The following is a 56448-nucleotide window of genomic DNA, read 5'->3' as shown; positions in this document are numbered from 1 at the left end:
CAGAATGGCAAAAAACGAGGTCAGCACCAGCGAGGGAGCAACAGGGGAAACGCTGTGTGCGGTGCGCAGCACGCCGTAAACCGTCCAGGGTTGGCGTCCGGTCTCGGTCACAAACCACCCGGCGAGCATGGCGAAAAAGCCCGCTGGCGCCATCCATACCATGCCGCGTTGTAGTTTTTGAGAAGTCCATAGCCTGCCGCGCAGGCGCGCGATCAGCCCGGCCGCGCCGAAAAAGAGCATCAGCAGCCCAAGCCCTACCATCGCGCGAAACGCAAAGAACACGCCGGGCACCCAGGGACGTTCATCGCGCGGATACTGGTTCAGGCTGTGAATGGTGCCGGTGAGGTTGTGGCGCAGGTAGAGCGAGCCGATATTTGGAATAGCCAGTTCAAAGTGGTTGCGCTGCGCCTGCATATCCGGAATGGCGAAAAGCCGCAGCGGCTCGCCTTCGCCGGGCGGCGGTGGGTTCCAGCTACCTTCCATTGCCGCCAGCTTCACCGGCTGATGGTCGCGCGTGTTTTCACCATGCAGATCGCCTACCACCACCTGAATCGGGGTGATGACCAGCAGCAGCCACAGGCCCCAGGAGAACATAAGCCGCGCGCCACGGTTATCCGGACGTCTTAGCAGGTGCCAGGCTCCTGCGGCGGCGACAAGGCAGGCGGTGGCAAGCATCGCCGCCAGCGTCATGTGGACAAAACGCCAGGGGAAAGAGGGGTTAAAGATCACCGCCCACCAGTCGAGGGGCTGAAAACGGCCATCCGCCCCGGTGATAAAACCCGCGGGCGTCTGCATCCAGGAGTTAGCGGAGAGGATCCAGAAGGCGCTGAAGATCGACCCGACGGCCACCATGCAGGTGGCGAAAAAGTGCACCCAGGGGCGCACCTTGCCCATACCGAAGAGCACCACCCCCATAAAGCCAGCTTCAAGGAAAAAGGCGACCAGCACCTCCATGTACATCATCGGCCCCATGACTGCACCGGCACGGTTTGCCAGCGCGCCCCAGTTGGTGCCGAACTGAAACTCCATCAGCACGCCGGTTACCACGCCCACCGCGACGTTCAGCGCGAATACCTTGCTCCAGTATTTGTAGAGATTGCGATAAACGCGCTGTTTACGCCACAGCCATAGCCCCTCCAGCAGCATCAGCCACTGGGCGAGGCCGATGGTGAAGGCCGCCAGCACAATGTGAAAGCCGATGGTAAAGGCGAACTGACTGCGTGCCAGCCACAAAGCCGTCTCCTGGCTTAACATGCGTCCTCCACGGAAGCTTAAGCGTCGCTGGGTTTGCCGCTAAACGAGGAGATGGGCTTGTCCACCTCCTCCTCCATCCGGCGCGAAAAGGCCTTCATGCCGTTAAGCAGCGGCATGAGAGAGTGCCAGAGCTCGTCGTCATGCAGCATTTTCCAGGCACCGCGCGCCCCCGGTGCACTGCCGTTCGCGCTTTGCGACTGCTCTTCCTCATGGCCTTCGCGGCTCAGTTCGGCCATAAAATCCCGCAGGCCGAAGGCGAGCTTGTACATGCGCTCCGGCGGGATGGTAGAGAGCGCCATCAGCAGCACGGAGATATTCTGAATAACGTTCAGCGAGCCTTTGCGGCTCAGGCCGTCGACAATCACCTTGAGCCAGTCGTTGTTGCTGGCCACCATGTCATTGGCCAGGCGCAGCACGCCATGCTCATGCAGCGTCTGCAGCAGACGCTGTAGTTCTTCCTCGGCGGTGGGGCCGATGACTGGCGGCTCCACCTGATAATCAATCGCTTTAGCCATTAAAATTTCTCCGGATGCGGGGCCTGTTCAGGCGGTAGACGATAGTCGTCGCGCTGCCACTTCTCCTCAACCTGCACGTGCGGTATCGGCGTGCGATTGCCGTAGCGGAAGTTGTGCCGCGGCAGTGGGGAAGGGTGCGGCTCGCGTGAAAGCTTCTCCAGCCGGATAGCGATCTCTTTATAGGCCGGGGTGTTGACGTCCGGGTCGTGATGTTCGCCCGTCAACAGGTTAATGCCCGGCTTGCCCTGGTGAATAGAGATAAACAGCGTGCCGCCCGCCACGCGATCGGTGACGACCACGGGCACTTCGAGCGAGCCGCGCCGCGAGGTGAGTTGCACCCAGTCGCCCTCTGCAAGGCCACGCTCGGCGGCAAGCTCAGGGCTAATTTCCACAAACCAGTCCGGTGACAGGGAGGTCGTGCGCCCACCGCGCCCGCTCTGGTTGGTTGCCTGGAAATGCTCCAGCATGCGGCCGTTGTTGAGCGTCAGGTCATACTGCTGATCGGGGACTTCCTGCGGCGGCTGCCACGCAAGCGGGTAAAGCACAGCGCGCTTGTCGGGAAATTTAAAACCGTCGGTATACAGCAGTGGCGTGCTCTCGCCATCGGGCTTCACCGGCCAGAGCTGCGAATTCCACCCCTCCAGCCGCTCATAGCTCACGCCGGCGAAAAGGGTGGCGATGCGCGCCGCTTCGGCCATAATCTGCGACGGGTGCGTATAGCCCCAGTCGTGTCCCATACGGGCGGCAAGCTCGGTGAGAATGCGCCAGTCCGGTCGACTATCACCAAGCGGCTTCAGCGCCTCGTAAAAGCGCTGAATGCGCCGCTCGGTGTTGACGTAGGTGCCCTCTTTTTCCACGCTGGGGCAGGCTGGCAGCACTACGTCGGCGAACTGCGCCGTGCGGCTAAAGAAGAGATCCTGCACCACCAGAAAATCGAGGTTGGTAAAACCCTCGTGAACGCTGGTGGTGTCGGCGTCGGCAAAGGAGGTCTCTTCGCCAATCACATACATGGCGCGAATTTGTTTCGTGCGCGCGTGTTGAACCATCTCGAAGTTATCCGAGCCCGCCTCCAGCGACAGCCGCTCCGGCTCGACGCCCCAGGCGCGCGCCCACTTCTCGCGCACGCTCTCATCGGTTACCGACTCGTAGCCGGGGTAGTAATCTTTCAGGCAGCCGAAGTCGCTTGCCCCCTGCACGTTGTTGTGGCCGCGCATCGGGTAGCCGCCGGTGCCGGGCCGGCCATAGTTGCCGGTCACCAGCAGCAGGTTAGAGAGCGCGGTGCTGGCATCGGCACCGTGGCTGTGCTGGGTAATACCCATCGCCCAGACGATGCAGACGGCGCTTGCCTTGCCGATCAGCTCGGCGGCGGCAGTGAGTTCTTCAACGGCAAGCCCCGTGATCTCCGCTGCGAATTCCAGCGTGAAGGGCGCCAGCGACTGGCGATACTCCTCCACCTGGTTGACCCGCTCAGCCAGAAACGCCTCGTCGGCATAGCCGTTATCAAACATATAGCGGGCCATCGCCGAGGCCCATACCATGTCAGTGCCGGAACGGGCGCGCAGGTGCAGGTCGGCGCGCTCGGCCATCTCATGACGGCGCGGGTCGACGACCAGCAGCTTCTGGCCGTGATGCTTTTTCGCTGCTTTTAGCTTTGCGGCGATAACCGGGTGGTTTTCAGCTGTATTGCTGCCGACGATGATAACCAGGTCCGCCTTCTGCAGATCCTCTATCGTGCCCGCGTCGCCGCCGTAGCCTACGGTGCGGAATAACCCTTGGGTAGCAGGGTTCTGACAGTAGCGGGAGGAGTTATCCACGCTGTTGGTGCCGATAATTAGGCGAGCGATCTTCTGCGTCAGGTAGGCCTCTTCGTTGCTGCCTTTGCTGGAGCCGATAAAGCCGATGCTCTGCGGGCCGTGCTGGTCACGAATATGCAGCAGGCGGCGCGCCACCAGCTCCAGCGCTTCGTCCCAGCTCGCTTCGCGAAAGCGGTCGTTTTCACGAATAAGCGGCGTGGTGAGACGCTCTTTATCGTTAATAAAATCCCAGGCAAACTTGCCCTTAACGCAGGTAGAGATGCCGTTGGCGGGGGCCTCGGCCATCGGCTGCACTTTTAGCACGTGACGGTCGCGGGTCCAGATCTCAAAGCTACAGCCTACGCCGCAATAGGTGCAGACGGTTTTGGTGCGCTTGATCTCCGGCTGACGCCAGTGCATGTCCATCACCGAAATACCGGTGACGATTTCCGCGCCGGTGCTGTTTTCTACCGCCTTCACCAGATCGATCATGGGCCGCTTAAGCGACTGTTTCATGCTGGTAAACGGCCCGGCGTCCGGCTGCATGGTTTTCTCAAGCAGCGCATTGCAGGGGCAGACGGTGACGCAGTGGCCGCAGCTAACGCAGCTCGATCCGGCGATGGTTTCGCCGCCATCCCACAGCACGCGCGGGTGTTCCATGGTGTAGTCGATGCTTAGCGTTTCGTTCACTTCTACGTTCTGGCACGCCTCTACGCAGCGGCCGCAGAGAATGCACTGGTCGGGATCGTAGGTGTAGAACGGGTTGGAGTGATCTTTCACGTAGGGCTTGCGCTGGTATTCATAGCGCTGAATGGGGATATGCATATCCGCCATGGTGTTGTGCAGCGTGCAGTCGCCAGTATTGTGTTCGCAGACGGTGCAGTAGAGCTCATGCTTCGCCAGCAGGCGGTCCATTCCTTCGTGCTGTGCCGCCTCGGCAAGCGGCGTGCGGCTGACTATCTCCATGCCTTCGGCGCTTTTAAGCGTACAGCCGCGCACCAGTTCGCCATTGTACTCCACCCAGCAGACGTCGCAGGTTTGCATGGGTTCTAGAGAGGGGTGATAGCAGACATGGGGCAGTTTCAGGCCGCCCGCGGTCAGAAAATCGATTAGCGGGACGTTCGACGGGCCAGTAACCGGCCTCCCGTCGTAAAACAGGGTACACAGGGGTTCGCTCATTTTACTTCCTCAACCTTGCCAATCGCTATCGGCAAACCGCACCGCAGCAGAGTGAAGGCGTCTTTTCCCGCAGGACGCGCCTTCGTTATTGTCGTTTAAAGGTAGCTATGGTTAAGAGGGATCGCCAGGCGAGGGAGGTTTTCCTGACGGCGCCACCTGCCGCTACAGGTGGCGCATTTTTAGTCAGAACGTTTCTTGTGGGATCAGCGTTTGAGCAGGCGTTTTGAGCAGCACCCACAGCAGGATAGCGCCGACCACGTCGAAGCCGGAGAGCACGGCAAACAGGGGGCTAAAGCCGACGGTATCGGCCAGCGCGCCCACCACCAGGGCAAACAGGGTGCTCGCCGTCCAGGCCGCCATGCCGGTAAAGCCGTTAGCGGTCGCTACTTCGTTGGAGTCAAACATATCTGAAGAGAGGGTAATCAGCGCTCCGGAGAGCGACTGATGGGCAAACCCACCGACGCACAGCAGACCAATCGCCACCATCGGGCTGCCGAACAGCCCTACCAGGCCGGGCAGGATCATCAGCGCTGCGCCCATCGTCACCACCAGTTTACGGGAGACGATAATGTTAACGCCGAACAGTTTCTGGAACATTCCCGGCAGATAGCCGCCCACGATGCAGCCTACGTCGGCAAACAGCATTGGGATCCAGGCAAACATGGCGATATCCTTCAGGCTAAAGCCGTAGGTGTGTACCATAAACAGCGGGATCCAGGCGTTAAAGGTTCCCCATGCTGGTTCGGCTAAAAAGCGCGGCAGCGCGATGCCCCAGAACTTACGCTGTTTCAGCAGATGGCCAATGCGCACCTTCTCCACATGCTCCTTCTCCGGCTGTCCACCGGTGATGTAGAGGTACTCTTCTTTGGAGAGGGATTTAGCCTTTGCCGGACGGTTATAGGTGAAGTACCAGCCCACCGCCCACAGCACGCTGGAGACGCCGACAATGATAAAGGCCAGCCGCCAGTCGCGCATAAAGATCGCCCAGGCCACCAGCGGAGGCGCAATCACTGCGCCAATAGAGGAGCCAACGTTAAAGTAGCCCACCGCCACCGAGCGCTCGCGATCCGGGAACCACTCGGTCACCGCTTTCAGTCCGGCGGGGATCATCGCGCTTTCGGCAAAACCGCCGAGACCGCGGAAGAACGCCAGCCCCGTCCAGCTGGTAGAGAACGATGCGCCGATGCAGAACACGCCCCACAGCACGCCAAAGATGGTGTAGCCCATTTTGGTGCCGAGTGAATCCAGGATATACCCTGCGATTGGCTGAGCAATGGTATAGCAGGCGGAGAAGGTAGCAATAATCCAGGAGTATTGCTGCGTAGTGATGTGCAGATCGTTTTGTAGCGTGGGGGCCGCCGCCGAAATGGTGTTTCTGGTTAAATAGCAAAGAACGGTACCGAGCGTCACCAGCGAAACCATAAACCAGCGCATATGACCTGTTTTGCGCATACATACCTCTTTTTTAATGCAATAGACTGGCTGACCGCTGCAAGGCAGCAGGCAAAAAATCGAATAGAGATAGAGAGGAAACGCGGCGCTACATAGAGCGTCGGTGAGTTATCAGCGCCCGGTCCTGGGCTTGTATTTGTTATCTTGCTCACACTTCGCAGGCATGATGAACCGTTGTTTCACTATTTTTTGTGATCTAACTCAATTTAGGCGGCAAGTCGTGCCAGAGGCGTTTTGGTGTGTGATCGGCATCACACTTTAGAGGTAGGCAAGCGGTAGGTCGGGTAATGCGAAGCCGCCACCCGGCGTAAGAGAGAGTGAAGACTCTATCGCCAAAGGCGGATATAAAATCATCTGGCAGGGCTACTTTTTAGCAGAGCGTTTTATCCATGCGGCGCGCATGATGGGCATAAACGTCGGCGGGATGATACCCATTTTCGGTAGTGGGATTGTGACCGTGACGCCAGGTGATGAATGAAACCACACGTCGTTAAAAGGCAGTTTTTGAAGCCTGTTCAGATCGAACTTAGTCGGAACTTCTAGTCCGGCCGTATCCAGTTGGTCATCAATGACAAACTCACCGTCGTAAACTTTACCGATCTGAGACGTTCCATAGGTGATAAGCACCGCGTGAAGGTCGGTAAACACGTTCAGGACAAGCCCAAGACGCGGATATGGCCCCGGGTTGCCTAAGTCCTCATCATGAGGAAATTTGCACCAGAGAATATCTCCAGCTGCCGGTAAAGGATTAAAGTTATGAGCCATATGCTTCCTGCTTATTTAAATAATGGCGAATCCAGGTCTTCGTCTGTGATTTCCATGCCAGACAGTCGGGTAATGGTGGCGTGCTGTTTGTCGGTCAGCGGGCCGTTATCCAGTTCGTAAGCCGGTAATACGTCGTGTGCCAGGTAGCGCAACGCTTTATGAACGAGTTCAGTCTGGTTAAGCTCCAGCGCCTCCATAAGGCGAGTGAAGGTTTCTTCGCTTACGCCGTACTCGTTGTCACGTGCGCGCAGCTGGAAAAGGAACTTTTTCGGCGCAGCCGGTGCAGGGGTTTCCGCCTTGCTTTTAACGTTGCGTGGACGGCGTTTAGCGGTCGCAATCGCGTTAGTTGCAGAACCAGGAGCCATGATTTACCTCTCTCTTGTGACTATATAGAAAGTATATAACAGAAGTGTGATATTTTCTATATAGATTGTATATGGCCAAAATGAGCCTCGTAGTTTCATCTCTCACACTCCACCGTCGCGCTACCGTAGCGTGAGGCGAAGTATGGTAATGTCATGGCATAGCGAGTGACGGTAAGGAGTTCTGATGTGAAGCGCACTATCGGCGGGGTACTGTTTCTTCTTTTCGCGCTGTGCCAGTCGGCTCATGCAATCAACACTGAAGGGCTACAGGCCTTCCTGAAGCAGGAGGAGACACGGTTGCCGGGTAAGATTGGCATGTCCATCTTCAACGCCGACGGCCAGCCGATTTTTGGCTATCGCCAGAGCGAACGCTTCCCGTTAACCAGCACTTTTAAAGTTCTCGCCTGCGCCGCGCTACTTGATCGTCTGCACAAGACCGCTGGCTTGCTGGATGAGACGGTCACCATTAAACCTGACGAGCTGCTGAGCTACTCTCCGATCACCAAAAACTACGTTGCTCCGGCGGCCATTACGCTGCAAACCCTGTGTTCGGCGGCGGTGAGCTATAGCGATAATACCGCTGGCAACAGCATTCTGGCTTACCTTGGCGGTCCTGATGCAATAACGCGTTTTATGCGTGAGAGTGGCGACGACGTTACTCGACTGGATCGCACCGAGCCGACGCTCAATGAGGCCACGCCAGGGGATGCGCGCGATACCTCCACGCCGGAACGTATGGCATCCGGGCTGCATACGCTGCTGGCGACGCCGCGTTTAACTGCGCCGCACCGGGAGATGCTGGAGCAGTGGATGCGGGATGACAAGGTGGCCGACAACCTGCTGCGCGCCGCTCTGCCCGAGGGCTGGGCCATCGCGGATAAAACGGGTGCAGGCGGCTACGGCTCAAGGGCGATTATTGCTGCGGTGTATCCCAAGGGGGCACAACCTGTCTATATGGCGATCTACATTACTCAGACTGATGCCGAAATGAAGGTGAGCGACGGGGTGATTAAAAGGATTGGGGAGCGGGTGTTTCGGTGATCGGGAAGTAAGAGAGATAACGCGAAAGGAGGTACGCTGCCGCATGCATAAGAAATTGAAGATTATGGGTCTTGCCGTCGTGTTGGTTGGCGGCGTACTGATATATGCCACGCCATACATTAAGATGGAGTTTGCTGGGAGTGCAACGTATACCGAGCAGAATGCAAGAGAATACCTTTTTTATACGCCAGAAATACTAAAAAAGATGCCGCGCATTTCTGGCCGCTATGAATTTGATTTTGCTAATATCACTGGGCCAGCTAAACATGTACATGCAGTAAAATTCTATGGTACCAGTGATGTCAGTAAAATTGATTCATATCTGGAATCCATTGGTTATAAAAAGCAGAAGGAATGTGATATAGACGCCTCATGCTGGCGAGGTTCTGACAAGCAGGAAACCGTTTATGTAGGTATGCTTAATGGCGAAAAAACGATCTTGGTACAGGTAGTAACTGATTTTTCAAATGATTAACAGACGGTTTAAAGTACTCCATCAGGAAATTAATCGCGCAGGTTAACAACGCCAGTAACTTACTGGCGTATCGTGATAATAGTTATTTACATCCGTCCATACTTCTCATTATGGCTTCTCTACCACCGATACAACAATCGTTTCCGGCTTCGGCACGACACCGACTGATACTGTTATTTTCGGATCTTTCCCCTGCCAGCATTCACCCTCAATATCACAGACACCAAGACGGGTATATCCATTTTCTGCAAGATAAGTATCAATCCTGCTGATATCGGATGTACCATAAAACTTTACATCATAAATAAGCAGATCCGGCCCGGAAACGTTAGAGTAGCCGAACTGATATGTTTCAGATACACGCGGTAATTTTTTTAAAAGATCAGGAGTGAAAAATTCGTATTGTCTTTTGTCCTGCTCTGTATAGTTAGCACTTTCAGCAAAATCCATTTTAACGTAGGGCCACACGTAAACTAAACCTACAACAATAGCGATCAGAGCTATGAGTAAAATCTTGGTAGATGTTTTCATATTATTGGTGCTCCCTTTTTAAACTCTATAAAACTTCCATCGCGTGATGAGATACCAACATTTCCTGATTTCCAGTCATTAAAAGGGCAAATAGTTTTCACGAAAAAACTCTTTATCCCTGGTTTTCAGTGAGGAAGAAATAGATGGTGATAAAGTTTATCTGCTTTTTATTTGATTTGTCTGCACTTAAAATGCCATATGTGTAAACTCAAATATAGAGCAAATGCTTTACCATAAAGCCAAGAAAAAGTGATAAAAATGTTACAGGTAAGGGATTAACTATATCTAATTAAGATATAAGATTTACCAGAAGGAAGCGAAGGAATTTTGGCGGAAGATCACAGGAGTCGAACCTGCCCGGGGCCGCTGGCGGTCCCAACTGGATTTGAAGTCCAGCCGCCTCACCGGAGACGACGATCTTCCGCGCCTGCATTGCTACATGGAGGCGGGCGCATTATAGCTACTTTCCCGCCTTTACACACATCTATTAGCGCTTTTTTCACTGTCCCGTTTCGTTGCCACCCTCCATTTTGGTTAAAACCCTATAGTTTCCGAAAGTTACAAACAAACCCGCCGGTTTAGCCTACCGGGATCACAGAAAACAAGAATCGTAATTTGATAACCAGAAAACGGAATACCCGCGCCAGGAGGGATGGTTTACAACGGCTTTAACCGGTCTCAGAACGCTTTGTTACTGAAGGATAAGAGGAATGAACAGTCAGATTATCTCTGTGAAGGAGAAGATAGGCTACGGCATGGGCGACGCCGCCAGCCATATCATCTTCGATAACGTCATGCTGTACATGATGTTTTTCTACACTGACATCTTTGGTATTCCCGCTGGCTTTGTTGGCACCATGTTCCTGCTGGCCCGCGCGCTGGACGCTATCTCCGACCCCTGCATGGGACTCATTGCTGACCGTACCCGCAGCCGCTGGGGCAAGTTCCGCCCGTGGATTTTGTTCGGCGCTATCCCCTTCGGTGTCGTCTGCGTGCTCGCCTACACCACGCCGGACCTCAGCCATAACGGCAAGCTGATCTACGCCGCCGTGACCTACACGCTGCTAACGCTGCTCTACACCGTGGTTAATATCCCCTACTGCGCCCTCGGCGGGGTGATCACTAATGACCCCACTCAGCGCATCTCGCTCCAGTCCTGGCGCTTCGTGCTGGCAACGGCGGGCGGCATGCTCTCCACGGTGCTGATGATGCCGCTGGTGCATCTCATCGGCGGGGATGATAAAGCGCTGGGCTTCCAGGGGGGCATCGCGGTGCTCTCGGTGGTGGCGTTCCTGATGCTCGCCTTCTGCTTCTTTACCACCCGCGAACGTATCCAGGTGCCGCCGAGCACTACCCCGATGCGGGAAGACCTGCGCGATATCTGGAACAACGACCAGTGGCGCATCGTCGGTTTCCTGACGCTGCTAAACATCCTCGCGGTCTGCGTGCGCGGCGGGGCGATGATGTACTACGTCACCTGGATCCTCGGCCAGCCGGAGACGTTCGTTGCCTTCCTTACCACCTACTGCGTCGGCAACCTGATCGGCAGCGCGCTGGCGAAGCCGCTCACCGACTGGAAGTGCAAGGTCAGCGTCTTCTGGTGGACCAACGCGGCGCTGGCGGTGCTGAGCGTAGCGATGTTCTTTGTGCCGATGAGCGCCAGCCTGACTATGTTTGGTTTTATCTTCGTGATTGGCGTTCTGCATCAGCTGGTAACGCCGATCCAGTGGGTCATGATGTCCGACACCGTCGACTACGGCGAGTGGTGCAACGGTAAACGCCTGACCGGGATCAGCTTCGCCGGCACGCTGTTCGTGCTGAAGCTGGGCCTGGCCCTCGGCGGAGCGATGATCGGCTGGGCGCTGGCGGGCGGCGGCTACGATGCGGCGGCAAAAGCGCAGAACGGCACCACCATCACCATTATTATTGCCCTCTTTACCCTTGTCCCGGCGGTCTGCTATCTGCTGAGCGCCATTATTGCCAAACGCTTCTACACCCTGAAGACCCCTTTCCTGACCGCCATGATGCAGCAGCTCGCCGTGGGCGCACGCCGCAACCAGCAGGAGTTTGACCAGGAATCGATCGGCAAAGAATTAACGCATTAAAAGGAACAGACCATGAAAATCAGTGATGGAAACTGGCTTATTCAACCCGGCCTTAACGTGATCTCTCCCGTGCAGGTCTTTGACGTGGAGCAGCAGGGCAACGAGCTGTTGATCCACGCCGCCCCGCGTGACGTCCGTGAGCGGACGTGGCAGCTGGATACGCCACTCTTTACCCTGCGCCTCTTCTCGCCGCAGGAGGGCGTGATCGGCGTGCGGATGGAGCACTTCCAGGGCGCGTTGGATAACGGCCCGCACTACCCGCTGAACCTTCAGTCAGACGTAGAGATCGAGCTGCAAAACAGCGAGGCGTTCGCATCCCTGACCTCCGGCAATCTCACCGCGCGGGTCACTAAAGGCGAAACCTGGTCGCTGGATTTTCTCCGTAACGGGGTGCGGATCACCGGCAGCCAGCTGAAGAACAGCGGTTACGTGCAGGATGCGCATCACGGTAAAAACTACCTTTTCGAGCGACTGGATCTGGGCGTGGGAGAGGCTGTCTATGGCCTGGGCGAGCGCTTTACCGCCCTGGTGCGCAACGGCCAAACGGTGGAGACCTGGAACCGAGACGGCGGCACCAGTACCGAGCAGTCGTACAAGAATATCCCCTTCTACCTCACCAATCGCGGCTACGGCGTGCTGGTGAACCATCCCGAATGCGTCTCCTTTGAGGTGGGATCGGAGAAGGTGTCGAAGGTGCAGTTCAGCGTTGAGGGTGAGCACCTTGAGTACTTCGTGATCGACGGCCCAACGCCGAAAGAGGTGCTTAACCGCTACACGCAGCTCTCCGGCCGCCCGGCGCTGCCGCCTGCATGGTCGTTTGGTCTCTGGCTCACCACCTCGTTTACCACTAACTACGATGAGGCCACGGTAAACAGCTTTATCGACGGCATGGCCGAGCGCAATCTGCCTCTGCACGTCTTTCATTTCGACTGCTTCTGGATGAAAGCCTTCCAGTGGTGCGATTTTGAGTGGGACCCGGTGACCTTCCCGGATCCAGAGGGGATGATCCGCCGCCTGAAGGCGAAAGGGTTGAAAATCTGCGTCTGGATCAATCCTTACATCGGTCAGAAGTCCCCGCGCTTTAAGGAGCTGAAGGAAAAAGGCTACCTGCTCAAACGCCCTGATGGCTCGCTCTGGCAGTGGGACAAGTGGCAGCCGGGGCTGGCTATCTATGACTTTACCAATCCCGAAGCCTGCCGTTGGTACGCCGACGAGCTGAAGAAGCTGGTGGCGATCGGCGTCGACTGCTTCAAGACCGACTTTGGTGAACGGATCCCTACCGACGTACAGTGGTTCGACGGATCCGATCCGCAGAAAATGCACAACCACTATGCCTATATCTACAACGAACTGGTGTGGAACGTGCTGAAAGAGACGGTGGGCGAGCGCGAGGCGGTGCTGTTTGCTCGCTCTGCTTCAGTCGGGGCGCAACAGTTCCCGGTGCACTGGGGCGGCGACTGCTATGCCAACTACGAGTCGATGGCGGAAAGCCTGCGCGGCGGGCTATCGATTGGCCTCTCCGGGTTTGGTTTCTGGAGCCACGACATCGGCGGTTTTGAGAATACTGCCCCGGCGCATGTCTATAAACGCTGGTGCGCGTTCGGGCTGCTCTCCAGCCATAGCCGCCTGCACGGCAGCAAATCCTATCGCGTGCCCTGGGCCTATGACGAAGAGTCCTGCGATGTGGTACGCCACTTTACCCAGCTGAAGTGCCGCATGATGCCCTATCTCTATCGCCAGGCGGCGCTGGCCCGTGAGCAGGGTACCCCGATGCTGCGGGCGATGATGCTGGAGTTCCCGGACGATCTCGCCTGCGACTACCTTGACCGCCAGTATATGCTCGGCGACGCCGTGCTGGTCGCACCGGTCTTCTCCGAGGCGGGTGACGTGCAGTTCTACCTGCCGGAGGGGCGCTGGACGCACCTGTGGCGCAACGATGAGCTACAGGGCAGCCGCTGGCACAGACAGCAGCACGACTTTATGAGCCTGCCGGTCTATGTACGCAGCAACACGCTGCTGGCGCTGGGAAGCAATGACCAGCGGCCGGACTATGCGTGGCATGAGGGCACCGCCTTCCAGCTCTTTGCCCTGGAGGAGGGGCATGAGGCCATCTGCGAGGTGCCGGGTAACGACGGCGCGGTGGTGTTTACCCTGAAGGCGACGCGCGAGGGCAATACGCTGCACGTAGTGGGATCTGGCGAGGCACAGCGCTGGACGCTTTGCCTGCGCAACGTGCAGCAGATTGGCGGCGTGCAAGGCGGCACATCGGCTGGCAGCGAGTGGGGCGTGGTGGTGAGCGCCGAGGGGAGCACCCTCACCATCGAGCTGTAGGCCCGGCAAGCTTACTGCACGATTTCGCCGTTGCGCATCGTCTGAGTAAGCTGCTGCTTCATCACGTTGATCGCTTTCAGCTCGCCGTTCACGGTTGGCTTCAGCGGTGCCTCAGCGTTGACCCTGCCAGTGGCGGTGAGCTGGATATTACCGCCGCCGGAGAGGGGCAGAGCAGGCCAGCCCCACTGCTGCAATATGCTGAGCGGAATGCCGCGCCCATTGAGGTTAACGTTCACCTGCCGCTCTGGCCCCTGTGAGACGGTGGCGGTGCCTTCCAGCAGACCCTCGCCTGTGAAGGCGCTCAGCTCGCTGATGTTGACCGTACTACGGTCGGCGGCCAGCGCCAGCGAGGGACGACGAACGTCGACGCGGTTAAAGGTCGCGGCGGCGGCGTTGAGCTTGGCGCTGCCACCCCACACGCCCCACTGGCGATCCCGCGCCAGCTGTAGGTTCGCACCGTAGCCATCCAGAGCGGTGATCTGCCACGGGAACGCAGGATCGATGTCGATCACCAGGTTACGGCTGGCGCTAAACCTTTTCAGCGTTACGCTGTTCAGCCAGCTCGGGAGTTGATCCATCCACAGCCGTTTCCAGTTAGCGGGCAGGGTATATTCCAGACCTGCCAGCGCCGTGTCGTCCAGCACCAGCGCTTTGCCGTCCCGCAGCCAGTTGCCCGAGGTACGCACCATGCCACCCTCCCAGCGGGAGGTGAACTGGCGCAGCGCCATGCCTTGCGGAGAGAATTCGGCGTTAAAAATCGGATCGAAGAGGTGCAGCGAACCAAAGATAAACTCGCTGGCGTTCATCGAGAGTCGGCCATCCTCGCTCTGCCAGTCGCCCCGCGTCAGGGTCAGGCCGCGAGCGCTGAGGTCGAGATCGGTCACTGCCCAGTCCGGTCCCTGCAGGCGGGCATCGGTGACTTCAAGGCGGCCAATCTGCAGCGAGGGCAGGGTAGTCAGCGGGGCGAAGAAATCGGTCAGGGATTTATCGCTCTGTAGACGAATGTCGTTCAGGCGCAGGCTATCGACAATCCAGCCCCCGTCGGCGGTGCGGCGGGCCGTACCGGTGAGCGATCCACGCGCCATATCTGCGCCAATAGTGCTTAGGGTCACGTCGCTATTATCAATACTGCCCTGAATCAGCACGTTGCTGACGGGGACGCCGTTCAGCGTCATCGAGCCAGCGCTGAACTGGATCTGTGCTTTGCTGCCCATCACGTTGCCCGCTATCGGCTCCCAGGGGGTAATACCACCGGTTACCCGCTGGGCGCTAAGATCCCAGCCGGTGGCCGGACTGTTAAAGGCCATATCGCTCAGCTGCAGGCGGTCGGCCTTGAGCGGCAGCGGCGCGGTGGCGGGCGAGAGGTTGAGCGTTCCCTCCTGGAGCAAAATAGTGTCCGCGTGCAGCGGATCGGTGAACTGGCGGCTGCTAAAGCCGATGTCCACGCTCTTCGCTTCCAGCGTCGCGGGCTGACCTTTACGACCAAAGTTGACGTTCTTGAGCAGCAGATGGGAAGGCGAGGAGAAGCGGTGATCGGCGGCGTCAAAGGCGAGGTGATAGTCGGTGTTACTGCTAACCCATTTACCAACCTGCGTTGCACCCCAGCGCGTCTGAACCAGAAAATAGCAGGCCACAATCGCCAGCAGCAGGGCGATCGCGATGTAGAGCAGCATTTTTCCAATCAGTTTCATGGTCTTCCTTCCCGATGAGCATACAAGGAGTTTATGCACGATTTGTGCGCAATGCTCAAGGAAGGAATGGTGAGACAGTGTTACGGCGGCAGCAGGTGAATACCGCTGCCGCGAGGGGGTTAGTTCTTCTCTGGCGGGAAGACGAGGTTCAGCACGATAGCGGTGATACCGCCCGCGGCGATGCCAGAGGAGAGCAGGTTTTTCAGCCAGTCAGGGGCAAACTGCAGGATCAGCGGCTGCTGGGAAACGCCAAGGCCAACGGCCAGCGAGAGGGCGATAATCATAATCGCACGACGGTTCAGCGGCTCGCGGGAGACGATACGCACCCCGGAGGCGGCGATAGTGCCGAACATCACCAGGGTAGCGCCGCCGAGCACCGGCTCAGGAATGTGCTGGACGAAGCCACTCACTGCCGGGAACAGGCCGAGCACGATCAGCATCAGCGCCACGATAAACCCGACGTAGCGGCTGGCGACGCCGGTCAGCTGGATCACGCCGTTGTTCTGGCCGAAGCAGGAGTTCGGGAAGGTATTGAACACCGCCGAAACAAAGGAGTTCAGGCCGTTAGCCAGCACGCCGCCCTTCAGGCGCTTCATATAGAGCGGACCGGAGACCGGCTGCTCAGAGACGTCGGAGGTGGCAGTGATGTCGCCAATGGTCTCGAGGGAGGTGATCATAAAGACCAGCATCAGCGGCAGGAGCAGGCTCCAGTCAATGCCCAGACCGTAGTAGAGCGGGGTCGGGACCATGATCAGGTCGCGGCTGGTCGGCGCGCTGTTCTGCGGCAGCATGCCCATCCACCAGGCTAGCAGATAGCCTACCGCCATGGCGATCACCAGCGAGGCCACGCGCAGGTAAGGATTACGCTGGCGGTTCAGCAGGATAATCACTGCCAGCACCACGCCTGCCAGCAGCAGATTTTTCGGTGCGCCGAAGGTGTGATCCGCCATCGCACCGTAGCCGCCACCGATGGAGGTCAGGCCAACCTGAATCAGCGACAGGCCGATAATCATGACCACCACGCCGGAGACCAGCGGGGTGATCACCCGGCGGGCCAGGTGCAGCACGCGGGAGATGACCATCTCGGTGCAGCTTGCCAGCATCAGGGTGCCGAACAGCGCTGCCATCATCGTCGGGACGTCCGCGCCGCCGGTTTTCAACGCTGTGCCGCCCATGATCAGCGGGGCAACAAAGTTAAAGCTGGTGCCCTGAATGGAGAGCAGACCTGAGCCCACCGGACCCCAGGCTTTAATCTGGATAATCGAGGCGACGCCGGAGGCGAACAGCGACATGCTGATGATGTGCTGCGTATCCTGCGCGGGCAGGCCGAGGGCCTGGCAGATCAGCAGTGCCGGAGTAATGACCGCAACAAACATCGCCAGCAGGTGCTGGCAGGCGGCAAAAAGGGTTTGCGCCAGCGGCGGACGATCTTCCAGACGGTAGATCAGTTCGCTATTGTGTGGCTGCGCAACCGGTTGCGCATTTTCAGACTCGACGGTGTTAACGGACATCTCAGGCAATTCCACGGTGGAAAAGCGGGCATTTTAGCTGAGCAACCCATAAAAGCAAACGATTGCATTTATAAATTTTACAAGGTGTATCTGAGAGGCGTTATCAGGCGTTGGAATAACGCTCGGTTTCCGGCATCCAGCGCTCAATCAGCGCTGCGGCCTGCTCCGGGTAGCGTTCATGAATATGCCGGGCAAGGCGCTGTACTTCGGGGATCATCGCCCGGTCACGCAGCAGATCGGCGACCTTAAACTCGGCGTTACCGGTCTGACGGGTTCCCAGCAGCTCGCCGGGACCACGGATCTCCAGATCTTTTTGCGCAATCACAAAGCCGTCGTTGCTGTCGCGCAGCACCTGCAAACGCATTTGCGCCGTTTTTGAAAGCGGAGATTTGTAGAGCAGCACGCAGTGGGAGGCAACCGCACCACGGCCCACGCGGCCCCGCAGCTGATGGAGTTGCGCAAGTCCCAGACGCTCCGGGTTCTCGATGATCATCAGGCTGGCGTTGGGTACGTCCACGCCCACTTCAATCACCGTGGTCGCCACCAGCAGATGCAGCTCGCCCTGCTTGAACGCCTGCATCACCGCCTGCTTCTCGGCGGGCTTCATGCGGCCATGGACCAGGCCAACGTTCAGCTCTGGCAGAGCCAGCTTCAGCTCCTCCCACGTTGCTTCGGCGGCCTGGGCCTCCAGCAGATCGGACTCTTCAATCAGCGTGCAGACCCAATAGGCCTGGCGGCCTTCATTGGTGCAGGCATGGCGCACGCGCTCGATAATCTCGCTGCGCCGCGTATCGGCAATCGCCACGGTAGTGACCGGGGTACGCCCCGGCGGCAGCTCGTCGATGGTAGAGGTATCGAGATCGGCATAGGCGGTCATCGCCAGGGTTCGGGGAATAGGGGTGGCGGTCATGATCAGCTGGTGAGGATGAAAGCCCTGCTGCTGACCCTTCTCCCGCAGCGCCAGCCGCTGGTGGACGCCAAAGCGGTGCTGCTCATCGATGATCACCAGCGCCAGGCCGTTAAACTGTACCTGCTCCTGGAAAATGGCATGCGTGCCGACCACCATCTGCACCTGGCCGCTGGCAATCGCCTCCTGCTGTGCAAGACGAGCCTTACCCTTCTGCTTGCCCGCCAGCCAGCCCACCTGAATGCCCAGTGGCTCAAACCAGCTGCGGAAGTTGTTGGCGTGCTGCTCAGCCAGCAGCTCGGTGGGTGCCATCAGCCCTACCTGCTTGCCGTTGGCAATGGCGCGCAGCGCGGCCAGAGCGGCCACCAGCGTTTTGCCCGAACCCACGTCGCCCTGCACCAGGCGCATCATTGGAATATCCAGCGCCATATCGTGCTCGATCTCTGCTGTAACCCGCGCCTGGGCGGCAGTGGGCTTAAACGGCAGCGCCGCCAGCAGCTGGTTTTTTAACGTGTCGTTGGCCTTCAGGGACTGGGCGTGAAACCGCTGCGCCCCGGCGCGTAATGCCAGCATGCTGAGGTTATGCGCCAGCAGCTCTTCAAGGATCAGGCGGCGCTGGGCAGGATGCTGGCCAAGCTCTAAGTCAGCCAGCTGTAAGGTCGGCGGCGGACGATGCAGCGTGCGCAGCGCCTCCGGCAGGCTCATCATCCCCTGCGCCAGCTCAGGCGGCAGCAGCTCTGCAATGGCGCAAGTGTCGAGCAGATCCAATGCCTGGTCAGTCAGCTTACGCAGCGTTCCTTGCTTGATACCTTCGGTAGTCGGATAGACCGGGGTGAGGGTCTCCTGCATCTCCGGGGTGCTGAGATCGCCCTGAATGCGGTACTCGGGGTGGATCATCTCCGCGCCGTACTTGCCGCGCTTCGCCTCACCATAGGCCAGCACGCGGCGGCCTGGAGAGAGGCTATTTTTCATCGCCGCGTTGAAGTTGAAAAAGCGCATCGTCAGGATGCCGCTGCCGTCGCTGATCTGGCAGGTCATCATCCGACGGCCGCCGAAGGTCACGTTGCTATTAAGCACTTCACCTTCGACCGTGGCATACACGCCCGGCAGCAGATCAGCGATGGGATAGAGATGGGTACGATCTTCGTAGCGCAGCGGCAGATGCAGGAGCAGATCCTGGACGTTCACTAAACCGATTTTGGCCAGCTTGCTGCTTTGTGCCGCGCCAACGCCGGTGAGAGAGCTGAGCGGGACAGCATCGAGCAGTTTGCCTTGCATAATCTTACCTTGCTGCCTGCATGGTGGACCACCACGCGTCGTCGGCTTCGATTTCGCCATCCGCGTTGAGGTCGGGATAGGGCAGCCCTTTCTGCTTCGCTACGCGGGCAAGCACGGGGTAACTGCCTTCAAACAGCAGTCGATGCTGGTCGTCATAATCTATGGTGCTGGTATCGCGAGCGTACATCCCGGCGTTCTGCCGCTGGCGCTGCGCCTCATAGAGGATCAGCGCGGAGGCGACCGAGACGTTAAGTGACTGCACCATACCGATCATCGGAATGATAATGTCCTGGTCCGCCAGGTCCAGCGCCTCCTGGGTGATACCGGTCTTCTCCTGCCCCATCAGAATACAGGTAGGGCGGGTATAGTCGATATCACGGAAATCTACGGATTTTTCAGAGAGATGGGTAGCCAGCACCTGCATCCCCTGGCCTTTCAGATGCCCGACGGCATCGGCAATGGTGCGGTGCGTTTTAACCTGTACCCAGCTGTTACTTCCCGCAGCGGAGGAGGCCATGATGCGCATCCGGTTTTCCGGCCAGACGGCGTGGACTTCATGCACGCCGACGGCATCGGCGGTGCGAATGATTGCCGAAACGTTATGCGGCTTATGGACCTGTTCCATGCAGACGGTCAGATCAGGCTGGCGCCTGGCGAGCATCTCACGTATACGCGCATAACGTTTCAGAGTCATAGGGCTAGTTTCGGTTACGGGTGACCTTGATCACGTCCGGCAGCACGCGGATTTTGCGCATGATATTCGCCAGGTGCACGCGGTCGCGGCAGGTCAGGCGGATAAAGGCGCTGTAGACGCGACCATCTTTCTCTTCCGTATTCAGGCTTTGAATATTGGAAGAGGCCGTGTTGATTGCCGCCGTCAGGTTTGCCAGCGCGCCCTGATGGTTGAACATATCCACCTTGATCTCGGTGATAAACTCCTGCGCCGTCTCTTTATCCCACTCAACCGCCATAAACTTCTCAGGCTCTTTCTGATAGCCACGGATGTTACGGCAGGACTCATGGTGGATCACCAGCCCTTTACCCGGGCTGACGTGCGCAATAATCGGGTCGCCGGGGATCGGACGGCAGCATTTCGCAAAGGTGATCAGCACCCCGTCCGCGCCCTTAATCGGCAGATGCCCATGGCTCGGCGTGGTAGACACAGCGGAGGCTTCGCCCTGCTGTAGATTTTTCGCCACCACCACGCTCATGGCATTGCCGAGGCCAATCTCCGCCAGCAGATCGTCAAGGGAGACAAGCTTCATGCGCACCAGCTCGCGCTGGATATTCTCAGACGGGATCTCCGCCAGCTTGCGGCTACCGCCGAGGGCGTGATTCAGCAGACGACGGCCCAGGCTAACCGAGTCATCGCGCTTGAGGTTTTTCAGCATCTGGCGGATTTTGGCGCGCGCTTTCGAGCTCACGACAAAGTTAAGCCAGGCGGCGTTCGGGCGTGCACCCGGTGCGGTAATAATCTCTACCGTCTGGCCACTCGCCAGCGGCTGCGACAGCGGGTAGGGCTGCCGATCGACACGTGCGCCTACGCAGGCGTGGCCGATATCGGTATGTACCGCATAGGCGAAGTCGACCGGCGTCGCACCGGCAGGCAGCTCAACGATGCGCCCTTCCGGTGTGAAAACGTAAATCTCATCTGGGAAGAGATCGGATTTAACGCTTTCGATAAATTCAAAGGAGCTACCTGCGCTCTGCTGGAGCTCAAGCAGGCTCTGCATCCAGCGCTGGGCGCGGATCTGTGCGGTGGTGCTGCTCTCGCCGTGCTCTTTATAAGCCCAGTGTGCCGCAACCCCCATCTCCGCCATCTGGTCCATATCTTCAGTACGGATCTGCACCTCAACCGGCACGCCGTGCGGGCCAATCATAGAGGTGTGCAGAGACTGATAGCCGTTCGCTTTCGGAATGGCGATATAGTCCTTCATGCGTCCAGGACGCGGCTTGTAGAGGCTGTGCATCTGACCCAGCACGCGATAGCAGGTGTCGAGATCCTCAACAATCACCCGGAACGCATAGATGTCCATGATCGAGTGAAAACGCTGCTCTTTCAGCACCATCTTGCAATAGATGGAGTAGAGATGCTTCTCGCGACCGCTCACACGGCAGGGGATACCCGCCTCCTGCAAACGCCCTTCGATCTCCGAGAGGATTTTTTGAATCATCTCTTTACGGTTGCCGCGCGCGGCCTTCACCACCTCTTTAATCACGCGGTAGCGGTTCGGGTGCAGCGCTTCAAAGCCCAGCTCTTCCAGCTCGGTTTTGATGTGGTGGATACCTAAGCGGTGCGCCAGCGGGCTGTAGATTTCGAGGGTTTCACGGGCGATGCGGCGACGCTTGTCCGGGCGTAGTGAGCCCAGGGTGCGCATGTTATGGGTGCGGTCAGCAAGCTTGATGAGAATGACGCGGATATCCTGCACCATCGCCATGATCATCTTACGAAAGTTTTCGGCCTGCGCCTCTTTCTTATCGCGGAAATTCAGCTTATCAAGCTTTGAGACCCCTTCCACCAGCTCGGCCACGGTTTTGCCAAACAGCTGCTCCATGTCCTGATAGGTGGCGGGGGTATCTTCAATTACGTCATGCAGCAGCGCGGCCATCAGCGTTTCGTGGTCGAGTTTCATCTCGGCCAGAATACAGGCCACCGCTACCGGGTGCGTAATGTAGGGTTCACCGCTTGAACGTGTTTGGCCCTCGTGAGCGTCACGTGCAACGAGATACGCCTGCTGGAGACGTTTGATCTGGTCTTCCGGCAGGTAGGTGCGAATCAGTTGATTCAGGCTTTCAAACAGATACAAGGGTGACCTGCAGCGTTATTAACGACGACCTTCAGCAATAGCGGTGACGGCCTGTAACTCAGCGGCTTCCTGCTCTTGCTGCTCCTGGCGCTCACGTACGTCGAGGATCTGGTTGGTGATCAGACCTTCTTCGATTTCGCGCAGCGCGATAACGGTAGTTTTATCGTTCTCTTCCGCTACCAGCGGATCTTTACCGCCAACCTGCATCTGACGAGCGCGACGCGCGGCCACCAGTACCAGGTCAAAACGGTTACCAATTTTCTCTACAGCGTCCTGAACAGTTACGCGTGCCATACTTAAAGTGCTCCACAGATGAAGAAATGACTGGGCATAATACTTAAACCCGGTTCAATCTGCCAATAGTTTGCTGATTAAAGCGTCATGTCGCTGCATTTGGCGGCCCATGCGCAGACGTTCAGCACGGATGATAGTCTTCATATCGCTGATAGCGGTATCAAAATCATCGTTCACAACCAGATAATCATATTCGGCGTAATGGCTCATTTCTGCAACTGCCTGGGCCATACGCTTGGCAATCACCTCTTCGCTATCCTGGCCGCGACCACGCAGGCGGCGATCCAGCTCCAGCTTCGACGGCGGCAATACAAAGATGCTGCGCGCCTGAGGCATTTTTGCGCGGATCTGCTGCGCGCCCTGCCAGTCGATATCGAGGAAGACGTCTACGCCCGTGGAGAGCACCTGCTCAATGGCGGCCCGGGACGTACCGTAGTAATTGCCAAATACTTCCGCATGCTCAAGGAACGCATCGTTGCCAATCATGGTTTTGAACTCGTCATGATCTACAAAGAAGTAGTGTTCACCGTGCACTTCACCGGGACGCGGCGCGCGCGTGGTATGTGAAACAGAAACCTGGGTGTCGTACAACGGTTGGGTCTTTAACAAAGCCTGAATGAGGCTTGATTTGCCCGCGCCGCTAGGGGCGGAAACGATATAGAGCGTGCCTTGAGCCATGAGTATCTTTATATGTAATGAACGAACGGAAATGTCTACATACGTGCCTATTATACACGTCGGCACCCTTTAACGTAGTTTTTGTCACATTTTCCCACGAGATTATTGCATTTTGCGCACTCTCTTCCTGATTCATCTCTTGTTTGCAGCAACGTTTTAAAAAGCGCTGAAGCCGCCTCGCAGCCTGCTGTTTTGCTCTTCGCCAGCCGGTTCGCTACGCGGTATACCGTGCTGGTCGAGGCAAGGGAGAAAAAACATGTGGAAACGTAGAGGATTGGCGCTCGGCTTAACGCTCTGGAGCTGCTATAGCACGGCGGCCTGTCCGTCCTGGTCGCCCTTTCGGGCGCAGCTGGAGATCGCCCGGCTCCAGCGACAGGTTACCCAGTGGAACCTGGCGTACTGGCAGGAGGGGAGCAGCGGCGTGAGTGATGCGGTGTACGATCGTCTCAGCGATCGGCTGGCACAGTGGCAGCGCTGCTTTATATCCCAGCCGCTGCCCGACGTCTCAGCGCCGCCCGTGGGCGGTACGGTGCCGCATCCGGTGATGCATACCGGGGTGCGCAAGCTGGCGGACAAATATGCCCTCAAGCGCTGGATGGGCGACCGCCGTGATCTTTGGGTACAGCCTAAGGTTGATGGCGTGGCGGTGACGCTGGTCTACCGCAATGGGCGGCTAGCAGAAGCCATCAGCCGTGGCGATGGCCGTAAGGGGGAGTCGTGGACCGAGAAAGTGCGCCTTATTCCTTCCCTGCCTCAACGGATTGCCGGGCCGCTGGCAAACAGCGTTCTGCAAGGGGAGATTTACCTGGCGCGTGATGGACACATCCAGCAGCGGATGGGGGGAATCAACGCCCGCGCGAAGGTAGCGGGTGCCCTGATGCAGCGAGAGAACTCGCCTCTTTTGAATGAACTGGCGCTCTTTATCTGGGCCTGGCCGGACGGCCCTGCTGCGATGGAGCAGCGCCTGAAGCTGCTGAGCGAAGCCGGGTTTAACACCAGCGCGCGTTTCAGCCTGCCGGTGAAAAACGCAGATGAGGTTGAGACGATCCGCGCCCGCTGGTTCACCTCGCCGCTACCCTTTGCCACCGACGGGGTTGTGATCCGCGCGGCGAAAGAGCCGGAGGGCAGGCGCTGGCGACCCGGCGAGGGGGACTGGGTCGTGGCCTGGAAATACCCGCCCGTTGAGGAGGTTGCCGAGGTAACCAATATCCGCTTTGCTACCGGACGCAGCGGCAAGATCGCCGTGGTGGCGGAGCTTGAGCCGATACAGCTGGATGACAAAACGGTGCGTCGGGTAAGCCTTGGCTCTGTTCGCCGCTGGCAAGAGCTGGACATCGCGCCGGGCGATCAGGTCCAGGTCAGCCTGGCGGGTCAGGGTATTCCGCGCATCGATCGAGTGATATGGCGTAGCCTGGCGCGTGACAAACCCGAGCCGCCGCCCGCGTATTTCAATTCGCTTACCTGCTTTTATGCTGCACCCGATTGTCAGGCGCAATTTTTCGCCAGGCTGGTATGGCTTAGCTCAAAGCCGGTGCTGGATATTACAGGCATGGGCAACGCGGGCTGGCGGCTCCTGCATCAGGCGCATCGCTTTGAGCATATCTTCTCCTGGCTGGCTCTGACCCGACAGCAGCTAGAGAACACGCCGGGATTGAGTGCAGCCAGAGGGCGGCAGATCTGGCATCAGTTCAACCTGGCCCGTGAGCGACCATTTATCCGCTGGGTGATGGCGTTGGGTCTGCCGCTCACTCAGGCCGCGCTGCGGCTCTCAGGTGATAGTAGCTGGTCGCAATTTACCGGGCGCAATGAGCTTAGCTGGCAGCAGTTGCCGGGCGTTGGTGTGGAGAAGGCGCGGCAGCTGGTTACCTTCGTGCATCATCCGCTAGTGCAGAGCCTTAGCGCATGGCTGGCGAAGCAGGGGATAAGGGGGTTTTAAAACAAAACTAGCCGATGCAGGTGATGACCGCGTCGTTGAGAAACATATAGCTACCGCTAAAGGCGGTTCCACATTTTAGCTTTGGCGTTAAGGTCTCGGTGAGGGTCAGAGTAAAGCGCTGCTCTGCTTCATCGACGTGGGTGACCTTTGCCGCCTGGAAATCAAAGTAGCGCCTCACTTCAGGCCACTGGGATTTATACAGGCTCTCCTTAGCTGAAAAGAGCGTTAGCAGCGCCTGCGGATAGGGCAGGGATAACGAGGACAATAGCTGCTGTTCGTCTGACGAGGCGACCATGTCTGCCGTCTCCAGCATCACCTCGGGCTGCCACTGCTCAATGTCGATACCCGGCATAAGTCCCGCTGATTCAGGGGCGATAACAACCAGGGCATACTTATCGCTGTGGGAGATACTGCCCCGCCAGCCAGCTGGCCACTGGGGAACGCGCTCATGGGTGCCAATAATCGTTGAGTTGGCCTGCGCCTGCGCGAGCAGAACCTGCCCGCAGTAGCGGCTCGCCAGATATTCGGCCCTGCGCTTCGCCACCGCATTAGTTAGCGCATCTGGGAACGGCTGCGAGAAACGCTGAAACAGCGCGTCGCTGTAGTGCGCCCGCTCATACTCAACGAGGCAGTAGGTGAGGGCAGGGAGATGGCGAATAGAGCCGGACTCCGCACGTAAGATAAAGGGCGGGGCGTCGAAGGTATGGGTGGGGCAGAGTAGGGTAGTTGTCATGGGTTGGTTAAACCTATTTTTGCTCTTCCTCAATTAAGCGGTGGCACACTGACAGATTTAAGGCCACGAATTCCTCCCAATTGTAAAGGTGGACATAGTTTAACTGAAACTGCAGATCGACCCGACAGATATCTGGACGCCGATCGTAAATGTGGCAGCCTTTATTAACAGCATCATAGTGTCGGCAGGTACCGTCTCCCCTATCGAGAAAGCGGGTCTCCTCTGCCACATCTACATGCTGGCAGCACAGCCCGCACTGGAGGCAGGGAAAAGGTGAAAGCTTTTTTTCGCAATGCATTATCGTCACCAGCAATCAGGCTCGCCTATAGCAGCGAGCCTGATGTCACCATTACACTTCTAAATCATCCAGCTCAGCTTTCTCACCTGCTGATACGGCAGCAATATCGATGATGCGTTTTTCAGTTGAGAGCACCAGATTACCATCCTGATCGAGGATGGGGGTATCAATCATTGCTTTTAGCAGTTGCGCATACTTGACGGACATAAATACGGCTTCTTTGCTTTCCTGTGGAAAATCACGGAAGTTTTCACCGTAGTTTTCCAGCGCGTCTTTCATCTCGTGAACCGCGCCGCGCAGGCGGCCGCTGGTCAAGGAGAATACATTATTTGCAAGAGAGGTCACTTTTTCAATGGCCTGAAGTTTAGCTACCATCAATGCACCATCATCGCAGAAGGTTTTTGCCTGCTCCATATTGCTCCGGGCATTATTCAGCGCCTCTTCACCTTTGTTACCCAGAATATGACCAAAAATAGCCAACGCTGGACCCGCAACAATGCCGCCCAGTACCATCATACCGCCAGCCATACCGAAACCACCGGTTGCTAGGGAGCCACCGCCAAGCCATGCCAGAGTTGCGTTAGTGGCAGCAGCACCAGAGAGAGAAGAGATTGCCGTACCGGTACTTGCCGTAGCCAGCAGCATGGTGCCGTTATAAGCACCAAATGCTAATGCGGCACCGCTCCCCATTCCTGTCCCCAGACCCAGGCCTGCATCTTTCAGCATCTGGTAGTCCTGTTGTAGATCTGCCAACGTCGTCTTAGTGAAATCTCCTGCTTGAAGCTTTTCCAATTCGGGACTGGCAGACAGCTCGACGTTTTTGATACGGCCAAAAGTATCGATAAATTCGCTGATTACGCCGTTAAAAGCACGCAGCTTGCGTTGACCATAATCTTCAATAACGCTATTAGTCGCTTCACGACTTTGGTTAATAAGGGCGCAGGTCTCATCTACACTATTTTTCGCGCTTTGGTTAATATCTTTGGCATTGCTATGATCTTTTGCACCGCCCACGCCTTTTGCGATGCCGTAAAGGCCCGCCGCTGCGGCTACTGCACCGATAATAATTGGAATTGGCATGTTATAAATCCTCTATTCAAGAATAAGGGCAAGCGTTTTATTCATTTCACTATTCAGCGCTTCGGCGCTATTGAGCAGGTCTTTAAAAATGAAATCTGGCAGATGGTAGTGGAGCTGAATCTCCTTTAGCAGCATCCATTCAATGCTGGAAATTTGACCAGCCCGCAGTGAAAACAGGAAAAGCTGGAAGATAACGATCTTTGGCTCTGCAAGCGCGTCCGTTTTTTTAGCCTCAAGTAAGGATCTCAATACCGCAGTGGCGGCCTGAACACGACTTTCAGGTGCATCTATTTTGGCCAACGGAAACGCTTTAAGCTTTTCAATCAGCCTCTTTTCAGTTGCCGTATGCCAGTCGTGCTCGTATATGCCAATCAGCGGATAGGAGCGCGGTGAAGTATAGTGTCCCAGTTCCTCCAGCAGTTTGGTCTCCAGCTCGGTCCTTTGAATAGATAACTTACTGAGATCGGAATCGGAGGTCAGTTCTTCCTTGGTCTTACCGTCCCATAAAAAAGGGCTATTGGACAGCGACAGGAGCTTTGCAAGCTCAATTAGAAGGACCTTTTTCTCTTCAGATAGCATGTTAATAAACATAGTGGTGCCGCTTTCCTTACAGTATTAATGGCTTATCAGAGTCCATAAAGTCCTCGAACTCAGACATCGTCTGGAATTGCAGTTTTTTACCTAACAGAGTGGCAAAATCATTTATCGCAAATACAAGGTCATCAATGTTATCGGAGCCGTGAGACATGGCTTTAAAAAAACATTCTGTATCTTGACGTAACTGCGGCATTTCCCGACGGGTAAAATCGTCAAGCAGAGCTTTCTCTTTCGCTATTTGGGCTCGAGCTTCTATCTCAATAGCGCTGATACGGGCCAGCCTTTCACGAGATAAAGCCGCGCCGCGTGCAGCCTCAAGCGCGCTTTGATAAAACATGGAGGAAAGTGTGTACCCAATCATACCCCCAATGGCCGCGCCCACGACCGGAACAGGAATAACAATCTGACCTAGCGCAGCCATCATACCGCTAGAGAGCATTCCGGCTCCCTTCTCACCGACTTCCGCCAGCAGTTCGGCCTCATCGATTTCATTGTTAACATAGCGTTTAATAGATATGCCCAACGACAGACAGATATTCACTGCTAACGCCGGTGCGGTCGTACTAGAAACGGCTCGCAGCAGCTGGCTTTCAGACTGCTGCAGGCCCGCTTTTATAGCAGAGCCAGCAAACGCGGTTCCATAGCCTAAAGCCGCTGCTTTTGCCGTATCGATGGCAACATCCTGAATTGCTTCGCCAAGTTCTTTTTTTTGCTGTGCCACGTTAAAGAGGTTTACGACCAGCGAGATTGTTCCGCCGACAGCCGCACCTGATTTCGCGCCTTCTAACCCTGCACGATGGCTGGTACGTGCGATGTCCATGGCTGTTGCGAGCTTAGGGTGCTCACGATAGTAAATAGCCTGTTCGGTGGTCAGGCCACTATCACAGACGTTATCAGCGAGCTGGTCATAATTTCCCGCTTCATGACGAAGCTTGGCGGCAACCTCAGTTTTGCCCTGTGCTTCAACTTTGTTTGCCTGCTCACGCAGCATAGTGGCTTTATTACGACAAAATGTTGCAGCACCCTCATATTGCTCAGAGGGCAATTCCAGTTTAACGCCGCGATAGCGAGCAAACTTACCGTCGTCCTTAGCGATATCGCTGAAAAGCCCATCCCTGTCGGTCACAAATTTCATTTGGCTCTGAGAGCCTTCGATAATAGTACCATCCAGGATCTGCACGCGGTCGACGACGTTGTGGTTTCTACCATACTCTGGCAAATCGTCGCTACGCACGGTGCGCGCTGGGGTGCGATTGATAATAGCTTCTGCATTGTCCCGGCTGGTAGTGGCGATTTCAGCAGAAAAGCCCGCCTGCTGCTTAATATTCTGCGCTGCGTAATCGGGGTTAACCTTATGTTTTGCAACGTCAGCCAGACCTTTAGCCATTTTCTGGCCGGTTTCGTTATTGACGCCGCGATAGCCTTTCAAATATTCAGCGCCTGCGCTGCCGAAGCGTTCTATCACTTCACCTTCTGCCAGAGCAGTGGCAGTACGAAATTGATCACGTCCAATTTCATGCCGATTGTATTGGCTTTTAGCCGTTTCAGAAAAGGGCGAGGAGCAATCATCTTTTTTGTTCATATAACATCCTGATCAGCTGTATTCGCTTATTATTTTGTTAAGGACGAGATATCGTGCCATTACTATTTAAGGCGATTAATTGATAGACACATATCAGTAATGTGTATCTAGAATATGAAGCCTGTATACTCTTTACCATACTGTATAGATAAACATGTCGCATTTTGGAGCAGATATGACACTGAGTTCACTCTCATGGGAACAGAATCAACGCTTTCGTTTTCTGGAGATCGTGCTGTTTTGGGAGGGGTGTCTTAACACTCACTATCTGTGTAACGCTTTTAATATTGGGCGTCAGCAAGCATCCAGAGATATTAATCGTTACATCAGTGAAGTATCACCTGATGGGCTGTTTTACGATCGACACGCGAAAACCTATAAGCCAACCGCTTGTTTTACGCCACGCTTCATTAAGGGTACTGCTGATGAATATTTGCATTTACTTCAGGGTAAAAAACCGCAGTATGAACGTCAGGACGAGGCAAAGAACTTGCCGCTGATTGACCTGCGTGACGGCCATATAACTATACTTGATGTCCCACCGCGGCATATCGCCCCCTCTATTATTCGCGGCCTTGTTCAGGCGGCACGTCATCAGCTCAGGGTCGATGTAGACTATATCTCGTTAAATTCAGGCGACCAAGTTGGCCGCAATATTGTCCCCCATACACTTGTATATGATGGCATACGCTGGCACGTACGGGCATATTGTGAGAAGAAAAAGGATTATCTCGACTTTGTTATGAGTCGCTTTCGCGGCGTACCCGATCTTCTTGGTAAATCTGAACACGGCCTCAACGGCGATGTTGAATGGAATACGTGGTTAAGTGCAGTTGTGGTACCCAACCCCTTCCTTAGCGTAACGCAACAGGGCATTATTGCTAGCGACTATGCGATGGCACAAGAAGAGCTAATAATTTCTCAACGTATCCCGTTAATGCACTATGCCCTACAACGATTACAGGTAAACTATGATGGAGGATATGAAGAAAACCCGCAGCTTCACCCCTTGGTATTAGCCAATCGTGATGAGCTGATTGCCCATGGCTGTAGCTTTAAGCTTAAAAACGCCGATTTACACGGCTTATAAGCTGAACTGTTATAGATAGCATTAATACAGCCCCTATTAATAATGATTTTATCGGGTTAAGATATTTCAGGAGGTCTAAACACCTACCCAATATTATGAGCCTGCTTGCTCAGCACTCTGAGTTCGATGGCGAAAGCCGTGATATCGCATTGATAGAATTCGATTTGGCAATGTCGACTCGCGGTGAAAGACCTATATGATAAATTTCAGGTGGTGGCCCCGGCCTTTTTAACGTGCGCGTTGCAAGTAATAAGTGGAAAAGGTCAGGGTCTTTACGCAGCCAGCTATAAGATACAGTGCTTGTCAGGCGTTATCTTGCTTGAGGATTTTTCGTGATTAATCAACCATATCTTACGTGCAACACCGCCACCGTAGCCCGTCATGGAAGCATCTTTGCCAATAACCCGATGACAGGGGATGATAATAGCCACCCTATTCGCGCCACAAGCCGATGCTACTGCACGCGTAGCCATAGGGTTACCAATATCTACCGCAACCGCTTGGTAATGGGTTGTCTCGCAATAAGAAACCCTCTGCAAACCTTGCCAAACGCTACGCTGAAATTCGCTGCCTGGCGTATCTAACGCTACGCTGAAATGTTGCCGTTGACCCGCGAAATACTCGCCAATTTCTTTCTCTGCCTGGCCAGTATGGCTGTTTTCCCCCGCGATGATATTTGCATTAAACAGACGTTGTAGATCGCTGAACTCCGTCTCTAATGCTCGCCTGTCAACAAACTCCAGCAGACAAATACCGCGATCGGTGGCGCATACAAACATGGGTCCCAGGGGAGTCGTAAATCGATGGATCAAAATAACCTGACGGTGCTTGCTGGGCGCCGATCCGGTCAACTTCTTGCACGTATAGCCAAAGCCGCTAAGGGAATCATAACCACTGTCGAACGCGACATCTGTCGTTGAGCGGCCCGCTTTTAGCTCTTGCAGCGCCACATTAACACGCTGCATACGCTGAAATGCCTGAAAGGTCATTCCATGGTTTTGCAGAAACCAGCGTCGTACTCGCTCTGGGCTAATATTATGCTGGCGCAGTTCGGCATCGCTGATGCGCTCTTTTGGCGTTTCCCGAACCAGCTGTAACGCTTGCTCAATAAAGTCGGGCGCAGCAAAGGCATTCTGCGTGGGACGACAAATTTTGCACGGGCGGAACCCGGCGCTGAGTGCCGACTTGAAATCCTGATAAAATTCGACGTTTTCCCGCTTGGGTTTGCGTGCCCGGCAAACTGAGATACAGAATACGCCGGTCGTTTTAACCCCGACAAAAAAGACGCCGGTATACTCGACCGAACGGGCAAGTAACGCCTGATACCACATGTCACACTGAGCGCTATCGGTTATTTTCATGGCTAAAAATGTCCACAAAGTTTTGATTTTGCTGAACCTTACTGAGCAGCTCTTTTAACCTGGACTGCGTTGCCGCATGGATAAAATTGCCCATAGAGATACGCCTTACCCCGAGTGAAGCCAGAGTGGCGAAATCTGGTAGCATCGGCATACACATAACGTTTAAAGGCAGAGTAACATGCTGAGCCAGTGCAGCAATGCTATCAGGTTGTGTGACACCAGGGACAAAAAAACCATTTGCACCACGCGCCGCATATAGCTGGCCACGATAAATTGTCTGCTCAAGCGTATCTTCTACGTTGAGTAAAAACGTATCGGTTCGCACATTAATAAACATGCCCGGGCAGGCTTCGGTGATTTCCTGAAGTTTGTACGCAAAGGCGTGTGCGTCATCGAGGCTTCGTACACCGTTCACCACATGACTATCTTCAAGATTTATGCCGATAACGCCTGCCTGAGCCAGACAGCGGATATTTTCAATAATGCGGCTCGTCGTATTGCCATAACCTGCTTCCAGGTCAACGCTTAACGGGAGAGCTGTAACTGCTTTAATGCGAGTAACGATAAAAAGCAGTTCGTCGAAATGCATACCTTCGCCGTCTTCATATCCAAGCAGGCTGGCAATAGCGGCGCTGGACGTACCCAGCGCGTGATACCCAGCCTGCTGTGCAGCCAGAGCGCTGCTGGCATCCCAGACGTTGGCGATAAGCAGGGGGTGGTTTTGATGATGAAGTGCGTTGAAATCCATGATGCTCTCCGGGTGTGGTAGTGCAGGAGAGTGTGTGGTTTTACCCACCTCTCTCACAACCGAAAAGTGGACGACTATTTTTTAAGTATTGCGGTAAGCAAGGCTATTAAAGGGAAATAAATTCTATAATTAGCTCTAATAATTTTGGATTGGCTTTGTTCTAATTAAAAAATGTTTAATCAGATTCGTCTTTCACTAATTCTCCTTTTTTGTTTATTCGGTATTCGTCATTGGGAGTGATAAAAGAAATTCCTGAGCTCTTAGTATAAGTGATATAAAGAATCATATTTTTATCTATACAGTTTTTGGGGGATTTAAGATCAGCAAAACAAAATCTGTCATCCTTACTTTCATCACCTTGTTCTTTATAACCTTCTCCGAAATCCCAAACAACGATGCCAAAATCTCCATCTGAATCTGGTTTAGGGATGTCATAATGGTTTTTAAGCATCTTTGAGTTTTTTAACCACCAGTTTATTTGTCCTTTAGCAGTGATTGGGAAATCTTTTACTAAAAGATAACTATAGCTGCCGTCTTTATGAACATCGACAATATCCACCGGACGTAGCGATCGCCAGAGAAGATAAGCTATCACTACGGAAATGACTAAAGATATTGTGAGGAGCGTTTTATTATTTTTCTTTTTATTGATAATTTCCACCATTGTTATTTAATCCTATTTTCAAAAAGAGCAAGTTTTGCTAAAATAAATAATTTCTCAGAGGAAGTCTCTTGGTGTATAAGTAAATATAATGAGTGGTGAGCTTGTAATATCAAAAAATTAATTTGATTAGTCTTTAATTTTTTTTAGTTCACCCTCTCTTTCCATGCGATATACCCCATCATAAACCGTAAATAATATCGAGCCATCTCTATCATTTTCGACAGAGAAAACCGCAGTTTTATCTATGCAATTTTTAGGTGGCTTCATGTCAGCAAAGCACCGGCGGTCATATTTACCTAGCTTTTTATAACCTTCGCCAAAATCCCAAAAATTTATGTAGAAATTGCCATTCTCTCCCGGCCTTGGGATGTTATATTTATTTTTTAATAGTTCTTTATTCTTAAGCCACCATTTGATTTTCCCCGCATCCGTTATTGGGAAATTTTTTACTAGAACCTCACTAAAATTTTCTTCCTGGTGAACGGCTATAATTTTTACTGAAGTTGAGTCTGACCATGAAACATAGCTTGCCAAAGTGAGAAGAGATAGTGAAAGCACAATTAAACTAACTTTTAAATTTGTTCCCATAATAAATTATAGAGGTTGTCAACACCCGCCTTTGTTTTAAATTTTTAATTAGATTTCATTTTTACTAATGCACCATCTTTTTTTATTCGATATATTGCGTGGTCAGTAACAAACGATATGCCTGTGTCCTTACCAGAGCTTATATAAAATAATTTTCTTTTGTCAATACAGTTTTTGGGAGGCAAAAGATCAGAAAAACAAAATCTATCATCTTTGCTTTCATCACCTTTTTCTTTGTAACCATTTCCAAAATCCCAGAAAATTACTGTGAAACTCTTCTGTGATTCAGATTGGGGAACGTTATAATGAATTTTTATTGTTTTTTCATTTTCTAGCCACCAATTTATCTTTCCTTTATCTGTAAGAGGGAAGCTTTTCACTAGAATATGGCTAATATCACCATCTTTATGAACATCAACGATTTTTACTGGCCGTAATAATAACCAGAAAAGATAGCCCAGCGTTATGCAGGTTAGAGATGATAAAATGTAAGTATCTTTTTTATTCTTAAAGTTCATTCGCGCTTCCAACAATTTCTATATCAGTTTCTATATTGGTTATAAAAGGCTTGAATCCGAATAAATTGTATCGTTGAAGTATAAACCAAATACGGAAAAATCGAAATTGGCTGAATTTATTTTTCATAATGTCATCGTCATCTAATCCAAAGTGATCCTGCACTTTGTAATGTACCACCGCTTGATAAGAATTATTATCAATATGAAGTGATTTAATTGTGATCTGCGTTGCCCACGTGTCATGAACAGTAATACCCATGCCATTAAAGTTATCCTGGAATCTGTCAAATTTAGGGAGTATGCCGGAGCTAATAGCATTATATAGTTGCACTTTCTGACTTTCTGGAAAGATCCTTCTACTCCAATCTATTTTATCAAAAATAGTTTTTTTTAGTGACAATCGAGTACTATTGTATTGTGAACTATCATTAACAATAATCTCCTTCAACGCCCTGTCCAGCAACATATCACGGAAAGGTGCGCCGTTGCCATACTGCATGTGCGTAATCATTTTATCGATCAGGTGCCGATAGGGGCTAAACAGAGCAAACATGCGGGAAAGGTGGCGGAATTCATCAAAAAGAATTCTGGCGCACTGCTGCGGAGTCATTTTAGCCATATCGCCTCGATAACCATACGGCATCAGCTGTGACTGGCTGAAAGGTATAACCTTGGTCAATGTATAAGGATTGACGCGGGTAGACACATTTTCCAAATGGTAGTGTTTTCTGAGTTGTGCTTCGGTTAAGTCCCCATAGCGCATGTCTCTGGCCCCGTAGTCATCCATCCATTTCTGAGTTTTGAAGATGGTACACGGGAATTGAAGGGCAGTCATAATGTTAACTTCCTTGTACTGGTATCTCTGTATGTAAATAACACACGTTTAACAAATAGAACGTGGTGTTGGATGAGCAATGCATTCCCGGCAGCTTACCCTAAGCGTTATTTTTAATATGAATTATTAGTGCGGTTTTTTTTGTTAATTGTGGCGCTGAAATAGCATGTCGCCATCTGTATTAGTAATAGATGGCGTAACAAGACTCATTGCTTATGATGTGGAAGCCATCTCTCGATGTGCTAAATCCATTACGTATTCTAGTTATAGCTTTACATAGTAAATCTAACAACTATACTTTAAACACTCGAATAACAAGGTATGACAATCTCTGTTATTTAATTGTTGTCTTAAATCTTTCACCGTCAATAAGTTCACCGGAAGGTTTTCGATAGTATTCATTACCATCAAGTCTATAATAAATGTAGCCATCTTTTGCTTTGATGATGTCTATTATCCAGTTTTCCTTGTCTATACAATTTTCTTCTGCTTTTATGTCATTGAAACATAGTAAATAATCAATATCATGGTCTGGAAACCACCCTGAACTCTTCGGAGCAAGTTTTTGATACTTACCGTCGAAATTCCAGACCGAAACATAGTATGTCTGAGAGGATGAGATTAATTTAACACCATTATTATCCCACCACTTAATTTTATTACTGTCAGTAAAAGGCATGTTTTTAATTAGTAAGTCTTTATTAGAACCAAGGCCATGAATGGCAAGGACCTTTGGAGTCTTGAAAGACAGCATATAAAATAATTGTATTATCACCAATGTAACAATAAAAACTATAAATATTCTGACTTTCATCCATTTCTCCCGCTAATTATTCCGAACTGTGATTGCATATTGATAAAAAATATTAAAAAAACTAAATCAGTTGATCCAATCAATGATTAGATTCATTAGTAGAAATCAAAATGCAAAAAAGCCCATTTAACATGGGCTTGTAGAAGCTATAGGTTTGGAGTGAAGATCACTCAATATTCTGGATCTGCTCGCGCATCTGCTCGATCAGCACCTTCAGCTCGATAGCAGAGGTGGTGATATCAGCATTGATAGACTTTGATGCCAGGGTGTTCGACTCGCGGTTGAACTCCTGCATCATAAAGTCCAGGCGGCGGCCCACGGCCTCTTTCTTCTTCAGAATGTTGTAGGTCTCTTTAACGTGCGCGTCGAGACGGTCCAGCTCTTCAGCGACGTCGATGCGCTGAGCCATCAGTACCAGCTCCTGCTCAAGACGGTTGTTCTCCAGCTGCACCTGAGCATCTTCCAGCTTGGCAACCAGACGCTCGCGCTGCCACTTCAGCACTTCCGGCATCTGGGCGCGTACTTTGGTGACTTCCGCGCTAACGCCTTCCAGACGCTGCTCGATCAGGCCCTTCAGCGCCTGGCCTTCGGTCTCGCGGGCAACAATAAAGTCATCCAGCGCGCCGTCCAGCGCAGAGAGGATCTCAGCGGCAATCGCGTCCAGATCCTGCTCCTGAGCGGCCATCACGCCTGGCCAGCGCAGAATATCAACCGGGTTAATTTCACCCTCGTCGCTCTGCATTTTGACCCAGTTCGCGGCTGTGACCAGCTGCTTGGCCAATTTTTCATTGAGAATCAGCTCGCTTTGCGCGCTAACGTCTGGCTCAAAACGCAGGTTACATTCGATTTTACCGCGGGTCAGACGGGTGCGGATACGCTCGCGTACTACAGGCTCAAGGCTGCGGAACTGCTCCGGCAGGCGAAACCAGGTTTCAAGATAACGCTGGTTAACCGAGCGCAGTTCCCAGACTGCGCTGCCCCATTCACCCTTGATTTCACGCCGGGCGTAGGCTGTCATACTGCGGATCATAGACGTTCCTGTTTTTAAAGAGGAGATGGGGGGATTATAGCTTTCGGGGCCTTCTCAAGATAGGAATAAGCGTATTTAGTCCGTATAATGCGCAGCCACATTCGTAAAAGCCGGAGAAATCATCATGCGTCCAGCAGGCCGTAGCGCTAATCAGGTGCGTCCCGTCACCCTGACCCGAAACTATACAAAACACGCTGAAGGTGCCGTGCTGGTTGAATTCGGTGACACTAAAGTTCTGTGTACCGCCTCTATTGATGAAGGCGTGCCGCGTTTTCTGAAAGGCCAGGGTCAGGGGTGGATCACCGCTGAGTATGGCATGCTGCCGCGCGCTACCCATACCCGTAACGCGCGTGAAGCCGCCAAGGGCAAGCAGGGTGGCCGTACGCTGGAGATCCAGCGTCTGATCGCCCGCTCTCTGCGCGCTGCCGTAGACTTAAAAGCGCTGGGTGAGTTCACCGTTACCCTCGACTGCGACGTCATCCAGGCCGACGGCGGTACCCGTACCGCCTCCATTACCGGCGCATGCGTGGCGCTGGCAGATGCGCTGAACAAGCTGGTCGCCGCGGGTAAGCTGAAGACCAACCCAATGAAAGGCATGGTGGCGGCGGTCTCCGTAGGCATCGTCAACGGCGAAGCGCTGTGCGATCTGGAGTATGTTGAAGACTCCGCCGCCGAAACCGATATGAACGTGGTGATGACCGAAGATGGCCGCATGATCGAGGTGCAGGGCACCGCCGAGGGCGAGCCGTTCACCCATGAGGAGCTGCTCTCGCTGCTGGCGCTGGCCAGAGGGGGGATTGAATCCATCGTAGCGGCGCAAAAAGCGGCGTTAGAAAATTGATTTGATTTTAAGGGCGACGTAGTCGCCCTTCTTTTTGTCTGTCATAAAGTGAGAAAAGGAGCGAATCCATGAAACCCTATCAGCGCCAGTTTATTGAGTTTGCGCTTAACAAGCAGGTACTTAAGTTCGGCGAGTTTACGCTGAAATCCGGGCGTAAAAGCCCCTATTTCTTCAATGCCGGGCTGTTTAATACCGGGCGCGATCTGGCATTGTTAGGCCGTTTCTATGCCGAAGCGTTGGTGGATTCCGGTATCGATTTCGATCTGCTGTTTGGCCCTGCCTATAAAGGTATTCCGATTGCGACCACCACTGCGGTCGCGCTGGCGGAGCACCACGAGCGCGACGTGCCTTACTGCTTTAACCGTAAAGAGGCCAAAGACCACGGCGAGGGCGGCAATCTGGTTGGTAGCGCGCTGCAGGGCCGCGTGATGCTGGTAGATGACGTGATCACTGCCGGAACGGCGATCCGTGAGTCGATGGAGATTATCCAGGCTAATAGCGCAACGCTGGCTGGCGTGTTGATCTCACTTGACCGGCAGGAGCGCGGACGCGGCGATATCTCGGCGATTCAGGAGGTCGAGCGTGACTACGGCTGCAAGGTGATTTCGATCATCACCCTGAAGGATCTGATTGCCTATCTGGAAGAGCGCCCGGAGATGGCGAACCATCTGGCGTCGGTGCAGGCGTATCGGGAAGAGTTTGGGGTATAAGCGTTAAATAGCCCGGTCGCGCGAATGCGGACCGGGCTTACGGATCGCCAGGCTACGGGATTAATGTAGCTGGGCCACCATCAGCGGCCAGCGGATGTCAAAGTCGTCCGTGGGCCGATATTTGAACTCGCTGCGTACAAAGCGCGACAGCATACCTTCACACTGGGCCAGCAGCTGGCTCGCCAGCAGCGTTTCATCCACGGTAAAGCCCTCACCCTCGCGCATCTTCCGCTCGCGCAGAACCTGCCGCAGCTGCGATTCAATCCGCTCAAATAGCTGGTTAATACGGCTCTGTAAGCGATCCTGTTCAAACATCAGCGCGTGACCGGTGAGGATCCGCGTTAGTCCAGGATTGCGTTCACCAAAGCCTAAAATCAGCTGAATGATAAGCCGCAGGCGTGCCAGCGTATCTTTCTCATCTTTTAGGATTAAGTTGATACGCGTCGTCAAGCTATCTTCGATAAACTCGATCAAGCTGTCAAACATGCGCGTTTTGCTTGGAAAATGACGATAAAGAGCTGCTTCGGAGACGCCAACCGACGCCGCCAGCTTGGCCGTGGTAATGCGTTGACTGCCATCGCTGGATTCAAGCATAAGTGCCAGAGACTGAAGTATTTCTTCGCGACGATTCCTTTTCGCGGTTTGTTTTTCTGCCATCTTTTAGACGCATCCTGGATGATATAAGGACGAGGCGACCTACTGACGCCCGGAATGGCCGAAGCCGCCTTCACCACGTTCAGAGCTGTCAAACTCTTCTACCAGGTTGAACTCTGCCTGCACCACCGGCACAAATACCATCTGTGCAATACGTTCGCCCGGCTCAATCGTGAAGCTCTCCTTGCCGCGGTTCCAGACCGACACCATCAGCTGCCCCTGGTAATCTGAATCAATCAGGCCAACCAGATTGCCCAGCACCACGCCATGCTTATGGCCGAGGCCCGAGCGCGGTAAAATCACGGCGGCCAGCGACGGATCGGCGATGTGAATAGCCAGGCCCGTCGGCAGCAGCGTCGTTGCGCCCGGAGCCAGCTCTACGGCGTCATCAAGACAGGCTCGCAGGTCAAGACCGGCAGAGCCGGAGGTGGCGTAGGTTGGCAGCGGAAACGCTTTGCCAACGCGCGGGTCCATAATTTTAACGTCGATTTTTTTCATCATAACGGGTAACGATCTCGTCCAGTAGTAGTTGTCCCAGAAGTGCTTTGCGCTCAAGCGGCAGGACTTTATCGCCATCCTGCCAGAAAAGGTGTAATGCGTTGCTGTCGCTATTAAACCCTTGATTTTCATCAGATACGTCATTGGCGCAGATCAGATCAAGGTTTTTGCGGATACGTTTTTGCCGGGCGTATTCTTCCACATTATTTGTTTCGGCGGCAAACCCTACCACGTAGGGGCGGTTCGTACTCAGCGCCGCAACGCCGGCAACGATATCCGGGTTTTTAACCATTTTTATTGTAATTTCATCGCCTTGCTTTTTGATCTTCTCATCGGCAACGGCGGCGGCACGGTAGTCAGCAACGGCAGCACAGCCAATGAAAATCTGCTGCGACTGAACCTGAGCCTGTACGGCGGCTTCCATCTCCAGCGCGGTCACCACATCGACACGCTTCACCCCTGCCGGCGTCGGCAGCGCCACCGGGCCGCTCACCAGCGTCACGTTCGCGCCGAGGCGGGCAGCGGCAGCGGCAATGGCGAAGCCCATCTTGCCGGAGCTTTTATTGGTGATGTAGCGCACCGGATCCAGCAGCTCCTGCGTTGGACCTGCGGTAATCATGATATTCAGATGTTGCAGTGTTTTGACAGGCGAAAAGTGCGCTGCGGCCAAATCGACGATAGCCAGCGGGTCGAGCATTCGGCCTGGGCCCACGTCACCACAGGCCTGGCTGCCGCTGTCCGGCCCCCACAGCAGCAGGCCACGTGCGGCCAGTACGCTGAGGTTATGCTGTGTGGCGGCGTTGCGGTACATCTGCTGGTTCATCGCCGGTACTACCGCGACGGGCGATGGAGTGGCCAGGCAGATGGTTGTGACCAGATCGTTAGCCATACCGGCGGCCACGCGGGCGATCAGATCGGCGGTTGCCGGGGCGAGGATTACCAGGTCAGCCCACTTGCCCAGCTCAATATGCCCCATTGCCGCTTCGGCAGCCGGATCCAGCAGGCTATCGGAAACCGGATAGCCCGACACCGCCTGCAGGCTCAGGGGAGTAATAAAGGCTTTGGCACCCTCTGTCATTGCCACACGCACCTCTGCGCCGCGATCGCGCAGACGACGCACCAGCTCCGGCGTTTTGTAGGCAGCAATGCCGCCGCTCACGCCAAGAACGATTTTTTTACCGGCCAGGCTCATCATGATTCATTCCTGTTGGGGTTTCACCAGAAGGTGGGCATTTTATCACACTCTGCAAAGTGACGTGCTTTTGCGCATAACTCACTTTACGAGCTGCTACGCAAAAGCAAAGACCGCAGGTCGAGCCGCTGCGCGTGCCGTGGCAAAATCGGGTTTTCACAGGGAGGAGCGCTATGGAGATGACGAGATCGCTGACGTCATATGAGAACATGCCGCGTGAAAAGATGCCCCGCGAGAAGATGCTGCGGCTAGGGATCGCGTCCCTCACCGATATCGAACTGCTGGCGCTGTTTCTGCGTACCGGCACGCCGGAGCGCAGCGTGATGGCCTTCGCCGAATATCTGGTCGCGCATTTTGGTTCGCTTTACGATCTGCTCTCTGCGGACGCAGAGCAGTTTGCCGAGGTGTCGGGTATCGGCCTGGCGAAGTTTGCCCAGCTCAAAGGCATCGCCGAGCTGGCGCGCCGCTACCACGCCTCCAGCATTCAGGAGGCGCTGACCCTGGACAGCCCGCAGGCCACCAGAGCGTTTCTGCAAAGCCAGCTTGCCGACGAGCCGCGCGAGATCTTTCTGGTCATCTACCTCAACAATCAGAACCGGGTGCTCAGGCACAGCCGCCTCTTTTCCGGCACGCTGAGCCACGTTGAGGTGCATCCGCGTGAAATTGTCCGGGAAGCTATCGCGATCGGCGCCGCTGCCGTGATCCTTGCTCATAATCATCCTTCGGGTTATGCGGAACCCAGTTTTGCCGATAAACAAATCACCGAACGTGTGGTAAAATGTTGTGAATTCATGGATATCCGTGTATTAGATCACCTCGTGGTAGGCCGGGGAGAGTGGGTTTCATTTGCCGAACGTGGTTGGATTTAAACCACCCCGCGCGATCCAGCGGGATCTTTGTCTGTTCGGGACTTGAGCACACAGCCGACACAGCGTATACTACGCCACCTTTGAGAATCTCGGGTTTGGCATTTGGGCCTGGCAATCGCGAGTTCACACTGAACCGCCGTGACCGGGCCTTACAGCCTGACGAGGCGTCAAAACCCTATACGAAGCTCGAGCTAATTTGATTTTTGGAGAATAGACATGTCCCGAGTCTGCCAAGTTACTGGCAAGCGTCCGGTGACCGGTAACAACCGTTCCCACGCACTGAACGCGACTAAACGCCGTTTCCTGCCGAACCTGCACTCTCACCGTTTCTGGGTTGAGAGCGAGAAGCGTTTTGTCACCCTGCGCGTATCTGCTAAAGGTATGCGTGTAATCGATAAGAAAGGCATCGATACAGTTCTGTCTGAACTGCGTGCCCGTGGCGAAAAGTACTAAGTACTTAAAGAGGAAATAAATCATGGCTAAAGGTATTCGTGAGAAAATCAAGCTGGTTTCTTCTGCTGGTACTGGTCACTTCTATACCACTACGAAGAACAAACGTACTAAGCCGGAAAAACTGGAACTGAAAAAATTCGATCCAGTTGTCCGTCAGCACGTTCTTTACAAAGAAGCTAAAATTAAATAAATTTTAGTTTTCTTGTACAGAAACCCGGCTTCGGCCGGGTTTTTTGCATTCTGCGTCTCTAAGGAGGAAACATGCCTGAATTACCTGAGGTAGAAACCAGCCGCCGCGGTATAGAGCCGCATCTGGTAGGGCAAACTATCCTGCACGCGGTGGTGCGTAATGGTCGCCTGCGCTGGCCTGTTTCCGACGAGATCCACCGCCTGAGCGATAAACCGGTGCTGAGCGTGCAGCGGCGGGCAAAATATCTGCTGCTGGAGCTGCCCGACGGCTGGATCATCGTCCATCTCGGCATGTCCGGCAGCCTGCGCATCCTTCCCCACGATCTGCCTGCTGAGAAGCACGATCATGTCGATTTGGTGATGAGCAACGGCAAAGTGCTGCGCTATACCGATCCCCGCCGCTTTGGTGCCTGGCTGTGGACCAAAGAGCTGGAGGGACACAACGTGCTGGCGCACCTGGGGCCGGAGCCGCTCAGCGATGCGTTCAATGCCGAGTATCTACAGCAGAAGTGCGCCAAAAAGAAAACCGCCATTAAACCCTGGCTGATGGATAACAAGCTGGTGGTGGGGGTGGGCAATATCTACGCCAGCGAATCGCTGTTTGCTGCCGGGATCCATCCTGACCGGCTCGCCTCGTCGCTCTCACAGGAAGAGTATGCCCTGCTGGTGCAGGTCATTAAGGCGGTGCTGCTGCGCTCGATAGAGCAGGGTGGGACAACGTTAAAAGACTTTTTGCAAAGCGATGGCAAGCCGGGCTACTTCGCCCAGCAGCTACAGGTTTACGGGCGCAAAGGCGAACCCTGCCGCGTCTGCGCGACGCCAATCATAGCGACCAAGCACGCCCAGCGCGCAACCTTCTACTGCCGCAACTGCCAGAAGTAACCGACCGTAGGCCCGGCAAACGCAGTGCCGCCGGGCAACGCGTTATTTAAGCTTCTGCAACAGTGCCTGGTGCACGTTTGGCGGCAGGAAGTCAGTCACGTCACCCTGATGACGCGCAACCTCTTTGACCAGCGACGACGAGATAAACGACCACTCCTTGGCAGGCATCAGAAAGACGCTCTCCAGCTCCGGCATCAGGTGGCGATTCATATGCGCCAGCTGGGTCTCATACTCAAAATCCGCCACCGCCCGCAGACCACGGATCAAAATGGTCGCCTGCTGGTTACGGGCGAAATTTGCCATCAGATCGCTAAAGCCAATGACCTCAACGTTTTCCAGATGAGCAGTTGCCTCCTGCGCGAGGGCAACGCGCTCCTCCAGCGAGAAGAGTGGCTTTTTGCCTGGACTGGCGGCAATCGCCATGATAACCCGGTCGAACATGCCCGCGGCCCGGGTAATGATGTTGATATGGCCGTTAGTAACCGGATCGAAGGTGCCAGGGTAAATTGCGCGCTTTTGCATATAAAAACCTTAATGGGCTTTTGGTGGCAGATAGGGTTCCAGCAATTGTAACAGACGCTGTAGCGCGCCCTGGTTTTGATAGAGCACCTCTACCGCATGGCGACCGTAAAAGTTACGGTAGTCCTCATCGGTCAGCAGGGAGGCGACCTCTTTGCTCAGCGAGGCGACGTCCGTCACGGTGATCAAACCATCGGCCTGGGTCAGACGGGCACAGATGTCTTTAAAGTTGAAGGTGTGCGGCCCCATCAGCACCGGAATAGCGTGCGCGGCGGCTTCCAGCGGGTTATGCCCGCCGCGCTCTACCAGCGAACCACCAACAAAGGCGAGATCGGCAATACCGTAGAGCAGCATCAGCTCGCCCATGGTATCGCCCACCACGACCTGAGTGCTGCCGGAGGGGACTTCCCCGGACGAGCGGGTGATGTAGCTCAGGCCCGCCTGGCGCACCAGGTTGATGGCGTCCGGGAAACGTTCCGGATGGCGCGGAACCAGAATCAGCAGCAGGTTAGGAAACTCTCTTAACAGCGTCTGGTGTGCTTCAATGACCGCGCTCTCTTCACCCTCGTGGGTGCTGGTGGCGATCCACACCGGGCGATGCGGAGCCCACTGGCGGCGCAGCGTCACTGCCCGGGAGGCAAGCTGGGGCGTAACCGAGATATCGAACTTCAGGCTACCGGTGACGGTGAGCTGGTTACGCTTCGCCCCAAGGGCAATAAAGCGCTCGCCATCCTCTTCGTTCTGAGCAGCGATCAGCGTGATACGGCGCAGCAGAGTGCGAATAAAATCGCCCAGCTTGGCATAGCCTTTAGCGGAGCGCGCAGAGAGACGGGCGTTGGCGATCACCAGCGGAATTTTGCGCGTGTGCAGGGCGGCAATCAGGTTTGGCCACAGCTCGGTCTCCATCACCAGTACCAGCTTCGGATCCACAGCGTTGAGAAAACGATTGAGCGCGTCCGGCAGATCGTAGGGCAGGTAGACGTGTTGAACGTCATTACCAAAAGCGGAAAGCACGCGTTCGGAGCCGGTCGGCGTCATGGTAGTGACGGTAATGGGGAGATCCGGGTAGCGATGGCGCAGGGCGCGAACCAGCGGGATGGCCGCCAGGGTTTCGCCTACGGAAACGGAGTGCATCAGAATGCCGCCGGGCTTCAGCGGTTGCTTATAGAAGCCGTAACGCTCGCCCCAGCGTTTGCGGTATGCCGGTGCTTTGCGACCACGCACCCAAAGACGCAGCCAAATAAGCGGCTGAATCAGGTAGAAAAGAGTGGTGTAAAGCAATTGAAGCATAGTACGCACTGGCTGATGGATGTGCTGGGAATTCTATGTATTTAGCTGCATCAATGCTATTACTTTTGCCGAATTCGCTGCAAATCCCCCCTTCGGCGGGCGATGAATCCTAAAACCTGTGCTTTTTTGTTGTATTTTTATAAAGTTAGTTGAAATCAGCACGTTGCTGAAAAAACATTCGTGTCGGTTTAGATAGCAAAAAATGCTACACTAGCGCGCAAAAATAAGCGCGTTACGGTGCACGGGTAGCGGGTTAGCCTGGGCAGCAGCGTGCTTATTGTCGTCTATATTGGTCATCATCAACGGATAAGAGCCGCCTGTGGAAAAGCCATTTCAAAGAATTCTGCTGATAAAAATGCGCTTTCATGGGGATATGCTGCTCACGACGCCTGTCGTAAGCACCCTGAAACGCCGCTACCCTGACGCGAAAATCGACGTGCTGCTCTACCAGGATACAATCCCTATCCTGTCAGAAAACACAGAGATCAACGCGCTCTACGGCCTCAAAAATAAAAAAGCCAAAGCCGGGGAGAAAATCACCAACTTCGTGGATGTGCTCAAACAGCTGCGCGCTAACCGTTACGATCTTATCGTCAATCTCACTGACCAGTGGATGGTCGCCGCGCTGGTGCGCTGCCTGCCTGCCCGCGTCAAGATTTCACAGGATTTCCCCCATCGTCAGGCGGCTTTCTGGCGTAAAAGCTTTACCCATCACGCTCCTGTCGTTGGCGATCATATTGTTGAGCGCAACCTCTCGGCGCTGCGTCCGCTGGGGATCGCGGAAGATTATCGCCAGCTCACCATGAGCTATGCCGGGCAAAACTGGCAGGCGATGCGCGAGCAGCTAACGGCCGCCGGAGTAGGGGAGCACTATGTCGTGATCCAGCCTACGGCGCGCCAGGCCTTTAAGTGCTGGGATAACAGCAAATTCTCTCAGGTCATCGACGCCCTGCATCATCAGGGCTATGAGGTGGTGCTCACCTCCGGGCCTGGCGCGGACGATCTGGAGTGCGTGGAGGAGATTGCCAGCGCCTGCGAAACGCGTCCGGTCACCGCGCTGGCGGGAAAAACGCGTTTTCCTGAGCTGGCCGCGCTCATCGATCACGCCGCGCTGTTTATTGGCGTCGACTCCGCACCCATGCATATCGCCGCAGCGGTAAAAACCAAAATCATTGCCCTGTTTGGCGCGACCGATCATATTGCCTGGCGTCCGTGGTCAGAGGACGCCGTCGTGCTCTGGGCCGGAAACTACCAGCCAATGCCGACGCGTGACCAGCTCGATCGCAATCGGCGCTACCTCTCCGTGATACCGGCCGAGGAGGTTATCGCTGCCGCCCGGACGCTGCTCCCACCGCTCAACGCTGCCGTGCAGGCAGGGGGCTCCCTATGATCGTGGCCTTTTGTCTCTACAAATACTTCCCGTTTGGCGGACTTCAGCGCGATTTTATGCGCATTGCTCAGACGGTAGCAGGGCGCGGCCACCAGGTGCGGGTCTACACCCAGTCCTGGCAGGGCGAATGTCCCGCAGAGTTTGAGCTGATTGTCGTTCCGGTCAGGAAACGCACTAATCACGGGCGCAACGCTGAATACTATCAGTGGGTAAAAGCGCATCTTGCGCAGCATCCTGCGGCGCGGGTGGTAGGCTTTAACAAGATGCCGGACCTCGATATCTACTACGCGGCAGACGTCTGCTACGCCGAGAAGGTGGCGCAGGAGAAGGGCTTTTTCTACCGCCTGACGTCACGCTACCGCCACTATGCGGCTTTTGAGCGTGCCACCTTTGAACAGGGCAAGAAGACGCAGCTACTGATGCTGACAGATAAGCAGATCGCCGATTTCCAGCGCCACTATCATACCGAGCCTGAGCGTTTTCACATTCTGCCGCCGGGGATCTATCCCGATCGCAAATACAGCCAGCAGATCCCCGACAGCCGTCGCGTCTACCGCGAAAAAAACCGTATCGGTGAGGATCAGAACTTTGTTCTGCAGGTGGGGTCAGATTTTAACCGCAAGGGCGTGGCGCGCACTATCGAGGCTATCGCCGCGCTGCCTGACGCGCTGCGGCAAAATACGCTGCTGTTTATTGTCGGCCAGGATAAACCTGGACACTTCGCTGCCCTTGCCGCAAAGCTGGGCATCAAAGAGAATGTGCACTTCTTTGCCGGACGCAGCGACGTGGCGGAGCTGATGGCCGCAGCGGACCTGCTTGTGCATCCTGCGAAACAGGAGGCGGCGGGCATTGTACTGCTGGAGGCGGTGGCGGCAGGGCTACCGGTGATTGTCACCGAGGTCTGTGGCTACGCGCCTTATATAACGGATGCCCGCTGCGGCGTGGTGATTAACGAGCCGTTTTCGCAGGCAGCGCTGAATAAGACGCTGGCCGATGCGCTGGGCACGCCGTCGCGCTTGCGCGAATGGGCGGCCAACGCCCGTCACTATGCGGATACGCAGGATCTCTACAGCCTGCCGGAAAAGGTAGCTGATATGATAACGGGTAAAGTGAATGGTTGAACTGAAAGAGCCGCTGGCGACCTTATGGCGCGGTAAAGATGCCTTTGCCGAAGTGAAGAAGCTGCAGGGCGATGTGTTTCGCGAGCTGGAAACGCGCAGAACGATCCGCTTTGAGCTGGCTGGCAAGAGCTACTTCCTGAAGTGGCACCAGGGCACCTCGGTCAAAGAGGTGGTGAAAAACCTGTTCTCTCTGCGCCTGCCGGTGCTGGGTGCTGACCGGGAGTGGAACGCGATCCATCGCCTGCACGAGTGCGGCGTCGACACCATGCACGGGGTTGGCTTTGGTGAGAAAGGGGCCAATCCGCTCACCAGGACCTCGTTCATTATTACTGAAGATCTGACCCCAACGATCAGCCTTGAGGACTACTGTGCTGACTGGCGCGAGAATCCGCCCGATCTGCACGTGAAGCGGATGCTGATCCGCCGCGTCGCCACTATGGTGCGCAAGATGCATCAGGCTGGCGTCAACCACCGCGACTGCTACCTGTGCCACTTTCTGCTGCATCTGCCTTTTTCCGGAGAAGAGCAGGATTTAAAACTGTCGATAATCGACCTGCATCGGGCGCAAATCCGCCGCCAGGTGCCACAGCGCTGGCGTGACAAAGACCTTATTGGCCTCTACTTCTCTTCGGTCAATATCGGTCTGACGCAGCGGGATATTCTACGTTTTATGAAGATCTATTTCGCCACGGATCTGAAGGCGATATTTAAGAGTGAAGGGCAGTTACTATCGTCATATGAGCGTAAGACTCATAAGATCGTAACGCATTCGCAGCGCAATAATCTGTAGCGCTTTTACTGTTGATAGCCAGTTTTATGATAGGTTTTAATATGATAGCCGTTCAGTCTTTAGCGAACCTTTCCGCTAAAAAAGTCACCACCTCGCTTCTGCTTTTCTGTTTCTGCGTTCTGTGTTTTGTCTGGCCGATCGAAAACTCAAATCTGCCTGCTAACCGCAACCTGTTTATCTACGTCGGCCTGGCGATGACCCTGTTTCTCTATTTTAAAAAACAGGGCATGCCACTGGCGCATAACGTTAAAACACGTATGCCGATTTACATACTGGCTGGCCTGCTGATCTTTACCTTATTGAACGGGCTGCTGGTGGCGCCGGATCTGAAGCAGATGTTTCGCAGCTGGCAGGGCCAGTATCTGCGCGCCGCGCTGCTGTTTTTCATTGGCCTACTTATCTACTCCTTTACCGCCAGCTGCTTCCGAGGCTTAAGTAAAACCCGCTTTCTCTCTCTCGTGGTGCTTTGCTCGCTGGGCGTGATATTTATTCATGTTATTCAGACTGCCTTTATGTACCTGCGTAACGGCTATATTGACTGGGGCGTTACCTGGATTGTGCGCACCCGCACCGAAATGAGCTTCCAGATTAACTTTATCTGCGGGATTCTCTTTGCCGAGCTGCTTTCCCGTCTGTTCCTGCACCGCAAGTTTTTAATCTTTAAGACCAGCCTGCTGCTCTTTTTTATTGCCGTCTGCTTTGTCGCCACTGCGTTAGTCAATACCCGCTGGGGCACGATAGGTTTAATCGGCAGCACTATCTCTATTTGCGTCTTTATTGCCGCCAAAATGCTCAACCGCAGCAATCGCAGGAAGATGCTGCTGACCGGTGCAGCAGTCGCGCTAATGGTCGTTGCCGTAGGTTATAGCTCCTGGACCCAGGATCCGCGCTGGCAGAGCCTGAGCCAGGATGCCGTATCCGGGTGGAATCTGTCGGTGGATAACCGCTGCTATGATGGGTTTACAGGACCGACCCTGCGGGACAGCACCGGTAGGGTTTTGGATGAGTCTAACGCCTGCCGTTCGACATTCTTCCATCAGGGCTGGAAGCTGGTGTTTGAAAATCCTTTTGGTACCGGGCCGCGTAAAGACGCCTTTTTAGTCCTGTTACAGAAGGCCTATCATGACCCTACGATTGAGCAGGAAAACAGCCACTACGGCGTGATCGATTTTGCGCTACAAAACGGCTTTCTGGGTCTGGCCGGCTGGTTATGTTTCGTGATCTCGTTAATTGTGGCTGGCTGGGACGCGTTTTCTAAAAAGCTCGTTATGCCGGGTCTCTTCTTATCATTAATGGCGGTGAGCTTCCTCTTCCGCTCCAGCGTAGATAACATGCTACGCGATCACTTCTTAGAGCAGTTTATGGCCTTTACCGGCCTGATGATCGGGCTGATTGTGACCAAAGATAAAAATAGCGTGCCGGGGAGTGCGTCATGAAGGTTTTGATTATTCGTCGCGATAATATTGGCGACCTGATTCTGACTACGCCGCTGATTGCAACCATTGCCCGCGAAACGGGAACCCAGGTTGATCTGCTGGTCAACACCTACAATAAGCCGGTGCTGGATAATAACCCGCACGTCGGCAAGGTGTTTCTCTACAGCAAGCTGCACCATCGTAGCAAAGGGACGTCGGCGTTAAGCGTTCTGTGGCAGCGGTTAAAAACCATTATCGATCTGCGCCGCGCGCGCTATGACGTGGCGATTGTTGCCAAAGAGCGCTGGGACAAGCGTCCGCTGCAGTGGGCAAAGCTGGCGGGAGCGAAAAAAATCATCGCTATCGGTAATGACTGCCCGCCTGAAGTGACCGATGCGCTGCCGGAATCAACCCAGAACGAGCACCTGGTGAAGCTGCTGGCGCGGCTGGCCGAGCCGCTGGGCATCACCGCCGAGCCGGGCCCGCTGGAGCTGTACGTGCGGCCTGAAGAGACGGCGGCCATCAAGCAGAAAATTCGGCTTCCCGATGACGGCCTGCCGATCTACGGATTACAGATCAGCTCCCGTCGGCCCGAGCAGCGCTGGCCGGTAGAGCACTTTGTCGCCCTGGCGCAGCGGCTTGCCGCGCAACGGCCGTGTCATATCCTGCTTTTCTGGTCGCCGGGCAGCGCAGATAACAAACTGCATCCGGGCGATGATGAGAAGGCTCGCTACATCATCGATAACTGCCAGAACGTCTCGTTAATTCCCGTGGTTACGGAAAACATCCGTGAGCTAATGGCGGGCATGTCGCTGTGCAATCAGATTGTTACCAGCGACGGCGGCGCGCTGCATATTGCCGCAGGGGTACATAAACCGATTGTTGCCCTGTTTGGTAATAAAGCGGCCTGGCTCTGGACGCCGTGGGCTGTACCGCATGAACTGCTACAGGGTGAGGGCTATGATGTCCGCAACATCCCGGTTGATGAGGTGTATAATGCCTTCATTCGTCTGCAGGAACAGCGTTAATAAGACAGGTTTCACTGAATGATTCGAGCACTGAGAAAGAAGATACAGCTAATTCTGGTTAACCTGTTTTTGCGGCTGTATACGGGAAAGAACGGCCTGGCCTCTACCCAGGCGGAATTCGCCCAGGAAGATAAGCGCAATATCAAAAATATTGTTATCTACTCCTCGACGGCGCTGGGTGATTTCATGATGAACTCCCCGGCGATCCACGCCATTCGCCGGGAGTACCCTGATGCGCATATTACCCTTATCTGCCATAAAAAAATGGTGCAGTTTCTTTCGGCGGGTAAAGATTGGGATAGCCTCATTGCCTGGGATAACAAGCTGACCACGGTCTCCGCGCTGGTAGACAACATCAAACAGCAGGGCCGCCCGGATGCGGCAATTATTCTGCACTCCCATACGCCGTATGATTTTCTCAGCGCCCTCCGCGCCGGGGCAAAATATGTCTTTATCGATAACGATAAGCAGGCTATTCCCCTGGTCAGCAAATGGGCCACCAGCCGCCTGAAGAATTTTGTCGGTCATACTATTCAGCGCAAGCTGGAGCTGATTGCTCCCTTCCTTAGCCATGAGCCTTCCCGGGCCATGCGCCTGCCCGCAGAGGTGGTGGTAGATGAAACGACCCGCGATCCGGCGGTGAAGTACGTTGGCTTCCAGATGGGGGCGTCGAGCCTGCGTAAATGCTGGTCGACAGAGAATTTTGCCCGCCTCGCGACCCAGATGATTAACGACAACGACGCGGTAAAGATCGTGCTGATTGGCGCACCAAACGAAGTCGCGCTGCAGGATAAGTTCCTGCAGCAGCTCGATGCCCGCTATCACGATCGCGTTCTGCCCCTGATTGGCAAAACCACTATTCCCGGCCTGCTGCAGGAGATCAAGAAGATGAGCCTGCTGGTGACGTCCGATACCGGTCCTCTGCACCTGGCCGTAGCGATGCAGGTCCCGACCGTCAGCATGTTCGTGGTGACCTCGCCTATGCTCTATGGCCCCTACCAGGATCCAGAGCTACATTCGGTTATCTATAAAGCCTTTACCACATTTGATGAACAACATTACGCCTCCGCATTGGATAAAATCAGCCTTAACGAAGTGTATGCGCGGGTGAAAACGTTTCTCTAGCTTCTGCCCGCCGGTATAAGGAAAACAATAATGAGCGTGGCGTTTAGCCGTAAACAGGGTTTTGAGATCTATCAGCGTATCAACGATGATGATTTCACCGCCCTGCTTACGCAGTATAAAAATAACCAAATTCCGGTACACAAACTGGCCAGCGGCAGTGCCGCCAGGTCAGTGGCGATTATCGCCTCTGAGAAGCGTAAATACATTCTGAAAGAGGATCGCGAGCGGGATAAGCGGCTTGAGAAGAAGATCGCCAACTTTATATTTGGCCCGTTCCAGTCACGCCTTATTAAACTGATGGATCGCGCCGTTAACGAAGGCTGCCACGTTTTCCAGGAGCTTTACTTCGTTGCCGAAAAGAACCGTTTTCGCACCACGCAGGATGTGTACGCCTTCTATGAGTACATTGAAGGCACGCCCCTCACCGAGGTAGATAATCCCGAGCAGTTCATTCCGCAAATCATCGAATGCATTCTCGAGCTGCACCGTCACGGGCTGGCCTCAAACGATATCCACTTCGGCAATTTTATCCTGACGCCTGACGGCACTCTGCGTATTATCGATATCTCCTGTAAGGCAAGCGTGAAGGTGTGCCAGGCAAACGATCTGCTGACGCTGCGCAGGAAATTCGGCGTGGAGATTGAAAGCAGCAGCGGGGTGTATAAAATCATCCGTGCTAAAGAGGCCCTGCGGCGGAAAATCCGCGCGCTCAAGCATAAAAAATAACGCCCTGTCAGGGCGTTATAGTTTTAAACACCGTTTCCGCCGTCAGCTGCTGCAGATCGCCATGGGGCGATCGCACCGCCAGCTGATTTTTGCCGTAGCCGCCAATCAGCCCCGGATCGGTCGGGCCGTAGAGCGTAAAGTTGGGTCGGTCGAGAGCGGCGGCCATATGGCTCAGTCCGGTATCCACCGACACCACCATCCGGGCACCCGCCAGTTCGCGAGCCACCTTCTCCAGGCTCAGGCGCGGCAGGACTTCTACGTAATCAAACCCCTCCGCCAGCCGTCTGGCACGCGCCTCTTCATGCGGTGCCCCCCACGGAAGCTTAATCTTTAACCCCGACGCCGCCATCAGCGCCAGCAGATCCCGCCAGCGGGCTTCCGGCCAGTGCTTATCATCCCGCGTGGTAGCGTGCAGAAACACGGCGTAAGGCTCACCCGCAGCGCTATCTTCGACGAAATGCCGGGCAATGGCGTAGTCGCCCTGGGTCTGCGGCTTGCTGTAGCCCAGGCTTTTCGCAAACAGCTCCCGGGTGCGCTCCACGGCGTGCTGCTGCCGGGCAATGTGATGGCGGCGGTTATAGAACAAGCTGGCCAGCGGCTCACGAGCGCTTTGCCAGTCCATGCCGTGCTTCAGGCCATGCGCCAGCCGGGTGACCAAAGCCGCACTTTTCACCAGCCCCTGGGCATCGATCACTGCGTCATAGCGCACTGCCCGCAGGGTTTCACGAAACGCCTGGCGCTCTGCTTTCACCGGATCGGAGAACCAGGCTTTACGCCAGCGGCGCAGGGCCACCGGGATGACGCGATCCACCGCCTCATGCCAGGAGGGGATCTGAGCAAACCCCTCCTCCACGACCCAGTCAAAGCGGATCCCGGCAATCGCCTGCATGGCATCTGTCAGAGCGGGCAGGGTATGCAAGACGTCACCCATCGACGAGGTTTTAACGATCAGTACCCGCATCCGTTAGCCTTCTTCATCCAGCAGGAGGCCGTTGAGCGTCTCCAGCACCTGCTCAGGCTGAATATCGATCAGGCTCTGATGGTAGCCCTCTGCGGCATCGCCTTTACGTACCTTGTGGTAGCCGGTGATAAGACGGATCACCCGCGCCTTATGCGACAGCGGCGGGGTAAAGTCCGGGCTGCTGGGACCGTACAGCGCTACCAGCGGGCGGTTAAGCGCGGCGGCAACGTGCATCAGGCCGGAGTCGTTGGTGACTACGGCCCGGCAGGCCGCCAATAAAATCACCGCCTGCTCAAGCTGGGTCTCACCGGCCAGGTTACGGCACCATGCCTGCTGCTCAAGGCTCAGCATGGTCAGGATCTCGTTCCCGGCTTCGTGATCTTTCGCGGAGCCAAACAGCACCACCTGGTAGCCTTCGTCGATCAGCTGCTTCGCCAGCTCGGCGTAGTGGTAGTGCGGCCAGCGCTTCGCCGGGCCAAACTCCGCGCCGGGGCAGAAGCCGATGAGGGGGCGATCGCTCAAGATGCCGAAGGTGTTACAGGTGCGGCGCTGCTCGCTCTCGTCCACCTGCAGCTGCGGCCAGAGCAGCGGCTGAGGCAGATCTTTTGCTGAGTCCATCACGCCTTTATCGTAGGCCAGCGCCACGTAGCGCTCGACCATCAGCGGCCAGGCCTGCTTATCCAGTACGCGGGCATCGTTAAGCACGCCGTAGCGCATCTCGCCGCGCCAGCCGGTGCGCACGGGGATGTTGGCAAAGAAAGGCACTAAGGCAGATTTATAAGAGTTAGGCAGCACGTAAGCGCGATCGTAGCGGCGCTCGCGCAGGCTCACGCCAAGACGGCGACGTGCGCCAAGCTCCAGCGCCCCATGCCCAAGCGGCATAGGGATCGCTTCATTCACTTCCGGCATCCGCGACAGCAGCGGACGACACCATGCAGGGGCCATCACGTCGATTGTCGCCTGGGGATAACGCGCCTTGAGCGTGCGATAGAGACTTTGCGACATCATCATGTCGCCCACCCATGACGGGCCGATCACCAGTATTTTCATGCAGGTTCTTACGCGTCGCGGTTCAGCCAGGCCATATACTCCGCTACGCCTTCGGCAACGGTTTTAAACGGCTTGTCGTAACCTGCTGCACGCAGATTGGTCAGGTCCGCCTGGGTAAACGCCTGGTAGCGGCCTTTCAGCTTCTCCGGGAACGGGATGTATTCGATCTCGCCCTTTTTGTGGAATGCCAGCGCGGCGTCGGCCACGGCCTGGAAGGACTCTGCGCGGCCGGTGCCGAGGTTGTAGATACCAGAGACGCGGTTTTCCCAGAACCACAGGTTTACCGCCGCCACGTCGCCCACGTAGACGAAGTCGCGCTTGAAGCCGTCGCTGCCTTCAAACAGCTTCGGCGTTTCGCCGTTGTTCAGCTGGGTGTTGAGGTGGAAAGCGACGCTGGCCATGCTGCCTTTATGGCCTTCACGCGGACCGTAGACGTTGAAGTAGCGGAAGCCGACGATCGGCGAGTTTGCTTCTGGCAGGATCTGGCGCACGTACTCATCAAACAGGAACTTGGAGTAGCCATAGACGTTCAGCGGCTGCTCATACTCGCGGGACTCAATAAAGTCGCTGGTGCGTCCGCCGTAGGTGGCTGCAGAGGAGGCGTACAGGAACGGAATATCGCGCTCCAGGCAGTAGTGCAGCAGCTCTTTGGAGTACTGATAGTTGTTATCCATCATGTACTTGCCGTCCCACTCGGTGGTGGAGGAGCATGCGCCTTCGTGGAAGATGGCTTCGATGTCGCCGAACTCTTCCCCCGCCATAATCTGGATGAGGAAATCCTCTTTATCCATATAGTCGGCGATGTTCAGATCGGCCAGGTTAACGAACTTGGTGCCGTCTTTCAGGTTATCGACCACCAGAATGTCAGTGATGCCTTTGTCATTGAGCGCTTTGACAATGTTGCTGCCGATAAAGCCTGCGCCGCCGGTAACGATAATCATAACTGTAACCTTTAAATGTGGATGCACTGAGACAATCTCAGGCATGAATACCTTTATCATACCATCACATTGCCGACCCTTCAGCCCTTCGCCGCGATCCCAGCGGGCCGTACGTGATTTGTGCTGCAAAAACGATAACCGGTGCGGCATCATCTCGTATCAGCGTAATGCTTTCGGTAAGATGTGCTGAAATTTGCCCAGTCTGGAGAATTGCAATGCGTGGGGATTTTTACCAACGGTTGAACAGCGACCTTGAAACCGCCCGAGCGGAAGGGTTGTTTAAAGAAGAACGCATTATCACCTCGGCCCAGCAGGCCGATATCACCGTTGCTGACGGCAGCCAGGTGATCAACTTCTGCGCCAACAACTACCTCGGTCTGGCGAACCATCCGGATCTCATCAACGCGGCGAAGGCCGGAATGGACAGCCACGGCTTCGGCATGGCCTCCGTGCGTTTCATCTGCGGTACCCAGGACAGCCATAAGGTCCTTGAGCAGAAGCTGGCCGGCTTCCTCGGCATGGAAGACGCCATTCTTTACTCCTCCTGCTTCGACGCCAACGGCGGCCTGTTTGAAACGCTGCTGGGGGCGGAAGACGCGATTATCTCTGATGCCCTGAACCACGCGTCTATCATCGACGGGGTACGCCTCTGCAAAGCCAAACGCTATCGCTACGCCAATAACGATATGCAGGAGCTGGAGGCACGTCTGCAGGAGGCGCGTGACGCGGGCGCGCGTCAGGTACTGATTGCCACCGACGGCGTCTTCTCTATGGACGGCGTGATTGCCAACCTGAAGGGCGTCTGCGACCTGGCAGACAAATATGAGGCGCTGGTGATGGTCGACGACTCTCACGCGGTGGGGTTTGTTGGCGAAAACGGCCGGGGTTCACACGAGTATTGTGACGTAATGGGCCGGGTGGACATTATCACCGGCACGCTGGGCAAGGCGCTTGGCGG

The 56448-nt window shown here is 54.9% G+C and carries 55 protein-coding genes and 1 tRNA gene (2 of these 56 running past the window's edge); 20 read left to right on the top strand and 36 right to left on the bottom strand.

Annotated features, from left to right (window positions below):
- From WFN61_RS18435 to WFN61_RS18410, 6 genes are all read right to left on the bottom strand, one after another.
- Positions 1-1254, bottom strand: the 5' portion of a protein-coding gene (locus WFN61_RS18435; protein ID WP_312282870.1) for a cytochrome ubiquinol oxidase subunit I. 159 nt of this gene lie to the left of the window's left edge; 1254 of the gene's 1413 nt are visible here — the first part of the coding sequence; the start codon lies at positions 1252-1254; its stop codon lies beyond the left edge, outside the window.
- 17 nt (positions 1255-1271) lie between these two features.
- A complete protein-coding gene (locus WFN61_RS18430) occupies positions 1272-1769 on the bottom strand; it encodes a DUF1641 domain-containing protein (protein ID WP_257758827.1) in 498 nt (165 codons plus the stop codon).
- Positions 1769-4741 carry a formate dehydrogenase subunit alpha gene (fdhF, locus tag WFN61_RS18425; RefSeq protein WP_337039061.1) on the bottom strand — a complete coding sequence of 991 codons (2973 nt, stop codon included), beginning with the start codon at positions 4739-4741 and terminating at the stop codon, positions 1769-1771. Before fdhF ends, WFN61_RS18430 begins: the two co-directional genes overlap by 1 nt.
- 183 nt (positions 4742-4924) lie before the next feature.
- Entirely contained in the window at positions 4925-6193 is a 1269-nt protein-coding gene (locus WFN61_RS18420; protein WP_144818348.1) for an MFS transporter, read from the bottom strand.
- Positions 6194-6556: 363 nt separating this feature from the next.
- Positions 6557-6958, bottom strand: coding sequence for a hypothetical protein (locus WFN61_RS18415; protein WP_337039059.1), 402 nt, complete (start codon positions 6956-6958; stop codon positions 6557-6559).
- An 11-nt stretch (positions 6959-6969) separates the two neighbouring features.
- Positions 6970-7323 (bottom strand): hypothetical protein, encoded by a 354-nt coding sequence (locus WFN61_RS18410; RefSeq protein ID WP_144818352.1) that lies wholly within the window; start codon positions 7321-7323, stop codon positions 6970-6972.
- Positions 7324-7509: 186 nt separating this feature from the next.
- On the opposite strand from WFN61_RS18410, the gene bla reads away from it, so the two are divergent.
- Complete coding sequence (gene bla / locus WFN61_RS18405; RefSeq protein WP_436880906.1) at positions 7510-8364, top strand: class A beta-lactamase; 855 nt, start codon at positions 7510-7512, stop codon at positions 8362-8364.
- A gap of 43 nt (positions 8365-8407) precedes the next feature.
- A complete protein-coding gene (locus WFN61_RS18400; RefSeq protein ID WP_144818356.1) occupies positions 8408-8839 on the top strand; it encodes a hypothetical protein in 432 nt (143 codons plus the stop codon).
- 108 nt (positions 8840-8947) lie between these two features.
- On the opposite strand, the gene WFN61_RS18395 is transcribed toward WFN61_RS18400, so the two are convergent.
- Together WFN61_RS18395 and WFN61_RS18390 are read right to left on the bottom strand one after the other, a co-directional pair.
- A complete protein-coding gene (locus tag WFN61_RS18395) occupies positions 8948-9370 on the bottom strand; it encodes a hypothetical protein (RefSeq protein ID WP_312632899.1) in 423 nt (140 codons plus the stop codon).
- Positions 9371-9698: 328 nt separating this feature from the next.
- Positions 9699-9793: transfer RNA gene (locus WFN61_RS18390), tRNA-Sec, on the bottom strand.
- A gap of 287 nt (positions 9794-10080) precedes the next feature.
- On the opposite strand from WFN61_RS18390, the gene WFN61_RS18385 reads away from it, so the two are divergent.
- The gene (locus WFN61_RS18385) at positions 10081-11475 is read left to right on the top strand and encodes a glycoside-pentoside-hexuronide family transporter (RefSeq protein ID WP_144818368.1); all 1395 of its coding nucleotides are present in this window, start codon (positions 10081-10083) and stop codon (positions 11473-11475) included.
- Positions 11476-11487: 12 nt separating this feature from the next.
- Positions 11488-13806 carry an alpha-xylosidase gene (yicI, locus tag WFN61_RS18380; protein ID WP_337039055.1) on the top strand — a complete coding sequence of 773 codons (2319 nt, stop codon included), beginning with the start codon at positions 11488-11490 and terminating at the stop codon, positions 13804-13806.
- Between the two features lie 11 nt (positions 13807-13817).
- Here yicI and WFN61_RS18375 read toward each other — a convergent pair whose 3' ends face one another.
- From WFN61_RS18375 to gmk, 7 genes are all read right to left on the bottom strand, one after another.
- Positions 13818-15497 carry an AsmA family protein gene (locus WFN61_RS18375; protein ID WP_257758820.1) on the bottom strand — a complete coding sequence of 560 codons (1680 nt, stop codon included), beginning with the start codon at positions 15495-15497 and terminating at the stop codon, positions 13818-13820.
- A 119-nt stretch (positions 15498-15616) separates the two neighbouring features.
- The gene (xanP, locus tag WFN61_RS18370; protein ID WP_222889228.1) at positions 15617-17008 is read right to left on the bottom strand and encodes a xanthine/proton symporter XanP; all 1392 of its coding nucleotides are present in this window, start codon (positions 17006-17008) and stop codon (positions 15617-15619) included.
- 103 nt (positions 17009-17111) lie between these two features.
- A complete protein-coding gene (recG, locus tag WFN61_RS18365; protein ID WP_144818377.1) occupies positions 17112-19193 on the bottom strand; it encodes an ATP-dependent DNA helicase RecG in 2082 nt (693 codons plus the stop codon).
- Positions 19194-19197: 4 nt separating this feature from the next.
- Entirely contained in the window at positions 19198-19887 is a 690-nt protein-coding gene (gene trmH / locus WFN61_RS18360; protein ID WP_144818379.1) for a tRNA (guanosine(18)-2'-O)-methyltransferase TrmH, read from the bottom strand.
- Positions 19888-19891: 4 nt separating this feature from the next.
- On the bottom strand, positions 19892-22000 hold the full coding sequence (gene spoT, locus WFN61_RS18355; RefSeq protein WP_042393373.1) for a bifunctional GTP diphosphokinase/guanosine-3',5'-bis pyrophosphate 3'-pyrophosphohydrolase: 2109 nt from the start codon (positions 21998-22000) through the stop codon (positions 19892-19894).
- 18 nt (positions 22001-22018) lie between these two features.
- Positions 22019-22294 (bottom strand): DNA-directed RNA polymerase subunit omega, encoded by a 276-nt coding sequence (rpoZ, locus tag WFN61_RS18350; RefSeq protein WP_144818380.1) that lies wholly within the window; start codon positions 22292-22294, stop codon positions 22019-22021.
- Between the two features lie 54 nt (positions 22295-22348).
- On the bottom strand, positions 22349-22972 hold the full coding sequence (gmk, locus tag WFN61_RS18345) for a guanylate kinase (RefSeq protein ID WP_144818382.1): 624 nt from the start codon (positions 22970-22972) through the stop codon (positions 22349-22351).
- A gap of 256 nt (positions 22973-23228) precedes the next feature.
- On the opposite strand from gmk, the gene ligB reads away from it, so the two are divergent.
- Complete coding sequence (gene ligB, locus WFN61_RS18340) at positions 23229-24908, top strand: NAD-dependent DNA ligase LigB (RefSeq protein WP_312235797.1); 1680 nt, start codon at positions 23229-23231, stop codon at positions 24906-24908.
- A gap of 7 nt (positions 24909-24915) precedes the next feature.
- Here ligB and WFN61_RS18335 read toward each other — a convergent pair whose 3' ends face one another.
- The 5 genes from WFN61_RS18335 to WFN61_RS18315 are packed head-to-tail and all read right to left on the bottom strand — an operon-like array spanning position 24916 to position 29198.
- On the bottom strand, positions 24916-25641 hold the full coding sequence (locus tag WFN61_RS18335; protein ID WP_337039049.1) for a 4'-phosphopantetheinyl transferase family protein: 726 nt from the start codon (positions 25639-25641) through the stop codon (positions 24916-24918).
- Between the two features lie 13 nt (positions 25642-25654).
- Entirely contained in the window at positions 25655-25939 is a 285-nt protein-coding gene (locus WFN61_RS18330) for a YkgJ family cysteine cluster protein (RefSeq protein WP_257758815.1), read from the bottom strand.
- 51 nt (positions 25940-25990) lie between these two features.
- Positions 25991-27019 (bottom strand): hypothetical protein, encoded by a 1029-nt coding sequence (locus WFN61_RS18325; RefSeq protein ID WP_257758814.1) that lies wholly within the window; start codon positions 27017-27019, stop codon positions 25991-25993.
- Positions 27020-27031: 12 nt separating this feature from the next.
- A complete protein-coding gene (locus tag WFN61_RS18320) occupies positions 27032-27610 on the bottom strand; it encodes a hypothetical protein (protein WP_337039046.1) in 579 nt (192 codons plus the stop codon).
- Between the two features lie 16 nt (positions 27611-27626).
- Positions 27627-29198, bottom strand: coding sequence for a hypothetical protein (locus WFN61_RS18315; RefSeq protein ID WP_257758812.1), 1572 nt, complete (start codon positions 29196-29198; stop codon positions 27627-27629).
- A 175-nt stretch (positions 29199-29373) separates the two neighbouring features.
- On the opposite strand from WFN61_RS18315, the gene WFN61_RS18310 reads away from it, so the two are divergent.
- Complete coding sequence (locus WFN61_RS18310; protein WP_257758810.1) at positions 29374-30288, top strand: WYL domain-containing protein; 915 nt, start codon at positions 29374-29376, stop codon at positions 30286-30288.
- A 284-nt stretch (positions 30289-30572) separates the two neighbouring features.
- Here the strand turns inward: WFN61_RS18310 and WFN61_RS18305 are convergent, their stop codons facing one another.
- The 8 genes from WFN61_RS18305 to WFN61_RS18270 all read right to left on the bottom strand — a co-directional run bounded on the left by WFN61_RS18305 (position 30573) and on the right by WFN61_RS18270 (position 36846).
- Positions 30573-31649 (bottom strand): bifunctional transcriptional activator/DNA repair enzyme AdaA, encoded by a 1077-nt coding sequence (locus tag WFN61_RS18305; RefSeq protein ID WP_312282863.1) that lies wholly within the window; start codon positions 31647-31649, stop codon positions 30573-30575.
- Positions 31633-32397, bottom strand: coding sequence for an isocitrate lyase/PEP mutase family protein (locus WFN61_RS18300; RefSeq protein ID WP_337039044.1), 765 nt, complete (start codon positions 32395-32397; stop codon positions 31633-31635). The genes WFN61_RS18305 and WFN61_RS18300 overlap by 17 nt, the downstream gene beginning before the upstream one ends.
- A gap of 175 nt (positions 32398-32572) precedes the next feature.
- Complete coding sequence (locus WFN61_RS18295) at positions 32573-33061, bottom strand: DUF943 family protein (protein ID WP_257758807.1); 489 nt, start codon at positions 33059-33061, stop codon at positions 32573-32575.
- 126 nt (positions 33062-33187) lie between these two features.
- Positions 33188-33649: a DUF943 family protein gene (locus WFN61_RS18290; protein ID WP_312282861.1), complete on the bottom strand. Its 462-nt coding sequence runs from the start codon at positions 33647-33649 to the stop codon at positions 33188-33190.
- A 44-nt stretch (positions 33650-33693) separates the two neighbouring features.
- A complete protein-coding gene (locus WFN61_RS18285; protein ID WP_337039042.1) occupies positions 33694-34167 on the bottom strand; it encodes a DUF943 family protein in 474 nt (157 codons plus the stop codon).
- Positions 34157-35002 (bottom strand): DUF3289 family protein, encoded by an 846-nt coding sequence (locus WFN61_RS18280; RefSeq protein WP_257758804.1) that lies wholly within the window; start codon positions 35000-35002, stop codon positions 34157-34159. Before WFN61_RS18280 ends, WFN61_RS18285 begins: the two co-directional genes overlap by 11 nt.
- 334 nt (positions 35003-35336) lie before the next feature.
- Positions 35337-35816 carry a DUF943 family protein gene (locus WFN61_RS18275; RefSeq protein WP_144818406.1) on the bottom strand — a complete coding sequence of 160 codons (480 nt, stop codon included), beginning with the start codon at positions 35814-35816 and terminating at the stop codon, positions 35337-35339.
- A 166-nt stretch (positions 35817-35982) separates the two neighbouring features.
- Positions 35983-36846, bottom strand: coding sequence for a YicC/YloC family endoribonuclease (locus WFN61_RS18270; RefSeq protein ID WP_144818408.1), 864 nt, complete (start codon positions 36844-36846; stop codon positions 35983-35985).
- 124 nt (positions 36847-36970) lie between these two features.
- Between WFN61_RS18270 and rph the strand changes: the two genes are divergently transcribed.
- Both rph and pyrE read left to right on the top strand, forming a co-directional pair.
- Positions 36971-37687: a ribonuclease PH gene (gene rph / locus WFN61_RS18265; protein WP_337039039.1), complete on the top strand. Its 717-nt coding sequence runs from the start codon at positions 36971-36973 to the stop codon at positions 37685-37687.
- A gap of 68 nt (positions 37688-37755) precedes the next feature.
- Positions 37756-38397: an orotate phosphoribosyltransferase gene (gene pyrE, locus WFN61_RS18260; RefSeq protein WP_222889236.1), complete on the top strand. Its 642-nt coding sequence runs from the start codon at positions 37756-37758 to the stop codon at positions 38395-38397.
- A gap of 60 nt (positions 38398-38457) precedes the next feature.
- On the opposite strand, the gene slmA is transcribed toward pyrE, so the two are convergent.
- The 3 genes from slmA to coaBC are packed head-to-tail and all read right to left on the bottom strand — an operon-like array spanning position 38458 to position 40741.
- On the bottom strand, positions 38458-39054 hold the full coding sequence (slmA, locus tag WFN61_RS18255; RefSeq protein ID WP_144818414.1) for a nucleoid occlusion factor SlmA: 597 nt from the start codon (positions 39052-39054) through the stop codon (positions 38458-38460).
- Positions 39055-39093: 39 nt separating this feature from the next.
- Complete coding sequence (gene dut / locus WFN61_RS18250; RefSeq protein WP_042393343.1) at positions 39094-39552, bottom strand: dUTP diphosphatase; 459 nt, start codon at positions 39550-39552, stop codon at positions 39094-39096.
- The gene (gene coaBC / locus WFN61_RS18245) at positions 39530-40741 is read right to left on the bottom strand and encodes a bifunctional phosphopantothenoylcysteine decarboxylase/phosphopantothenate--cysteine ligase CoaBC (protein ID WP_144818527.1); all 1212 of its coding nucleotides are present in this window, start codon (positions 40739-40741) and stop codon (positions 39530-39532) included. Before coaBC ends, dut begins: the two co-directional genes overlap by 23 nt.
- Positions 40742-40950: 209 nt before the next feature.
- Between coaBC and radC the strand changes: the two genes are divergently transcribed.
- From radC to mutM, 4 genes are all read left to right on the top strand, one after another.
- A complete protein-coding gene (gene radC, locus WFN61_RS18240; RefSeq protein ID WP_312282884.1) occupies positions 40951-41610 on the top strand; it encodes a RadC family protein in 660 nt (219 codons plus the stop codon).
- 216 nt (positions 41611-41826) lie between these two features.
- On the top strand, positions 41827-42063 hold the full coding sequence (gene rpmB / locus WFN61_RS18235) for a 50S ribosomal protein L28 (RefSeq protein WP_002436699.1): 237 nt from the start codon (positions 41827-41829) through the stop codon (positions 42061-42063).
- A gap of 22 nt (positions 42064-42085) precedes the next feature.
- On the top strand, positions 42086-42253 hold the full coding sequence (gene rpmG, locus WFN61_RS18230) for a 50S ribosomal protein L33 (protein ID WP_003024094.1): 168 nt from the start codon (positions 42086-42088) through the stop codon (positions 42251-42253).
- A gap of 71 nt (positions 42254-42324) precedes the next feature.
- Positions 42325-43134: a bifunctional DNA-formamidopyrimidine glycosylase/DNA-(apurinic or apyrimidinic site) lyase gene (gene mutM, locus WFN61_RS18225; protein ID WP_042393337.1), complete on the top strand. Its 810-nt coding sequence runs from the start codon at positions 42325-42327 to the stop codon at positions 43132-43134.
- Positions 43135-43176: 42 nt separating this feature from the next.
- On the opposite strand, the gene coaD is transcribed toward mutM, so the two are convergent.
- Together coaD and waaA are read right to left on the bottom strand one after the other, a co-directional pair.
- Positions 43177-43656: a pantetheine-phosphate adenylyltransferase gene (coaD, locus tag WFN61_RS18220; RefSeq protein ID WP_144818416.1), complete on the bottom strand. Its 480-nt coding sequence runs from the start codon at positions 43654-43656 to the stop codon at positions 43177-43179.
- 9 nt (positions 43657-43665) lie between these two features.
- On the bottom strand, positions 43666-44943 hold the full coding sequence (waaA, locus tag WFN61_RS18215; protein ID WP_144818418.1) for a lipid IV(A) 3-deoxy-D-manno-octulosonic acid transferase: 1278 nt from the start codon (positions 44941-44943) through the stop codon (positions 43666-43668).
- Positions 44944-45262: 319 nt separating this feature from the next.
- Between waaA and rfaQ the strand changes: the two genes are divergently transcribed.
- The 7 genes from rfaQ to WFN61_RS18180 are packed head-to-tail and all read left to right on the top strand — an operon-like array spanning position 45263 to position 52538.
- Positions 45263-46333, top strand: a complete 1071-nt coding sequence (rfaQ, locus tag WFN61_RS18210) for a lipopolysaccharide core heptosyltransferase RfaQ (protein WP_337039035.1) — start codon at positions 45263-45265, stop codon at positions 46331-46333.
- Positions 46330-47454 carry a glycosyltransferase family 4 protein gene (locus WFN61_RS18205; RefSeq protein WP_257758801.1) on the top strand — a complete coding sequence of 375 codons (1125 nt, stop codon included), beginning with the start codon at positions 46330-46332 and terminating at the stop codon, positions 47452-47454. Before rfaQ ends, WFN61_RS18205 begins: the two co-directional genes overlap by 4 nt.
- Complete coding sequence (rfaP, locus tag WFN61_RS18200) at positions 47447-48244, top strand: lipopolysaccharide core heptose(I) kinase RfaP (RefSeq protein ID WP_222889241.1); 798 nt, start codon at positions 47447-47449, stop codon at positions 48242-48244. The genes WFN61_RS18205 and rfaP overlap by 8 nt, the downstream gene beginning before the upstream one ends.
- Positions 48245-48285: 41 nt before the next feature.
- The gene (locus WFN61_RS18195; RefSeq protein ID WP_312282857.1) at positions 48286-49680 is read left to right on the top strand and encodes an O-antigen ligase family protein; all 1395 of its coding nucleotides are present in this window, start codon (positions 48286-48288) and stop codon (positions 49678-49680) included.
- Positions 49677-50687: a glycosyltransferase family 9 protein gene (locus WFN61_RS18190; protein ID WP_144818428.1), complete on the top strand. Its 1011-nt coding sequence runs from the start codon at positions 49677-49679 to the stop codon at positions 50685-50687. Before WFN61_RS18195 ends, WFN61_RS18190 begins: the two co-directional genes overlap by 4 nt.
- 18 nt (positions 50688-50705) lie before the next feature.
- Positions 50706-51812, top strand: coding sequence for a glycosyltransferase family 9 protein (locus tag WFN61_RS18185; RefSeq protein ID WP_337039033.1), 1107 nt, complete (start codon positions 50706-50708; stop codon positions 51810-51812).
- 30 nt (positions 51813-51842) lie between these two features.
- A complete protein-coding gene (locus tag WFN61_RS18180; protein ID WP_312177355.1) occupies positions 51843-52538 on the top strand; it encodes a lipopolysaccharide core heptose(II) kinase RfaY in 696 nt (231 codons plus the stop codon).
- A gap of 7 nt (positions 52539-52545) precedes the next feature.
- Here the strand turns inward: WFN61_RS18180 and rfaC are convergent, their stop codons facing one another.
- Genes rfaC through rfaD form a run of 3 tightly spaced genes read right to left on the bottom strand, consistent with a single transcriptional unit; the run spans position 52546 to position 55490 of the window.
- Positions 52546-53499, bottom strand: a complete 954-nt coding sequence (rfaC, locus tag WFN61_RS18175; RefSeq protein WP_312777634.1) for a lipopolysaccharide heptosyltransferase RfaC — start codon at positions 53497-53499, stop codon at positions 52546-52548.
- A 3-nt stretch (positions 53500-53502) separates the two neighbouring features.
- Positions 53503-54549, bottom strand: a complete 1047-nt coding sequence (rfaF, locus tag WFN61_RS18170; protein WP_312177352.1) for an ADP-heptose--LPS heptosyltransferase RfaF — start codon at positions 54547-54549, stop codon at positions 53503-53505.
- An 8-nt stretch (positions 54550-54557) separates the two neighbouring features.
- Positions 54558-55490, bottom strand: coding sequence for an ADP-glyceromanno-heptose 6-epimerase (rfaD, locus tag WFN61_RS18165; RefSeq protein ID WP_042393318.1), 933 nt, complete (start codon positions 55488-55490; stop codon positions 54558-54560).
- 215 nt (positions 55491-55705) lie between these two features.
- Here rfaD and kbl point away from each other — a divergent pair, with 215 nt between their 5' ends.
- On the top strand, positions 55706-56448 hold the 5' portion of the coding sequence (gene kbl / locus WFN61_RS18160) for a glycine C-acetyltransferase (RefSeq protein ID WP_337039031.1). 454 nt of this gene lie beyond the right edge of the window; the window shows 743 of its 1197 coding nt (coding positions 1-743); the start codon lies at positions 55706-55708; the stop codon falls past the right edge of the window.

The organism is Pseudescherichia sp. AS216 (assembly GCF_037152055.1).
Taxonomy (GTDB): Bacteria; Pseudomonadota; Gammaproteobacteria; order Enterobacterales; family Enterobacteriaceae; genus Pseudescherichia.
This window is presented reverse-complemented; position numbering and strand designations above follow the sequence as displayed.

Bases quoted from the DNA above. Each gene is read 5' to 3' on its own strand.
- WFN61_RS18430 (WP_257758827.1), bottom strand. From the start codon at position 1,769: ATGGCTAAAGCGATTGATTATCAGGTGGAGCCGCCAGTCATCGGCCCC.
- fdhF (WP_337039061.1), bottom strand. From the start codon at position 4,741: ATGAGCGAACCCCTGTGTACCCTGTTTTACGACGGGAGGCCGGTTACT.
- WFN61_RS18420 (WP_144818348.1), bottom strand. From the start codon at position 6,193: ATGCGCAAAACAGGTCATATGCGCTGGTTTATGGTTTCGCTGGTGACG.
- WFN61_RS18415 (WP_337039059.1), bottom strand. From the start codon at position 6,958: ATGGCTCATAACTTTAATCCTTTACCGGCAGCTGGAGATATTCTCTGG.
- WFN61_RS18410 (WP_144818352.1), bottom strand. From the start codon at position 7,323: ATGGCTCCTGGTTCTGCAACTAACGCGATTGCGACCGCTAAACGCCGT.
- WFN61_RS18400 (WP_144818356.1), top strand. From the start codon at position 8,408: ATGCATAAGAAATTGAAGATTATGGGTCTTGCCGTCGTGTTGGTTGGC.
- WFN61_RS18395 (WP_312632899.1), bottom strand. From the start codon at position 9,370: ATGAAAACATCTACCAAGATTTTACTCATAGCTCTGATCGCTATTGTT.
- WFN61_RS18385 (WP_144818368.1), top strand. From the start codon at position 10,081: ATGAACAGTCAGATTATCTCTGTGAAGGAGAAGATAGGCTACGGCATG.
- yicI (WP_337039055.1), top strand. From the start codon at position 11,488: ATGAAAATCAGTGATGGAAACTGGCTTATTCAACCCGGCCTTAACGTG.
- WFN61_RS18375 (WP_257758820.1), bottom strand. From the start codon at position 15,497: ATGAAACTGATTGGAAAAATGCTGCTCTACATCGCGATCGCCCTGCTG.
- xanP (WP_222889228.1), bottom strand. From the start codon at position 17,008: ATGTCCGTTAACACCGTCGAGTCTGAAAATGCGCAACCGGTTGCGCAG.
- recG (WP_144818377.1), bottom strand. From the start codon at position 19,193: ATGCAAGGCAAACTGCTCGATGCTGTCCCGCTCAGCTCTCTCACCGGC.
- trmH (WP_144818379.1), bottom strand. From the start codon at position 19,887: ATGACTCTGAAACGTTATGCGCGTATACGTGAGATGCTCGCCAGGCGC.
- rpoZ (WP_144818380.1), bottom strand. From the start codon at position 22,294: ATGGCACGCGTAACTGTTCAGGACGCTGTAGAGAAAATTGGTAACCGT.
- gmk (WP_144818382.1), bottom strand. From the start codon at position 22,972: ATGGCTCAAGGCACGCTCTATATCGTTTCCGCCCCTAGCGGCGCGGGC.
- ligB (WP_312235797.1), top strand. From the start codon at position 23,229: ATGTGGAAACGTAGAGGATTGGCGCTCGGCTTAACGCTCTGGAGCTGC.
- WFN61_RS18335 (WP_337039049.1), bottom strand. From the start codon at position 25,641: ATGACAACTACCCTACTCTGCCCCACCCATACCTTCGACGCCCCGCCC.
- WFN61_RS18330 (WP_257758815.1), bottom strand. From the start codon at position 25,939: ATGCATTGCGAAAAAAAGCTTTCACCTTTTCCCTGCCTCCAGTGCGGG.
- WFN61_RS18325 (WP_257758814.1), bottom strand. From the start codon at position 27,019: ATGCCAATTCCAATTATTATCGGTGCAGTAGCCGCAGCGGCGGGCCTT.
- WFN61_RS18320 (WP_337039046.1), bottom strand. From the start codon at position 27,610: ATGTTTATTAACATGCTATCTGAAGAGAAAAAGGTCCTTCTAATTGAG.
- WFN61_RS18315 (WP_257758812.1), bottom strand. From the start codon at position 29,198: ATGAACAAAAAAGATGATTGCTCCTCGCCCTTTTCTGAAACGGCTAAA.
- WFN61_RS18310 (WP_257758810.1), top strand. From the start codon at position 29,374: ATGACACTGAGTTCACTCTCATGGGAACAGAATCAACGCTTTCGTTTT.
- WFN61_RS18305 (WP_312282863.1), bottom strand. From the start codon at position 31,649: ATGAAAATAACCGATAGCGCTCAGTGTGACATGTGGTATCAGGCGTTA.
- WFN61_RS18300 (WP_337039044.1), bottom strand. From the start codon at position 32,397: ATGGATTTCAACGCACTTCATCATCAAAACCACCCCCTGCTTATCGCC.
- WFN61_RS18295 (WP_257758807.1), bottom strand. From the start codon at position 33,061: ATGGTGGAAATTATCAATAAAAAGAAAAATAATAAAACGCTCCTCACA.
- WFN61_RS18290 (WP_312282861.1), bottom strand. From the start codon at position 33,649: ATGGGAACAAATTTAAAAGTTAGTTTAATTGTGCTTTCACTATCTCTT.
- WFN61_RS18285 (WP_337039042.1), bottom strand. From the start codon at position 34,167: ATGAACTTTAAGAATAAAAAAGATACTTACATTTTATCATCTCTAACC.
- WFN61_RS18280 (WP_257758804.1), bottom strand. From the start codon at position 35,002: ATGACTGCCCTTCAATTCCCGTGTACCATCTTCAAAACTCAGAAATGG.
- WFN61_RS18275 (WP_144818406.1), bottom strand. From the start codon at position 35,816: ATGAAAGTCAGAATATTTATAGTTTTTATTGTTACATTGGTGATAATA.
- WFN61_RS18270 (WP_144818408.1), bottom strand. From the start codon at position 36,846: ATGATCCGCAGTATGACAGCCTACGCCCGGCGTGAAATCAAGGGTGAA.
- rph (WP_337039039.1), top strand. From the start codon at position 36,971: ATGCGTCCAGCAGGCCGTAGCGCTAATCAGGTGCGTCCCGTCACCCTG.
- pyrE (WP_222889236.1), top strand. From the start codon at position 37,756: ATGAAACCCTATCAGCGCCAGTTTATTGAGTTTGCGCTTAACAAGCAG.
- slmA (WP_144818414.1), bottom strand. From the start codon at position 39,054: ATGGCAGAAAAACAAACCGCGAAAAGGAATCGTCGCGAAGAAATACTT.
- dut (WP_042393343.1), bottom strand. From the start codon at position 39,552: ATGATGAAAAAAATCGACGTTAAAATTATGGACCCGCGCGTTGGCAAA.
- coaBC (WP_144818527.1), bottom strand. From the start codon at position 40,741: ATGAGCCTGGCCGGTAAAAAAATCGTTCTTGGCGTGAGCGGCGGCATT.
- radC (WP_312282884.1), top strand. From the start codon at position 40,951: ATGCCGCGTGAAAAGATGCCCCGCGAGAAGATGCTGCGGCTAGGGATC.
- rpmB (WP_002436699.1), top strand. From the start codon at position 41,827: ATGTCCCGAGTCTGCCAAGTTACTGGCAAGCGTCCGGTGACCGGTAAC.
- rpmG (WP_003024094.1), top strand. From the start codon at position 42,086: ATGGCTAAAGGTATTCGTGAGAAAATCAAGCTGGTTTCTTCTGCTGGT.
- mutM (WP_042393337.1), top strand. From the start codon at position 42,325: ATGCCTGAATTACCTGAGGTAGAAACCAGCCGCCGCGGTATAGAGCCG.
- coaD (WP_144818416.1), bottom strand. From the start codon at position 43,656: ATGCAAAAGCGCGCAATTTACCCTGGCACCTTCGATCCGGTTACTAAC.
- waaA (WP_144818418.1), bottom strand. From the start codon at position 44,943: ATGCTTCAATTGCTTTACACCACTCTTTTCTACCTGATTCAGCCGCTT.
- WFN61_RS18205 (WP_257758801.1), top strand. From the start codon at position 46,330: ATGATCGTGGCCTTTTGTCTCTACAAATACTTCCCGTTTGGCGGACTT.
- rfaP (WP_222889241.1), top strand. From the start codon at position 47,447: ATGGTTGAACTGAAAGAGCCGCTGGCGACCTTATGGCGCGGTAAAGAT.
- WFN61_RS18195 (WP_312282857.1), top strand. From the start codon at position 48,286: ATGATAGCCGTTCAGTCTTTAGCGAACCTTTCCGCTAAAAAAGTCACC.
- WFN61_RS18190 (WP_144818428.1), top strand. From the start codon at position 49,677: ATGAAGGTTTTGATTATTCGTCGCGATAATATTGGCGACCTGATTCTG.
- WFN61_RS18185 (WP_337039033.1), top strand. From the start codon at position 50,706: ATGATTCGAGCACTGAGAAAGAAGATACAGCTAATTCTGGTTAACCTG.
- WFN61_RS18180 (WP_312177355.1), top strand. From the start codon at position 51,843: ATGAGCGTGGCGTTTAGCCGTAAACAGGGTTTTGAGATCTATCAGCGT.
- rfaC (WP_312777634.1), bottom strand. From the start codon at position 53,499: ATGCGGGTACTGATCGTTAAAACCTCGTCGATGGGTGACGTCTTGCAT.
- rfaF (WP_312177352.1), bottom strand. From the start codon at position 54,549: ATGAAAATACTGGTGATCGGCCCGTCATGGGTGGGCGACATGATGATG.
- rfaD (WP_042393318.1), bottom strand. From the start codon at position 55,490: ATGATTATCGTTACCGGCGGCGCAGGCTTTATCGGCAGCAACATTGTC.